This window comes from Lentzea sp. JNUCC 0626, from assembly GCF_043632865.1.
Taxonomy (GTDB): Bacteria; Actinomycetota; Actinomycetes; order Mycobacteriales; family Pseudonocardiaceae; genus Lentzea.
In genome coordinates, this window is record NZ_CP171635.1 from 5,279,819 (window position 1) to 5,335,584 (window position 55,766).

Annotated in this window: 55 protein-coding genes and 2 tRNA genes; 28 read left to right on the top strand and 29 right to left on the bottom strand. The window is 67.3% G+C overall.

All coding sequences use genetic code 11. The features are described from left to right. On the top strand, positions 1-2,586 hold the full coding sequence (locus tag JNUCC0626_RS23520; RefSeq protein ID WP_394621923.1) for an NACHT domain-containing protein: 2,586 nt from the start codon (positions 1-3) through the stop codon (positions 2,584-2,586). Here the strand turns inward: JNUCC0626_RS23520 and crcB are convergent. Genes crcB through JNUCC0626_RS23535 form a run of 3 tightly spaced genes read right to left on the bottom strand, consistent with a single transcriptional unit; the run spans position 2,531 to position 3,619 of the window. Beyond that, positions 2,531-2,869, bottom strand: coding sequence for a fluoride efflux transporter CrcB (gene crcB / locus JNUCC0626_RS23525; protein WP_394621924.1), 339 nt, complete (start codon positions 2,867-2,869; stop codon positions 2,531-2,533). The genes JNUCC0626_RS23520 and crcB overlap by 56 nt on opposite strands. After that, the gene (locus JNUCC0626_RS23530) at positions 2,866-3,159 is read right to left on the bottom strand and encodes a fluoride efflux transporter FluC (protein WP_394621925.1); all 294 of its coding nucleotides are present in this window, start codon (positions 3,157-3,159) and stop codon (positions 2,866-2,868) included. The genes crcB and JNUCC0626_RS23530 overlap by 4 nt, the downstream gene beginning before the upstream one ends. 16 nt (positions 3,160-3,175) lie before the next feature. Beyond that, positions 3,176-3,619 (bottom strand): MarR family winged helix-turn-helix transcriptional regulator, encoded by a 444-nt coding sequence (locus JNUCC0626_RS23535; protein ID WP_394621926.1) that lies wholly within the window; start codon positions 3,617-3,619, stop codon positions 3,176-3,178. 57 nt (positions 3,620-3,676) lie between these two features. On the opposite strand from JNUCC0626_RS23535, the gene JNUCC0626_RS23540 reads away from it, so the two are divergent. From JNUCC0626_RS23540 to JNUCC0626_RS23550, 3 genes are all read left to right on the top strand, one after another. After that, positions 3,677-4,711, top strand: coding sequence for an MFS transporter (locus tag JNUCC0626_RS23540; protein WP_394621927.1), 1,035 nt, complete (start codon positions 3,677-3,679; stop codon positions 4,709-4,711). A 73-nt stretch (positions 4,712-4,784) separates the two neighbouring features. Beyond that, a complete protein-coding gene (locus tag JNUCC0626_RS23545) occupies positions 4,785-5,588 on the top strand; it encodes an SAM-dependent methyltransferase (RefSeq protein WP_394621928.1) in 804 nt (267 codons plus the stop codon). 52 nt (positions 5,589-5,640) lie between these two features. Beyond that, a complete protein-coding gene (locus tag JNUCC0626_RS23550; protein WP_394621929.1) occupies positions 5,641-7,611 on the top strand; it encodes a diguanylate cyclase domain-containing protein in 1,971 nt (656 codons plus the stop codon). On the opposite strand, the gene JNUCC0626_RS23555 is transcribed toward JNUCC0626_RS23550, so the two are convergent. From JNUCC0626_RS23555 to JNUCC0626_RS23580, 6 genes are all read right to left on the bottom strand, one after another. Further along, entirely contained in the window at positions 7,577-8,938 is a 1,362-nt protein-coding gene (locus tag JNUCC0626_RS23555; RefSeq protein WP_394621930.1) for an NAD(P)(+) transhydrogenase (Re/Si-specific) subunit beta, read from the bottom strand. The two genes, JNUCC0626_RS23550 and JNUCC0626_RS23555, sit on opposite strands and share 35 nt — an antisense overlap. Next, the gene (locus JNUCC0626_RS23560) at positions 8,935-9,201 is read right to left on the bottom strand and encodes an NAD(P) transhydrogenase subunit alpha (protein WP_319970005.1); all 267 of its coding nucleotides are present in this window, start codon (positions 9,199-9,201) and stop codon (positions 8,935-8,937) included. Before JNUCC0626_RS23560 ends, JNUCC0626_RS23555 begins: the two co-directional genes overlap by 4 nt. Then, positions 9,198-10,295 carry an NAD(P) transhydrogenase subunit alpha gene (locus JNUCC0626_RS23565; protein WP_394621931.1) on the bottom strand — a complete coding sequence of 366 codons (1,098 nt, stop codon included), beginning with the start codon at positions 10,293-10,295 and terminating at the stop codon, positions 9,198-9,200. Before JNUCC0626_RS23565 ends, JNUCC0626_RS23560 begins: the two co-directional genes overlap by 4 nt. A gap of 40 nt (positions 10,296-10,335) precedes the next feature. Next, positions 10,336-11,388, bottom strand: a complete 1,053-nt coding sequence (locus JNUCC0626_RS23570) for an APC family permease (RefSeq protein ID WP_394621932.1) — start codon at positions 11,386-11,388, stop codon at positions 10,336-10,338. A 21-nt stretch (positions 11,389-11,409) separates the two neighbouring features. Further along, the gene (locus JNUCC0626_RS23575; protein ID WP_394621933.1) at positions 11,410-12,585 is read right to left on the bottom strand and encodes a nitric oxide synthase oxygenase; all 1,176 of its coding nucleotides are present in this window, start codon (positions 12,583-12,585) and stop codon (positions 11,410-11,412) included. A gap of 182 nt (positions 12,586-12,767) precedes the next feature. Further along, positions 12,768-13,838, bottom strand: a complete 1,071-nt coding sequence (locus JNUCC0626_RS23580) for an FAD-dependent monooxygenase (RefSeq protein ID WP_394621934.1) — start codon at positions 13,836-13,838, stop codon at positions 12,768-12,770. A gap of 71 nt (positions 13,839-13,909) precedes the next feature. On the opposite strand from JNUCC0626_RS23580, the gene JNUCC0626_RS23585 reads away from it, so the two are divergent. The 5 genes from JNUCC0626_RS23585 to JNUCC0626_RS23605 all read left to right on the top strand — a co-directional run bounded on the left by JNUCC0626_RS23585 (position 13,910) and on the right by JNUCC0626_RS23605 (position 18,429). Further along, entirely contained in the window at positions 13,910-14,446 is a 537-nt protein-coding gene (locus JNUCC0626_RS23585; protein WP_394621935.1) for a TetR/AcrR family transcriptional regulator, read from the top strand. 125 nt (positions 14,447-14,571) lie between these two features. After that, on the top strand, positions 14,572-16,149 hold the full coding sequence (locus JNUCC0626_RS23590) for an ABC-F family ATP-binding cassette domain-containing protein (RefSeq protein ID WP_394621936.1): 1,578 nt from the start codon (positions 14,572-14,574) through the stop codon (positions 16,147-16,149). After that, a complete protein-coding gene (locus JNUCC0626_RS23595) occupies positions 16,146-17,360 on the top strand; it encodes a cytochrome P450 (protein WP_394621937.1) in 1,215 nt (404 codons plus the stop codon). Before JNUCC0626_RS23590 ends, JNUCC0626_RS23595 begins: the two co-directional genes overlap by 4 nt. After that, positions 17,357-17,548 carry a ferredoxin gene (locus JNUCC0626_RS23600; RefSeq protein ID WP_285645214.1) on the top strand — a complete coding sequence of 64 codons (192 nt, stop codon included), beginning with the start codon at positions 17,357-17,359 and terminating at the stop codon, positions 17,546-17,548. The genes JNUCC0626_RS23595 and JNUCC0626_RS23600 overlap by 4 nt, the downstream gene beginning before the upstream one ends. 80 nt (positions 17,549-17,628) lie before the next feature. Then, positions 17,629-18,429: a phospholipid scramblase-related protein gene (locus JNUCC0626_RS23605; RefSeq protein ID WP_394621938.1), complete on the top strand. Its 801-nt coding sequence runs from the start codon at positions 17,629-17,631 to the stop codon at positions 18,427-18,429. Here the strand turns inward: JNUCC0626_RS23605 and JNUCC0626_RS23610 are convergent. The 7 genes from JNUCC0626_RS23610 to JNUCC0626_RS23640 form a co-directional block, all read right to left on the bottom strand. Further along, entirely contained in the window at positions 18,426-21,353 is a 2,928-nt protein-coding gene (locus JNUCC0626_RS23610) for an AfsR/SARP family transcriptional regulator (RefSeq protein WP_394621939.1), read from the bottom strand. The genes JNUCC0626_RS23605 and JNUCC0626_RS23610 overlap by 4 nt on opposite strands. A 225-nt stretch (positions 21,354-21,578) precedes the next feature. Next, on the bottom strand, positions 21,579-22,508 hold the full coding sequence (locus JNUCC0626_RS23615; RefSeq protein WP_394621940.1) for a hypothetical protein: 930 nt from the start codon (positions 22,506-22,508) through the stop codon (positions 21,579-21,581). Positions 22,509-22,816: 308 nt separating this feature from the next. Next, complete coding sequence (locus JNUCC0626_RS23620; protein ID WP_394612950.1) at positions 22,817-23,011, bottom strand: ferredoxin; 195 nt, start codon at positions 23,009-23,011, stop codon at positions 22,817-22,819. Then, positions 23,011-24,204: a cytochrome P450 gene (locus tag JNUCC0626_RS23625; protein WP_394612951.1), complete on the bottom strand. Its 1,194-nt coding sequence runs from the start codon at positions 24,202-24,204 to the stop codon at positions 23,011-23,013. The genes JNUCC0626_RS23620 and JNUCC0626_RS23625 overlap by 1 nt, the downstream gene beginning before the upstream one ends. A 79-nt stretch (positions 24,205-24,283) precedes the next feature. Continuing rightward, positions 24,284-24,844 (bottom strand): TetR/AcrR family transcriptional regulator, encoded by a 561-nt coding sequence (locus JNUCC0626_RS23630; protein ID WP_394612952.1) that lies wholly within the window; start codon positions 24,842-24,844, stop codon positions 24,284-24,286. A gap of 16 nt (positions 24,845-24,860) precedes the next feature. Then, positions 24,861-26,744, bottom strand: a complete 1,884-nt coding sequence (locus JNUCC0626_RS23635; RefSeq protein WP_394612953.1) for a bifunctional polysaccharide deacetylase/glycosyltransferase family 2 protein — start codon at positions 26,742-26,744, stop codon at positions 24,861-24,863. Between the two features lie 82 nt (positions 26,745-26,826). Beyond that, entirely contained in the window at positions 26,827-27,246 is a 420-nt protein-coding gene (locus JNUCC0626_RS23640; protein ID WP_394612954.1) for a DUF6542 domain-containing protein, read from the bottom strand. Between the two features lie 34 nt (positions 27,247-27,280). Here JNUCC0626_RS23640 and JNUCC0626_RS23645 point away from each other — a divergent pair, with 34 nt between their 5' ends. Continuing rightward, positions 27,281-28,348 carry an LCP family protein gene (locus JNUCC0626_RS23645; RefSeq protein ID WP_394612955.1) on the top strand — a complete coding sequence of 356 codons (1,068 nt, stop codon included), beginning with the start codon at positions 27,281-27,283 and terminating at the stop codon, positions 28,346-28,348. 13 nt (positions 28,349-28,361) lie between these two features. On the opposite strand, the gene JNUCC0626_RS23650 is transcribed toward JNUCC0626_RS23645, so the two are convergent. Continuing rightward, positions 28,362-30,593, bottom strand: a complete 2,232-nt coding sequence (locus tag JNUCC0626_RS23650; protein ID WP_394612956.1) for an ATP-binding protein — start codon at positions 30,591-30,593, stop codon at positions 28,362-28,364. 183 nt (positions 30,594-30,776) lie between these two features. Between JNUCC0626_RS23650 and JNUCC0626_RS23655 the strand changes: the two genes are divergently transcribed. The 5 genes from JNUCC0626_RS23655 to JNUCC0626_RS23675 all read left to right on the top strand — a co-directional run bounded on the left by JNUCC0626_RS23655 (position 30,777) and on the right by JNUCC0626_RS23675 (position 34,073). After that, complete coding sequence (locus JNUCC0626_RS23655) at positions 30,777-31,550, top strand: STAS domain-containing protein (protein WP_394612957.1); 774 nt, start codon at positions 30,777-30,779, stop codon at positions 31,548-31,550. Positions 31,551-31,614: 64 nt separating this feature from the next. Beyond that, the gene (locus tag JNUCC0626_RS23660) at positions 31,615-31,977 is read left to right on the top strand and encodes a hypothetical protein (RefSeq protein ID WP_394612958.1); all 363 of its coding nucleotides are present in this window, start codon (positions 31,615-31,617) and stop codon (positions 31,975-31,977) included. Further along, positions 31,974-32,105: a hypothetical protein gene (locus JNUCC0626_RS23665; RefSeq protein ID WP_285645227.1), complete on the top strand. Its 132-nt coding sequence runs from the start codon at positions 31,974-31,976 to the stop codon at positions 32,103-32,105. The genes JNUCC0626_RS23660 and JNUCC0626_RS23665 overlap by 4 nt, the downstream gene beginning before the upstream one ends. A 4-nt stretch (positions 32,106-32,109) precedes the next feature. After that, positions 32,110-32,781 carry a response regulator transcription factor gene (locus JNUCC0626_RS23670; RefSeq protein WP_394612959.1) on the top strand — a complete coding sequence of 224 codons (672 nt, stop codon included), beginning with the start codon at positions 32,110-32,112 and terminating at the stop codon, positions 32,779-32,781. Next, a complete protein-coding gene (locus tag JNUCC0626_RS23675) occupies positions 32,778-34,073 on the top strand; it encodes a HAMP domain-containing sensor histidine kinase (protein ID WP_394612960.1) in 1,296 nt (431 codons plus the stop codon). Before JNUCC0626_RS23670 ends, JNUCC0626_RS23675 begins: the two co-directional genes overlap by 4 nt. Before the next feature lie 44 nt (positions 34,074-34,117). Here JNUCC0626_RS23675 and JNUCC0626_RS23680 read toward each other — a convergent pair whose 3' ends face one another. Both JNUCC0626_RS23680 and JNUCC0626_RS23685 read right to left on the bottom strand, forming a co-directional pair. Next, positions 34,118-34,978 (bottom strand): exodeoxyribonuclease III, encoded by an 861-nt coding sequence (locus JNUCC0626_RS23680; protein WP_394612961.1) that lies wholly within the window; start codon positions 34,976-34,978, stop codon positions 34,118-34,120. A 24-nt stretch (positions 34,979-35,002) separates the two neighbouring features. After that, positions 35,003-36,142, bottom strand: coding sequence for an MFS transporter (locus tag JNUCC0626_RS23685; RefSeq protein ID WP_394612962.1), 1,140 nt, complete (start codon positions 36,140-36,142; stop codon positions 35,003-35,005). Positions 36,143-36,195: 53 nt separating this feature from the next. Here JNUCC0626_RS23685 and JNUCC0626_RS23690 point away from each other — a divergent pair, with 53 nt between their 5' ends. Next, a complete protein-coding gene (locus tag JNUCC0626_RS23690; RefSeq protein ID WP_394612963.1) occupies positions 36,196-36,927 on the top strand; it encodes a helix-turn-helix domain-containing protein in 732 nt (243 codons plus the stop codon). On the opposite strand, the gene JNUCC0626_RS23695 is transcribed toward JNUCC0626_RS23690, so the two are convergent. Then, positions 36,924-37,916 (bottom strand): IS481 family transposase, encoded by a 993-nt coding sequence (locus JNUCC0626_RS23695; protein ID WP_394612964.1) that lies wholly within the window; start codon positions 37,914-37,916, stop codon positions 36,924-36,926. The genes JNUCC0626_RS23690 and JNUCC0626_RS23695 overlap by 4 nt on opposite strands. A gap of 114 nt (positions 37,917-38,030) precedes the next feature. Further along, positions 38,031-38,732: an SDR family NAD(P)-dependent oxidoreductase gene (locus tag JNUCC0626_RS23700; protein ID WP_394612965.1), complete on the bottom strand. Its 702-nt coding sequence runs from the start codon at positions 38,730-38,732 to the stop codon at positions 38,031-38,033. A 110-nt stretch (positions 38,733-38,842) separates the two neighbouring features. Here JNUCC0626_RS23700 and JNUCC0626_RS23705 point away from each other — a divergent pair, with 110 nt between their 5' ends. Together JNUCC0626_RS23705 and JNUCC0626_RS23710 are read left to right on the top strand one after the other, a co-directional pair. Beyond that, complete coding sequence (locus JNUCC0626_RS23705; RefSeq protein WP_394612966.1) at positions 38,843-39,400, top strand: TetR/AcrR family transcriptional regulator; 558 nt, start codon at positions 38,843-38,845, stop codon at positions 39,398-39,400. Between the two features lie 64 nt (positions 39,401-39,464). After that, the gene (locus JNUCC0626_RS23710) at positions 39,465-41,066 is read left to right on the top strand and encodes an HNH endonuclease (RefSeq protein WP_394612968.1); all 1,602 of its coding nucleotides are present in this window, start codon (positions 39,465-39,467) and stop codon (positions 41,064-41,066) included. 6 nt (positions 41,067-41,072) lie between these two features. On the opposite strand, the gene JNUCC0626_RS23715 is transcribed toward JNUCC0626_RS23710, so the two are convergent. Further along, a tRNA-Met gene (locus JNUCC0626_RS23715) sits at positions 41,073-41,144 on the bottom strand. Positions 41,145-41,425: 281 nt separating this feature from the next. Here JNUCC0626_RS23715 and JNUCC0626_RS23720 point away from each other — a divergent pair. The 3 genes from JNUCC0626_RS23720 to JNUCC0626_RS23730 are packed head-to-tail and all read left to right on the top strand — an operon-like array spanning position 41,426 to position 43,741. After that, positions 41,426-42,343 (top strand): hypothetical protein, encoded by a 918-nt coding sequence (locus JNUCC0626_RS23720; protein WP_394612969.1) that lies wholly within the window; start codon positions 41,426-41,428, stop codon positions 42,341-42,343. A 3-nt stretch (positions 42,344-42,346) separates the two neighbouring features. Then, positions 42,347-43,123: a hypothetical protein gene (locus JNUCC0626_RS23725; RefSeq protein ID WP_394612970.1), complete on the top strand. Its 777-nt coding sequence runs from the start codon at positions 42,347-42,349 to the stop codon at positions 43,121-43,123. Between the two features lie 45 nt (positions 43,124-43,168). Next, positions 43,169-43,741, top strand: a complete 573-nt coding sequence (locus JNUCC0626_RS23730; RefSeq protein WP_394612971.1) for an NUDIX hydrolase — start codon at positions 43,169-43,171, stop codon at positions 43,739-43,741. Here the strand turns inward: JNUCC0626_RS23730 and JNUCC0626_RS23735 are convergent. After that, positions 43,709-44,755 (bottom strand): tetratricopeptide repeat protein, encoded by a 1,047-nt coding sequence (locus tag JNUCC0626_RS23735; RefSeq protein ID WP_394612972.1) that lies wholly within the window; start codon positions 44,753-44,755, stop codon positions 43,709-43,711. The genes JNUCC0626_RS23730 and JNUCC0626_RS23735 overlap by 33 nt on opposite strands. Positions 44,756-45,027: 272 nt before the next feature. Continuing rightward, positions 45,028-45,402: a helix-turn-helix domain-containing protein gene (locus JNUCC0626_RS23740; RefSeq protein WP_394612973.1), complete on the bottom strand. Its 375-nt coding sequence runs from the start codon at positions 45,400-45,402 to the stop codon at positions 45,028-45,030. A gap of 153 nt (positions 45,403-45,555) precedes the next feature. Between JNUCC0626_RS23740 and JNUCC0626_RS23745 the strand changes: the two genes are divergently transcribed. From JNUCC0626_RS23745 to JNUCC0626_RS23765, 5 genes are read left to right on the top strand one after another with little or no spacing between them, the layout of a single operon-like run. Beyond that, positions 45,556-45,837 carry a helix-turn-helix domain-containing protein gene (locus JNUCC0626_RS23745; RefSeq protein ID WP_394612974.1) on the top strand — a complete coding sequence of 94 codons (282 nt, stop codon included), beginning with the start codon at positions 45,556-45,558 and terminating at the stop codon, positions 45,835-45,837. Then, the gene (locus JNUCC0626_RS23750) at positions 45,834-46,172 is read left to right on the top strand and encodes a WhiB family transcriptional regulator (RefSeq protein ID WP_394612975.1); all 339 of its coding nucleotides are present in this window, start codon (positions 45,834-45,836) and stop codon (positions 46,170-46,172) included. Before JNUCC0626_RS23745 ends, JNUCC0626_RS23750 begins: the two co-directional genes overlap by 4 nt. Then, on the top strand, positions 46,169-46,498 hold the full coding sequence (locus JNUCC0626_RS23755; protein ID WP_394612976.1) for a hypothetical protein: 330 nt from the start codon (positions 46,169-46,171) through the stop codon (positions 46,496-46,498). Before JNUCC0626_RS23750 ends, JNUCC0626_RS23755 begins: the two co-directional genes overlap by 4 nt. Beyond that, positions 46,495-47,316: a hypothetical protein gene (locus tag JNUCC0626_RS23760; RefSeq protein WP_394612977.1), complete on the top strand. Its 822-nt coding sequence runs from the start codon at positions 46,495-46,497 to the stop codon at positions 47,314-47,316. The genes JNUCC0626_RS23755 and JNUCC0626_RS23760 overlap by 4 nt, the downstream gene beginning before the upstream one ends. Continuing rightward, positions 47,309-49,468 carry an FtsK/SpoIIIE domain-containing protein gene (locus tag JNUCC0626_RS23765; RefSeq protein WP_394612978.1) on the top strand — a complete coding sequence of 720 codons (2,160 nt, stop codon included), beginning with the start codon at positions 47,309-47,311 and terminating at the stop codon, positions 49,466-49,468. The genes JNUCC0626_RS23760 and JNUCC0626_RS23765 overlap by 8 nt, the downstream gene beginning before the upstream one ends. A 191-nt stretch (positions 49,469-49,659) precedes the next feature. On the opposite strand, the gene JNUCC0626_RS23770 is transcribed toward JNUCC0626_RS23765, so the two are convergent. Together JNUCC0626_RS23770 and JNUCC0626_RS23775 are read right to left on the bottom strand one after the other, a co-directional pair. Continuing rightward, a complete protein-coding gene (locus tag JNUCC0626_RS23770; protein WP_394612979.1) occupies positions 49,660-50,532 on the bottom strand; it encodes a helix-turn-helix domain-containing protein in 873 nt (290 codons plus the stop codon). Between the two features lie 117 nt (positions 50,533-50,649). Beyond that, entirely contained in the window at positions 50,650-51,525 is an 876-nt protein-coding gene (locus JNUCC0626_RS23775) for a DUF5753 domain-containing protein (protein ID WP_394612980.1), read from the bottom strand. A gap of 233 nt (positions 51,526-51,758) precedes the next feature. Here JNUCC0626_RS23775 and JNUCC0626_RS23780 point away from each other — a divergent pair, with 233 nt between their 5' ends. Continuing rightward, positions 51,759-52,910: a hypothetical protein gene (locus tag JNUCC0626_RS23780; protein WP_394612981.1), complete on the top strand. Its 1,152-nt coding sequence runs from the start codon at positions 51,759-51,761 to the stop codon at positions 52,908-52,910. Here JNUCC0626_RS23780 and JNUCC0626_RS23785 read toward each other — a convergent pair. Continuing rightward, positions 52,899-54,062, bottom strand: coding sequence for a tyrosine-type recombinase/integrase (locus tag JNUCC0626_RS23785; protein ID WP_394612982.1), 1,164 nt, complete (start codon positions 54,060-54,062; stop codon positions 52,899-52,901). The genes JNUCC0626_RS23780 and JNUCC0626_RS23785 overlap by 12 nt on opposite strands. 222 nt (positions 54,063-54,284) lie before the next feature. Then, positions 54,285-54,362, bottom strand: a tRNA-Ile gene (locus JNUCC0626_RS23790). A gap of 111 nt (positions 54,363-54,473) precedes the next feature. On the opposite strand from JNUCC0626_RS23790, the gene JNUCC0626_RS23795 reads away from it, so the two are divergent. Further along, the gene (locus JNUCC0626_RS23795; RefSeq protein ID WP_394612983.1) at positions 54,474-54,935 is read left to right on the top strand and encodes a GNAT family N-acetyltransferase; all 462 of its coding nucleotides are present in this window, start codon (positions 54,474-54,476) and stop codon (positions 54,933-54,935) included. Here JNUCC0626_RS23795 and JNUCC0626_RS23800 read toward each other — a convergent pair. Further along, a complete protein-coding gene (locus JNUCC0626_RS23800; protein WP_394612984.1) occupies positions 54,890-55,747 on the bottom strand; it encodes an oxygenase MpaB family protein in 858 nt (285 codons plus the stop codon). The two genes, JNUCC0626_RS23795 and JNUCC0626_RS23800, sit on opposite strands and share 46 nt — an antisense overlap. Positions 55,748-55,766: the final 19 nt, after the last annotated feature.

Consider the following 55,766-nt stretch of genomic DNA (forward strand, 5'->3'; position numbering starts at 1 on the left):
GTGGCGAGCGCCACCCAGGACTTCGCCGTCGTCGGACAGGAGCCTTCGTTGCCCAGCATCGAGTCGGCGGTCATCCGGGTGGTCGTGGACGTGAGCGACCAGCTCTCCTCCCGCCTCGCGGACAGCCTGAAACTCCCGTCGCCGTCCGCGACGAGCGCGGCGACCGAGGCCCTGTTCGCCGACCTGGACCGCCGGGACGTCGAGGCTCTCGAGCAGTACCTGGGCTCCCCTGACTTCGCGACGGTCGTCGCTCAGAAGCGCGTCGGCAACATGATGGGCAAGGCCTCCAAGGATCAGCTCCGCGAGGGCCTCCGCCTGGCCGGCCTGTCCGACCACCCGCAGTCCCGGGTCACCGACCTCCTGCACGACGCCATGGTCGCCGCCTGCCAGGAGGTCGAGGGCCAGTACCGCGCCGTCGGCACCAAAACCGACCGCGCCGACATCTACAACGCGGCCACCACCAACACCGTCATGCTCCGGCGCCTCAAGTCGTCCGCACGCATCCACGTCTTCGCCGCCCGCATGCGCGACCAGGTGGCCGCCCTGCACAGCAAGATCCGCATGCCGCACATCGGCGTCAGCCGGGCGGTCCGCTACGACCAGCTCTACGTGACCCCGACCCTGAAGTCGAAGTTCACCATTCGGTTGGGCTCCCCCGGCCACCGCGTGCTGGTCCAAGGCGATCCAGGCGCGGGCAAGTCGACACTGGCCACGAAGTTCGCCTACGACGTGGCCACCGACGGCACGGGACGCGTGCCGTTCCTGTTGGTGCTGCGGCAGTTCGCCGACTCGTTCGCTGAGGGCGGCCACGACCTCCTGCACTACCTGGAAAAGGTGTGCCAGGAGCCCTACAACGTCAAGCCACCACGTGACGGCATTGAGTACCTGCTGCGCACCGGCCGTGCAGTGGTCATTCTCGACGGCCTGGACGAGCTCGTGCAGATCGAACTGCGCCGCCGGGTGGTCTCGCTGGTGGAGGGGTTCGCGCACCTCTACCCACTGGTCCCGATCCTGGTGACCGCCCGGAAGGTCGGCTACGAAGACGCACCACTCAACGACGAGATGTTCGCGGCCGGTCAGATCGCGGAGTTCGACGACGACCAGGTCGCCGACTACGTGTCGCGTTGGTTCAGCCTCGACGAAGCCACCTCACCGGTCGAACGAGAGCGCCTGATCACCTCGTTCCTGGAGGACAGCAGGCAGATCAGGGAGCTGCGCAGCAACGCGTTGCTGCTGACCTTGTTGTGCGCCATGTACTCCAGCGACCGATATCTGCCGCACAACCTCGCCGAGGTGTACGAGCGGTGTGCGTTGATGTTGTTCGAGCAGTGGGACTCGAAGCGAGGCATCGAGCTGCCGATCAAGTTCCACGGGCGTTTGCGTGGTGCTGTGCAGCACCTCGCGTGGAAGATGTTCAGCGCGACCGAGTCCGGCAAGGCCCAGAAGCGTGCCCGGGTCATCAACCATCTCACCGAATACCTTGATCGGAAACTCGACGACCACGACGTGTCGGTGGCGGCTGCGGAGGAGTTCCTCGCGTACTGCACCGGACGGGCCTGGATCCTCACCGATGTCGGTGCGAACGAGTTCGGCTTCACCCACCGCACGTTCCTGGAGTACTTCGCCGCCGAGCACCTGGTGCGCACCCACCGCACAGCCGAAGCACTTTGGGCCGTGCTCAAACCGACGGTCGACCAGTGGGACGTCGTGGCCCAGATCGTGTTGCAGCTGTTCGAACGCAACTTCGAGGGCGGCGCCGACGAACTGCTGGAAGAAGCACTGCGCGGTGGCGGGTTGAGGTTCGCCACCCGCGCGCTGCGCCACGTGGCTCCCAGCGACCGGGTGGTCCGATCGATCACCGTCGCAGCGCTGGAGAAGTTCGTCCGCTTCCCACTGGCGGAACGCACCCTTGCCCACGACGACACCACAGACTTCCCGATCATGAACTGCGTGATCGACTCGTCGCCGATGAACAGGGAAGCGATCCAGCGAGCGGTGACCGAGTGCTTCGGGAGCCTGATCTCAGAAGGCGAAGCCGGCGCAACCCTGGTGGTCGACGCCCTGTTCAAACACGACTGGCCTGATGTTCGTCAGGACCTGTGCAGGCGGTACGGCGCCGAAATTCGAGAGCTCCGGAAGTCGACACCTTGGGCGCACTGGATGCTCGACGACCCGGAACTCCTCGATTCGGCGATACGCAAGATGGGCGCAGGGATCCTCTACAGCGCGTGCACGGCCGCCGGATACAGGTTCTACAGCGCAGCTTTCGACCTGTTGACCACCCGCGAGATGGCTGCAGCTGACTCGATCGCCATCACGATGACCTTCCTGCCGGCACCATGGACTGGAACGGAACCGTTCGATGTCGAGGAGTGGAAGTCCCACAGACCTTCCGATGCCCTCGGTCTGATGCTGACTCTGCCTTACCTGGAGTACACCGACGCACGTCGACTTCCGGACGGCTGGGACGACGGCTACGAGGTCCCAGCCCAGGTGCGGGACTTCCTGCGGAACTGGGAGCGCGGTGAGTTCAGCTTGCTAGAGCCAGACCCAGAGAAGCCGCTGCCACTCCCAGCACAACACTGACCAAGGCGTTGAGGAAGGCAGAGCGGTAGTTCTGCGCTTCCAGCAGCTTCACGGTCTCGTAGCTGAAGGTCGAGTACGTGGTGAGGCCGCCGCAGAAACCGATGCCCAGCAACGGCATCCACGACGTGCCGATCACGAACCCGATCAGCAGGCACCCGACCACGTTCACCGTCAGCGTCCCGAACGGGAAGGTGCGGGAGTGCCGTGACTGCACGAACTGGTCGAGCAGGTACCGGCAAGGCGCCCCGAGAGCAGCGCCGAGGAACACCACCAGCGCGGTCATCGCCGAGTCACCCGCAACCCGAGAAACGCCGCCGCCACAGCACAAACAGGCGTGGCCGGCAAAGCCCACGACCAAGCGGCGGCATACGACGAGAAGGTCGTGAACCCGCCCAGCACCCCGACCCCGAAGAAGGCACGCACCAACGGCCGCGGCACCAGCCCCATCAGCACGCCGATCAGGAACGACCCCAGCACGTTGATCAGAAACAAGCCCCAGGCGCCGGGCACCACCACGGACAACCCGTAGCGGGCCACGCCGCCGAGCCCGCCTCCCAAAGAAACGAGCCCCACAAAGGCGAGAGAACGGTCAGGCGGAGGGTTCGGCAAGGTGCTCCACCAGGTGGTCCAGGGCCTTCAACGCGCGCACCACGTCCTCTCGTTCGGAGGACTCCAGTTTGGCCAGGGCGGCGCCGATCCGCTTCTCGTGTTCGCGCTGCCAGACGAGCAGTTGTTCGTGTCCACGAGGTGAGACGGATAGCCGCGCTACCCGTCTGTCCTTGGGGTCTCCGCCGCGCACGACGAGGCCTGAGTCGATCAGTTGGGAGACGAGGCCGGACACCGTGTTGGGGGCCAGGCGAAGGGCCGCGGCAAGATCGCCGACCTTCATCGGCGGGCGCTCCGCGAGGGTCTGCAGCAGCTCTACCTGCGCCATCGGCAGGGATTCCCACGGCCAGTCGGCCCGGATGCTCGTCCGCAACGCCCGGCGCAGGCGGGTGACGACGTCGGTGAGCGTGCGGGCTTCGTCTGACATGCGGAAATCTTACTGAACGTCGAACAATAGCTCTGTGTCAGATATAATCGGCTTACGATGAACTGGTTCGTCACGGAGTCGCCCAGACCGGCGTGGATCGCGCGTCGGGCGTACGCGCCTTGGCTGGTCATCGCGACGGTCTGCTTCGGCGCGTTCATGGGGCAGTTGGACGCCTCGATCGTCACGCTGGCGTTCCCCGCGATGAGCGCTCACTTCGGTGCCGATCCGGAGTGGATCTCGCTCAGCTACCTGATCACGCTCGTCGCTCTGCTCGTCCCAATGGGCAGGATCGCGGACCGGATCGGGCGCAAGATCGTCTACATCTACGGGTTCGCGTTGTTCACGGCGGCGTCCGTCGCGTGTGTGTACGCGCCGAGTTTCGACGCCCTGATCGCCGCCCGCATAACCCAGGCCGTCGGGGCGGCGATGTTGCAGGCGAACAGCGTCGCGCTGGTGACCACGGCGGTGGTGCCCGAGAAGCGGCGCAAGGCGCTCGGGGTGCAGGCCGCGGCGCAGGCGGCCGGGCTCGCGGCGGGGCCGTTGCTCGGCGGGTTCCTCACCGAGCACTACGGGTGGCAGGCGGTGTTCGCGATCAACGTGCCGATCGGGATCGTGGCCGTGGTCGCCGGGCATTACCTGCTCCCTCGCACGAAGACCGCGCGGGACAAGGGAAAGCCGACGTGGAAGGTGCTGCCGGGGCTCGCCGGCGTGCTGCTCACCTACGCGGCGTTGTTCGCGCCCATGACGTTGCTGCCGTTCACCATGAAACAACCCTTGGCACAGATAGGACTCACGGTCGCGGCGCTGCCTCTGGGGTTCGCGATCGCGGCGACGCTGCTGACCAGGCCGGGGATCTGGACCGGCGCGGCGATCACCGCCGTGGCACTGGTCCTGCCTGTGCCGCAACCACTTCAGCTCGTCGTCGCGGGCGTCGGGCTCGGGATCATCGCGCCGGCCTGCACGAAACGGGTCATGAGCGCGTTGCCCGAGAGCGCGGCCGGGGTCGGGAGCGGGCTCGTGAACGTCGCCCGCGGGCTCGGCACGGCACTGGGCGTAGCGCTCGCCACCCTGCTGATTCACACTTTCCAGTGACAGAAGGAATTCCACTAGCCCGAACGGGCCCCTGCCCTGCCGGACGCACGTCGTGTCTCAGTAGCCTGGCCGCATGGCTGAACAGGTGAGCTGGGTTCCCGAAGGCGTGGACACGGGCAAGCCGAGTGCCGCGCGTCTCTACGACTACCTGCTCGGCGGCGGGCACAACTTCGCGGCCGATCGGGCACTCGCCGAGAAGTTCCTCAAGGCCCAGCCGAACGGCCGCGCGATCGCCCGGCTGAACAGGGCGTTCCTGCGCCGGTCGGTGCTGTTCATGATCGACGAGGGCATCCGGCAGTTCCTCGACCTCGGGTCGGGCATCCCCACGGTCGGCAACGTGCACGAGATCGCGCAGAAGGCCGACCCGGAGGCGCACGTCGTGTACGTCGACTTCGAGGAGGTCGCCGTCGCGCACAGCCAGCTCATCCTGGAGCACGACGAGCGCGCGGCGATCATCCAGGAGGACATGACCAGGCCGGACGAGGTGCTGCGAGCGGCGCGCGAGAGCGGTCTGATCGACTTCACGCAGCCCGTCGGCGTGCTGACGGCCGGTGTCTTCCACTTCGTGCCGCCGCAGGCCGACCCGAACGCCATAGTCGCTGCCTATCGCGACGCGGTGCCGGTCGGCAGCTACCTCGCCGTCTCGCAGTTCACCCAGGACCTCCAGCCCGAGGAGATGGCCGGGATCGTCGAGGTCATGAAACAGAGCCAGAACCCCATGTACCCGCGCACGAAGAGCGAGGTCGAGGCGTTGTTCGCGGGGTTCGAACTCGTCGAACCCGGCATCGTGCCGACGCCGTTGTGGCGGCCGGAGGGCAGCACCACCGACGATCCGGACAAGGCAGGCATTTACGCAGCTGTGGGACGCAAGCTGTAGCGCCTGTCGTTGTTGGCCGTTCGGCGGCGGATCCGTACGCTCTGTGCACAGGATGGAACTTCCCGAGCTCGCCGCCCGCTGGATGCACGCGTTGACGCCTACCGCGTACATCCCGCTGTCCCACGCCGAAATCGAGCGCGCGCTGCTCGACTCGTTGCGGGAGCTGCCGGAGTCACCCGAAGCGGTCGGCAAGCGCTTGGTGTCACTGCACGCAACCGGGCCCGACTCGTTGAGCGCCACGATCGAGGTTCTGTCGCCCACGTTCGAACTACCCCTGCTGGCCCGGTTGAGCTCCGCGTACGCGCAGGCCATGCGGCTGGACGCGTTCGACCAGCAGGAGCAGATCAAGGTCGCGATCGTGCGGGCCAAGCAACGGGTCGAACGCACGCTCCAGGTCAGCGAGGCGCGGTTCCAGGAGGTGTTCGACTCCGCCGCGCTGGGCATCGCGATCACCGACCTCACCGGCCGGTGCGTCGAGGCGAACGACACGCTGGCCGAGATCGTCGGCCTGCCCTCGGGCGCGGAGGTCGTCGACCACGACCTGAAGGAGTTCTACCGGCCGGAGGACCTGGCCGTGCTCGGCGCCTCCTACCGCAACCTCAGCGAGGGGCGCGTCGACCGGTTCCGCGACCAGCGCGAGCTGATCCGCGCCGACGGCGAACCGGTGTGGGTGCACCTCGTGGTCTCCGTGCTGCGCGACGCGGACGGCAGGCCCACGCACCACGTGACGATGGTCGAGGACATCAGCGAGCTGCACCTGTTGCAGCGCAGCCTCGACCACCAGCTGCTGCACGACTCGCTCACCGGCCTGTCGAACCGCCAGCACTTCGTCACGCAGGTCGAACGGCTGCTCGACGGCGGCCCGATCACCCTCTACCACCTGGGCCTGGACGCGTTCTCCGTCGTCAACATCGGACTCGGCCAGGACACCGGCGACAAGCTCCTCAAGATCGTCGCGAGTCGTCTGGGCAAGCTCGCGGCCGAGAAGAACGCCGTGGTGGCGCGGATCGGCGGCGACGAGTTCGGGTTCCTCACCACGAACGACAACGTGACGTCGACCGTCGAGGAGATCCAGGACGTCCTCGGCGAACCGACCTTTGTGGACGATCATGGCATCGCGTTGTCGGCGAGCATCGGCGTGGTCGACCGGCCGCCGTCGTTCGTGACGGCCACCGAACTGATGCGCTGCGCCAACGCCGCGCTGCGCCAGGCGAAGGCCCGCGGCAAACGGCAGTGGGCGTTGCACGACCCGCACGACGACGCGCGCCGTCGTGGCAAGTACGCGCTGGCCGCGTCGATGCCGGGCGCGTGGGAGCACGGCGAGATCGAGATCGTCTACGCGCCCGTGCACGACCTGGAGACCCGCGAGGTGCTCGGTGCCGTCGCCCGGCTGCACTGGGACGACCTGAGCCACAACGACACGATGGCGCTCGCCGACTCGACGGGCTTGTCGCTGCCGATCGGCCGCTGGCTGCTGCGCGAGGCGTGCGCGCAGGCCGCGCGGTGGGCCGAGGAGTTCGGTGACGGCGCGCCCACGCTGCACGTCGCGTTGGGGGCCTTGCAGTCGCGGGACGAGGACCTGGTCGCGGACGTCAAGCGCACGTTGGACGAGACGGGTCTGCCGCCGGACCGGCTGCGCATCGCGCTGGACATCTCGTCGGTGCTCGCGGGCGACGACAACGCGGTGGTGCTGCACGACAGCGGCATCGTGACGGCGCTCGACGGGTTCCGCGGCGGCCACGACGAACTGGCCGTGCTGACCGAGGTGCCGGTCCGCTCGGTGATCACCCGCGCCCCCGCCCCCACGCCGGATTCCCCGCTGCACCAGGCGATGCGCGCGTTGATCGCGACCGTGCACGGCTTCGGCGTGCGGTTCGGCGTCGACGAGGTGCACACCCTCGCCGACGCCGAGCACTGGCGTCAGGCGGGCGCGGACGGCGTGATCGGCCTGCTGCCCGCGCTGACCGCCGCCGAGGTCACCGACCTGCTCAGAGCTGCTTCACAGCCGCCAGAAGCTTCGTGAGCGAGTCCTTCGCGTCCCCGAACAACAACGTCGTCTTGGGGTTGTAGAGCAACTCGTTGTCCACGCCCGCGAAGCCCGGCCGCATCGACCGCTTCATGAACACCACGGACTTCGCGCGGTCGACGTCGAAGATCGGCATCCCGTAGATCGGGCTGGCCGGCTCGTCGCGCGCACCGGGGTTCACCACGTCGTTCGCCCCGACCACCACCGCCACGTCGACGGACGTGATCCCGGGGTTGACGTCGTCGAGCTCCTTGAGCTGCTCGTACGGCACGTCCGCCTCGGCCAGCAACACGTTCATGTGCCCCGGCATCCGCCCCGCCACGGGATGGATCCCGTACGCCACCGCGACTCCGCGCTTCTCCAACTGCGCCACCAACTCGCGCACCGCGTGCTGGGCCTGCGCCACCGCCAGCCCGTACCCCGGCACCACGACGACGTTGTTCGCGTACCCCAACAGGATCGCGACGTCCTCGACCGTCCCGGACTTGACCGTTCGCTGCTCTTCCCCTTGCGCGACCACGGTGGTCGCCTTGAACGCCCCGAACAGGATGTTCGCCAGCGACCGCCCCATCGCCTGCGCCATCAGCCGCGTCAGGATCGTGCCGGACGCGCCGACGAGCGTGCCGGCCACGATCAGCAACGTGTTGGCCAGCACGTATCCGGACGCCGCCACCGCGAGGCCGGTGAACGCGTTGAGCAACGAGATCGCGATCGGCACGTCCGCACCGCCCACCGGCAGCACGAACAACACGCCGAGCGCGAGCCCGACGACCGCCAGCAACCACAGCAGGAACCCGTTCGGCACCGCCATCGTCAAGGCGCACAAGGCAACCGACGACACCGCCGCCGCGATCGCCAGCTGCTGACCCGCGGGCAGGAGCACCGGTCGGGTGGTCATGAGTTCCTGCAGCTTCAGGAACGTGACGACCGAACCGGAGAAGCTGACCGAGCCGATCAGCACCGTGAGCACGGTGGCGAGGCGGAACATCACGGTCGTGTCGGGGACCGCGAAGAACTCGGCCAGTGCGACGAGAGCCGCGGCCGCACCGCCGACTCCGTTGAACAGGGCCACCATCTGCGGGATCGCGGTCATCTTCACCGAGCGGGCGGCGGGGATGCCCACGACCACACCGAGTGCGATGGCGATGAGGATCCACAGTCCGTTGTGGACGACGCCGTGAACGTAGGCGGTGACGACGGCGACCAGCATGCCGAACGCGCCGATGAAGTTGCCGTAGCGCGCGTACTTGGGCGAGCTAAGCCCCTTCAGTGCCAGGATGAAGCACACCGACGCGATGAGGTACATCAGGCCGACGGTGGTCATTTTTTGAACATCTCCAGCATCCGGTCCGTCACCACGAACCCGCCCACGACGTTGACCGTGGCCAGGAACACCGCCAGCACACCGAGAACGAGTTCGAGGGTGCTCTCGGCGGACCCCGTGATCAGGATCGCGCCGACCAGGATCACGCCGTGGATGGCGTTGGCGCCGGACATCAGCGGCGTGTGCAGGATCGTGGACACCTTCGAGACCACCTCGAAGCCCACGAACACGGCCAGCACGAAGATCGTCAACAGATCGATCACGGCAACTCCTTGCGGATCTGGCCGTCGTGGGTGAGGCAGCAGCCGTCGAGCACCTCGTCGGAGAGGTCGGGGGCGACCGCGCCGTCCGCGATCATCAGCTTGAGCAGGTTCAGCACGTTGCGCGAGTACAACTTGCTCGCGTGCACCGGCATGGACGACGGCAGGTTCAACGCGCCGTGCACCAGCACGTCGCCGACCCAGGTCTCGGACCCCGCAACGGATCCCGCGTAGTTGCCGCCGGACTCCGCGGCCAGGTCGACGACGACCGAGCCGGGGGCCATGGCCTTGAGCATGTCCGTGGTCACCAGCACCGGAGCCCTCCGGCCGGGAATGGCCGCGGTGGTGATCACGACGTCGGAGGCGGCCACGTGTTCGCCGATGAGTTCTCGTTGGCGTTCCAGGAACTCCTCGGACTGCACGGAGGCGTAGACGCCGGACTGGGTTTCCAGGTCCAGTTCGAGGAACTTGGCGCCGAGACTGCGGACCTCCTCGCCCGCCGCCTTGCGGACGTCGTAGGCCTCGACGACGGCGCCCAGACGGCGAGCCGTGGCGATGGCCTGCAGGCCCGCCACTCCGGCGCCCAGCACGAGCACCTTGGCCGGGGGCACGGTGCCGGCGGCGGTGGTGAACATCGGGAGGAAGCGCGGTAGTCGTTCGGCGGCGACCAGAACAGCCCGGTAGCCGGCGACGAGGGCCTGGGAGGAGAGGGCGTCCGCGCTCTGGGCACGGGTCACGCGGGGCAGCAGGTCGAAGCTGAACGACGTGACCCGGCGGTCTCGATAGACCTCCAGGAGTTCCCGTTCCAGGCCTGGCTGCAAGAAGCTCACGGTGATGGCGCCCGGTTTCAGCAGCGAAGCCTGGGCGATGGTCAACGGCTGCACGGACACGACGACATCGGATTCCGACGTCGGGTCCTCAGGCGTCACGTGGGCCCCGGCCGCTCGGTAAGCGGCGTCGGGAGCGTGGGCGTGACGCCCTGCACCTTCCTGTACGTGCACGGTCAGTCCAGCGTCGACCAGCGACGACACCGTTTCCGGTACGCAGGCGACTCGGCGCTCGGCGGGCCGCGACTCTGCGGGGGTTCCCACTTTCACCGTACGCACGTTACGCGATCAATGGTGACCTGGGCCACATCTACAGTTGCCAGAGCACCGCACCGGCGAGGGTCAGGCACCCTGCCAGCCCAATTGCCGGCACGAGGCGCTTACCGAGCGTCCACGCGCTGGCGTTGGCGATCGCGTAATAGAGCAGTACGCAGAACGAACTGAACACGATCGCACGCGTGACATCGACCGTGAGCACCAAACCGATCGCCACGGCGCCGGTCGCGATTTCCGCCCAACGGAGGTCGGCGAGAAACGACGGCAGCCGACGATCGCGTGCCATGGCCAACGCGGTCCGGCTCACCCCGAGCTGCAGGGAAAGCAACGAACCCAGAGCGGCCAGGCACGCGGCCACCCGAATAAAGGGCGCCAGAGGCGGCGACACGTCAGCAAGAGTCGACACGGCGAGACGGCTGCCCAACGCGTTCAACGCCACGAGGGCTACCCCGAAGTACACGACCAGAGTGATCAACAGGGCAACCACGACCGCACGGGGGATCGTGCGCGCGGGGTCTCGCACCTCCTCCCCCAACGTCGCAACGCGCGCGTACCCGGCGAACGCGAAGAACAGCAGCGCGGCGGCGGGAAGGATTCCTGACGGCAGGAACTCCGCCGGCTGCACGGTCTCACGAGCCGTGAACGCCACCAGACAAAGCACGAGCAGGACAACAACAACGATGCCGCGAGTGAGCAGCGCGGACTTCTGCACGCCGGTCAGGTTCACCAGGGTCAGGGCCACGATCGCCGCCACCGCAACGGTTTTCGGCGCACCGGCGTACACGCCGACCGTCAACGCCATGGCGGCGCACGACGCGGTCTTGCCGAGCACGAACGCCCACCCGGCCAGATCGCCCCACACGCGCCCGAGGCGTTCACGGCCGTAGACGTACGTACCGCCGGACTGCGGATAGCGCGCGGCCAGCCAGGCACTCGACAACGCGTTGCACAGAGCGACGACTCCGGCAACGACCAGACTCACGAGCAACGCGGACCCGGCCGCGGCGGCGGCCGGGGCGAACACGGCGAACACTCCCGCGCCGATCATCGAACCGAGCCCGACGAACACGGCGTCGGTCAGCGACAAGCTACGGGTCAGCTGCACAGCTCAGTGTGCGACAGGACAACCGGAAGGCTTCTCGGCGGGGAAGAAGTTCGGCAGCAGTTCATCCGAGTCGTAATACCGGTGGTAGACCGGTGTCAGCCCGCCCGACACGGGTGGCACGATCCACGACCAGTCGGCGGGACAGGAACGTCCGGCCGCCTCTTCCTTCTCCAGGTGCGTCAGGAACCGCTTCGACTCCGTGTGGTGGTCCGTGATCGTGACCCCGGCCTCCGCGAACGAGTGCAGGACGGCGCGGTTGAGCTCCACCAGGGCTCGATCGCGCCACAACGTCGCCTCCGACGACATGTCCAGGCCCATTCGCTTGGCGAGGTACGGCAGCAGGTCGTAGCGGTCCGAGTCGGCCAGGTTGCGGGCGCCGATCTCGGTGCCCATGTACCAGCCGTTGAACGGCGCCGACGGGTAGTCGATGCCGCCGATGCGCAGGCGCATGTTGCTGATCGCGGGCACGGCGTGCCACTTCACGCCCAGCGCGCCGAGCCACGGGAAGTCCGGGTGCGCCAGCTTCACCTCGAGCACTTCGTCGGCGGGGATCTCGACGAGCGCGGGCTCATGTCCTCGGCAGGTCACCATCAGCGGCAGCACGTCGAACGGGCCGCGCGTGGCCGGCGGCTTCCAGCCGCGCTTCACCGCGAGGTCGGTGAGCGCGAGGTTGCGGCCGTCGCCGAGCACGCCGCCATCGGACCCGCGGTAGGCCGCGTACCGGATGATCTGCTCGTTGACGATCACCGGCGCGTGCGTGCCGGGCTCGGCGGGCGCGAAGATCGTGATGACGGGCCGGATCTTGCCCTTGTTGGTCGCCACCTTCAGGTGTTCGACGCACTCCTGGGCGACGTCGGCGGGGGCGGACACCTCCCGCTGGTCGCGCACTTTCAAGCTCCGCCAGTACAAGCGGCCGATGCAGCGGGAGCTGTTGCGCCAGGCGACGCGCGCGCCGAACGTGAGTTCTTCGGTGGTGTGGCGGTAGGTGCCGGTCGCGGCGATCTCCGCGTGCACCTCGGCCAGCCGGGCCTCGACCGGACCGAGTTCCGGGTTCTCGGTGTGGTGCTGTCGGACGAAGTCCTCAGCCTCGGCGATGTCGATCTCGCCGGTGTTCTCGACCTGCGCCGGGGGAAGCGCCGTGAGGGAACGGGGCATCACATCAGTCGGGACGGGGGTCATGGCGAGGCACCGTAGTTGCGCTTTCGTGTAGGAGGAACCGCCTGTCGCGCTACGCCATCTGGATCACTGGACCGCGTCCGACACGCTCAGCAGTTACTTGATCCTACAACTGGGTGACAAAGGGCGCGACAAAGGGTGGTTCTTGACCGTTATCGCGCCGACACCAAACATTGACCTGTGATTCAGTTCACCGCTGGATTCGACCCGATCGAGTGAACTTGCGGGACCTCCCACGTGGAGAAGCGCGTCATCCCCTGAATTGCCAAGGAAGGTGGCAACACGCGGAACGCGAAGTCGCGCAGTGCCAAGGCGATCGGCGACCGCATCTCTATGCCGAACTTCCCCGCCATCCGCGAACCCTTCCACACCGACTGGGTGCGCGGGCGCCGCACGGCGTCGTACCGGGCCAGATCCCCGCCCACCGCGGCCAGCGTCACGGCGTCCTCCAACGCCATGCAGGCGCCCTGCCCGAGGTACGGCGTCATCGCGTGCGCCGCGTCGCCGAGCAACGCCACCCGCCCCTTCACGAACGTCGGCAGCAACGGCAACTGGTAGATGTCGTGCCGGATCACGTCCTGAGTCGTGGACACCAGTTCCGGCAACGGATCGTGCCAGTCCGCGAACAACTCCACCGGGTCGAGTCGAGCGTCAGCGGGAGCGACGCACGCGACGTACCAGCACACCCGGCCGTCCCCGAGCGGCAGGATCCCCGCCTCCCCACCGGGTCCGAGCGTCTGCGAGATCGGCAGGTCGAACGGCCCCGGCGCCACCCCGCGCCACGCCGTCGCCCCCGCGTACTCCGGCGCACGGGCCTCGGGGAACAACTCCGCGCGCAACCGGCTGTTGATCCCGTCGGCGGCCACCACGAGATCCGCGTCCAACTCGTCCGAACCGGTCACCTCGGCGTCGTTGAACAGCACCGACGACGGCAACGCACGCAGCAGCACGCCGTGCAGATCGGCGCGGTGCATCGCGATCACCTTCTCCTGCCCCACGTCCGGCAGGTGCACGAGCCAGCGCCCGTCCTGACGCCGCACCCCGCCGGACACGCGGGGCGTGCCGAGCCGCCGGATCTCGTCGGAGACCCCCATCCACTCCAGCGCGCGCATCGCGTTCGGCATCACGCCCACCCCGGCGCCGATCTCCCCGAACGCCGCCGCGCGTTCCCGGACCTCGACCTCCCAGCCGACCCGGCGCAACGACACCGCCGCCGCCAGCCCGCCGATGCCGCCGCCCACCACGATCGCCTTCATCGCTTCCTCCTCTACAGATGTAGAAGACTTTACACCTGTAGACTACAGCTGTAGAGAGATTGGGACCACAGGTGCGCAAAGACCTCATCACCGACGCCGCGATCAAGCTCGTGGCCGCCCAGGGCATGCGCGGCCTCACCCATCGCGCGGTCGACCGCGAGGCCGGGCTGCCGGAGGGGTCGACCAGCGCGTACTTCCGCACGCGCAAGGCGTTGGTCGAGGGGTTCGTGGCGCGGCTGGCCGCGCAGGAACGCCTCGACGTCGCCCCGGATCCCGACGACATCGCGGGCAGCATCGCGAGGACGCTCGACAGCTGGCTCGTGGAACGCGACCGCACGCTCGCCCGGTACGCGGCGATGCTCGAGGCGACGCACCACCCGGAGCTGAAGTCGATCATGGCTCACTCGCCGCGCGAGCAGGCCACGGCGCTCGCGAAGATGCTGGGCCACGAGGATCCCGAACGAGCCGGCGCGCACTTCACCGCGTTCCTCGAAGGCCTGCTCTTCTACCGGCTCGTCGGCGGCGGCAGCACGGTCGGCCCGGCGCCGGGCACCGAGGAGAGCGTCCGGGACCTGACCGCGGCCGTCGAAAAGGCGTTGCGACCGTAGGTACCGTGGGTTTCATGGGATTCGGGTACGGGGTCTTCTACCTCTGATTCAGGGCGTGTGCCTCAGCGCAACACGTCCTGATTTCGCGTACCCAAAAGAGGATCCCCGTGCGTTCGCATGTTCATTTGACGACCCAAGATCTCACCAAGGGCTATGAGGCCGGACCCGTCGTCGACGGCATCTCCCTGACCGTCTCCGCGGGCCAGTGCCTCGGCATCATCGGCGAGAACGGCCGCGGCAAGACCACCCTCCTCCGCCTGCTGGCCGACGACCTCGCGCCGGACCAGGGAACTGTCACCCGGCACGGTTCGTTGAGCCTGGTGCAACAGGAAATGCCGTGCTACCAGGGCGAAACGGTGGGGGACCTGCTGTCCGAGGCGCTGCGCGAGAGCCGCTCCGCACTGTCCGAACTGGACAGTGCGGCCGAGCCGTTCGACGAGCAGCGCTACACCGAGGCGTTGGCGCACGCCGAGAACATCGAGGCGTGGGACGCCGAACGGCGTGCCGACATCGCTCTCAAGGCGCTCGACGCCGACCACGACCGGGCAACGGAACTCGCGCGACTCAGCGTGGGCCAGCGCTACCGGGTCAGGCTCGCGTGCCTGCTCGCCGAACGCGCCGACGTCCTGCTGCTCGACGAACCGACCAACCACCTCGACGCGGGCGCGCTCGCGTTCCTCACCGAACGCCTGCGCCAGCACCACGGCGTGGTCGTGCTGGTGAGCCACGACCGCACGTTGCTCGACGACGTCTGCACGCAGTTGCTCGACCTCGACCCGACCCCGGACGGCGAGGTGCACCTGCACGGCGGCGGCTACCGGGCGTTCAAGGAGGCGAAACGCGCCGAACGCCAACGCTGGGAGCAGCGGTTCGCCCAGGAGGAGGCCGAGCACGACGAGCTGACCGACAAGGTCGAACGTGCCCAGTCCCGGCTGAAGGACAACTGGCGGCCGCCGAAGGGTGCGTTCAAGCACAAGCGCAGCACCCGTGCGGCGAACAAGATGCGCAACGTCGCACGGAGGTTGGAGGAGTTGGACGACCAACGGTTGGACGCTCCCCCACCGCCGTTGCGCTTCACGCCGCCTGAGCTGGAGGCGAGCGGCGACCTGCTGCACGCCACCCCGCTCGAAGTACCCGGCCGGGTGAACCTGACCGAGCCGATCTCGCTCAGCGCGGGCGAGAAGCTGCTGATCACCGGACCGAACGGCGCGGGCAAGTCGACGTTGCTGAACGTCCTGGCCGGCCGCATCACCCCAGCTCACGGCACGGTGCACCACGTCGGCAAGGTCGCGTTGCTCGCCCAGGAGTCGGTGTTCGAGAACGAGGACGCCACCGCCCGGCAGCTGTGCCCGCGGGTGCAGGACCTCGGTCTGCTCAGCGGAACGGACCTCGCCCGCCCCGTCGCCCGGCTGTCCACCGGCCAACGGCGGCGGCTGGAACTCGCGATCCTGCTCAGCGGCTCCCCGCACGTGCTGCTGCTGGACGAACCGACCAACCACCTGTCGATCGCGATGGTCGACGAGCTGACCGAGGCGTTGCACCAGACGCGGGCCGGGGTGGCCGTCGCGACGCACGACCGGCAGATGCGGACAGATTTCGGGTCGTGGCGGTCCGTGACCCTGGATTCACCTTCACGGAGTCATGAAACTTCTGTAGCTTCGGAAGTAGGTCTTCTGCTGAGCACTGGGAGGTGTGCGAGATGACCGAACTGATCTCCGAAGAACTGCCCACCACGCGCCAGAACCCGTTCGACCCGCCGTCCGAGGTCACGGCCATCCGCGAGCAGGCCCGCATCAGCAGGCTGAAGTTCGCGGACGGCCACCTCGGCTGGCTCGTCACGGGTCACCACCAGGTGCGCGAGCTCCTGGGGAGCCCGAAGTTCAGCAACCGCCCGGAGAACCACCACCTGCTCGACAAGCGCTTCCAGGGCGACCTGCCCGAGGACAAGGACAAGCGCAAGGCCGAGCCGGGCATGTTCCTGAGCCAGGACCCGCCGGACCACACCCGGCTGCGCAAGATGCTGCAGGGCCAGTTCACCGTGCGGCGGATGAACCAGCTGTCCGAGTGGATCGGCCAGATCGTCGACGACCAGCTGGCGCACCTGCGCACGTTCGACGGCCACGCGGACCTCGTCAAGGAGTTCGCGATGCCGGTGCCGTCACTGGTGATCTGCGCGCTGCTCGGCGTCGGGTACGAGGAGAAGTCGCGGTTCCAGGACGACACCGCGAAGATGCTGAGCCTCGACACGACGTTCAAGGACGCCATGGAGGCCTTCGCGCGCATCCAGGAGTTCATGCGCGAACTGGTCGCCCGCAAGAAGGAGAACCCGGGCGACGACATGATCAGCGACCTGATCGCCACGGGGGAACCCACTGACCAGGAAGCGTCGAACATGGCGTTGCTGCTGCTGATCGCCGGGCACGAGACCACGGCGAACATGCTGGGCCTCGGTACGTTCACGCTGCTGCAGCACCCGGACCAGCTCAAGGTCCTGCGCGACGAACCGGACGTCATCGACAACGCCGTCGAGGAGCTGATGCGGTACCTGTCGATCATCCACTTGGGACCGACGCGCACGGCGCTGGAGGACGTGGAGATCGAGGGACACCTCATCAAGGCCGGTGACAGCGTGGTGATGCACGTGCCCGCGGCCAACCGCGACCCGGAGAAGTTCCCCGGCAACCCCGAGGAGCTCGACCTGCGCAGGCCGGCGAGCGGGCACGTGGCGTTCGGGCACGGCATCCACCAGTGCCTCGGCCAGCAGCTCGCGCGGATCGAGATGAGGATCGGGTTCGCCAAGCTGTTCGCGGAGTTCCCGGACCTCCGCCTCGACGTCGAGCCCGAGGAGGTGCCGCTGCGCACCGACATGGGGATCTACGGAGTGCACTCGTTGCCAGTAGCGTGGTCGGCATGAAGATTTCCGTCGACCAGACGAAGTGCTGCGGTTCGGGAATGTGCGTTTTGACCGACCCGGACCTGTTCGACCAGAGCGAGGACGACGGCACCGTCGTGCTGCTGCAGGAGAATCCGGACGCCGAGCACGAAGCGGGCGCGAAGGAAGCCGCGGGGCTCTGCCCTGCGGGCGCGATCACGATCAGCTGACGCGCTGAAGACGTGCCGGGCGACAAAACCGTGCCCTGTCGCCCGGCGCCAGCGTGTTCTCGAAGTCGTACGCTCCCACCATGAACACAGCGCCGGGGTGGTACCCGGACAACGCCGATCCCCGGTTCGTCCGGTGGTGGGACGGCGTTCAGTGGACGCCGCACCTCCAGCCGCGGCAGGAGCAGTCCGACGCCCACCACACCGAGCTGCAGATGGGCGGCACCGGCCAGGACCGCGTGGCCCAGCAGGTGCAACGCGCCGGCGTGCAGGGCGTGGTCTCCGGTGGTGGCGGAACCCTGTTCAGCGAACCGGTGCTGGTGGTGAACCAGAAGGCCAAGCTGATCGAGATGTCGAACTCGTACGTCATCTACGACCAGCACGCCCGCCATCTCGGCACGGTCGAGCAGGTCGGTCAGTCCGGCGCCGCGAAGGCGTTGCGCGCCTTCACGAAGATGGACTCGATGCTGGACGTCCGGCTGGAGATCCGCGACCTCCAGGGCATGCCTCAGTTGCGCGTCACCCGGCCCGCGACGATGTGGAAGTCGAAGGTCGTCGTCGAGCGCGGGGACGGCCTGCCGATCGGCGAGATCGTGCAGGAGAACGTGTTCGGAAAAGTCCGGTTCGCCTACGTCTGCAACGGAATGCAGATCGGTGGCATCTACGCGGAGAACTGGCGGGCCTGGAACTTCTCGCTCCAGGACCACACCGGCACCGAGGTCGCCCGCATCACCAAGACCTGGCAGGGATTCTCCAAAGCCATGTTCTCCACCGCTGACAACTACGTCGTGCAGTTCCACCGGCCGGTGCCCGACCCGTTGCTCAGCATGATCGTGGCGTCAGGCGTCACCGTCGACACGGTCCTGAGCCAGAACCAGGGCTAGGACGTCGCCAGGCGGAGCTCGACGGCCTCCGCCTGGAACCCCGACGCCGTCAGGGTTTCCTCGGCCTGACGCCAGTGTTCGCGGGCCTCCTCGGCCCGGCCGGAGCGGTCCAGGGCGTTGCCGAGCACGCGCAGCGAACGGCCGAACTCGGGCGGGGAGCCCATGTCCCGCGCCTGGTCCAGCGCGAGCTCGGCCAGCCGCAACGCCTCCTCGGGCGTGGCGGCGAGCCCGGAGCGCAGGCGCCACACCCAGATGCGGCCCTGCCGGTCGTCGTGCTCCTCGAAGAACTCCCAGGCCTGGCGCAACTGTTCCTCGGCCAGGGAGTTCTGCCCCGACCGCACCAGCGTGTCCGCGAGGAACAGCCGGATGTTGGCCGCGAGGTCCGGGTCGCCGAGCTTCTGCGCCGCCGCGAGCGAGGACCGCAGGAACGCCGCCGACTCGTCCAGCTCACCGGTGAACTGGTGCAGGCGCCCCAGTTCCAGCGTCGCCATCAGTTCGCTCTGCTCGTCGCCGAGCTGGCCGGCGACGCGCCGCGCCCGTTCCAGGTACTGCTGTGCGGCGGCGAGTCCACCGGCCCGGCGTTCGATGGCACCCAACGAGCACAGCACCTCGATCTCGCCGTGCGGGTTGCTCGACGCGACAAACCGTTCCATGGCCTCGCGGTGTGCCGCACGGGCTTCAAGAGACCGCCCGCACCACTCGTGCATCCACCCCATGCCGTACCAGGCGTAGGCCTCGCCCCACACGTCCCCGGCCTCGACGAAACCCTCCTGCGCGGCCTGGAAGTCGGCCGACGCGGCGGCGTAGTCGTGCAGCCGGGCGCGGAGAATTCCGCGCTGCTGGAACAACATCGGCTTGCGGGCGGCGGGCGCGCAGGTCAGGCCCAACGCGTTGATCTGCTCCCAGTCGTCGAACCGGGCGCGCAGGTCGCAGAACGCGGCGGAGCGGATCGCGAGTTCGGCGGCCAGCGAGCCGAGTCCCAGCGCGGCGGCCTGCGTGATCACCGCGTGGACGTTCTGCCACTCCGCGTCGAACCACTCGGCCGCGTCACCGAGGTCGAACCGTTCCAGCGCCAGGGGTTCGAGCCGCACACCCTGGTGCGGCAGTTCGACGTCCGCGCGCATCGCCAGGTCGAGCCACTGCTCGAACAACGCCTTCAACGCCTCGGCCGGGTCCTCCGAGGCCGCCTCCCGACCGAACGCGCGCAACAGGTCGTGCAGGCGATAACGCACTTGCCCCAACGCATCGCGGCCCGCGTAGTCGACCAGCCGCGCGTCTACCAACGCCTCGACGTTGTCCTCCGCGTCGTCCAGATCGAGCCCCAGCAAGGAAGACGCGACCCAGGCCGGGAAGTCCGGCGTGTCCACCAGCGACAGCAACCGGAACGCCGTGCGGTGCGACTCGTCCAACCCGTCGTAGCTCAACGCGAGCGAGGCCCGCACGTCGAGGTCGCCCAGCGACAGCTCGTCGAACCGGCGCCGTTCGTCGGACAACCGCCCGGCGAGCTTCGAGAGCTGCCAGTGCGGGCGCGCCACCAGCCGGGCCGCCGCCACCCGCAACGCGAGCGGCAGGCTGCCGCAGTACGTCACGATCTGCTGCGCCGCACCGGGTTCGGCCGCGCACCTGGCCTCCCCGACGGCGGCCTGCAGCAACGCCAAGGCATCAACCGCCGGCAGCACGTCCAACGGCACGACGTGCGCCGCCTCCAGCCCGGCCAGCGCGGCCCGCGAGGTCACCAGCGCCGCACCCGCGGTGGTCCCCGGCAGCAACGGCCGGACCTGCGCCTCGTTCACCGCGTTGTCCAGCACGACCAGGATCCGGCGGTCCGACAGCAGGTCGCGGTACAGGTCGACCCGGTCCTCCACAGTGGACGGGATGGCGCCGCCGGACACGCCCAGCCCGCGCAGCAACCGGTCCAGCGCCGCGGCGGGTTCGACGGGCTTCTGCTCACCGCCGCGCAGGTTCAGGTACAGCTGGCCGTCCGGGAACGCGTCGCGCACGACGTGGGCGCAGTGCACCGCCAGCGAAGTCTTGCCGACGCCACCAGGTCCGGTGATCGTCCACGTGCCCCCGGCCCGCAACCCGGCCGTGAGCCGCACGACCTCCGCCGAACGACCCGAGAAGTCACCGACGGCGGGCGGCAGCCACGACGGTCCCGTGCCCGTGGCGGCGACCGGCGCGGACGACCCCGCCAGCACCTCCATGTGCAGCGCGCGCAGTTCCGCGTTCGGGTCGATGCCGAGTTCGTCGGCGAGCACGTCGCTCGCGCGCCGGAACACGTCCAGGGCCTGCGCCTGCTGGCCGGTGCGGTGCAGGGCGAGCATCAGCTGGTACCAGAAGCGTTCGCGCAGCGGGTGTTCCCCGACCAGCGACCGCAGTTCGTCGACGATCTGGTCGTGCCGGCCGAGCTGGAGTTCGGCGTCGTTGCGCCGTTCCAGCACCTCCCAGCGCTGTTCGTTGAGGCGCTGCACGTCGGTCTGCTCCATGCGCAGCGACGACACCTGGTCCAGGGCCGGTCCGCGCCACAACGCGGCCGCCTCGCCGAGCAGCCCCGCCTCGGTCTCCAGGTCCGGCGCGCGCCGGGCTTCGGCCCGCAACCGCTGGAACGTCAACAGGTCGAGCTGGTCGTCCTCGACGTGGATCGAGTAGCCGGTCGGCCACGTGCGGACGAGCTTGCGGTCCGCCAGGTCGTCCAGCGACTGTCTCAACCGCATGACGTATGTCTGCAAGGTCGCGCGCGCCGCACCTGAAGGCTCGTCGCCCCAGAGGTGTTCCATCAGCTCGTACGACGACACCGGCGCGTTCGCCTTCATCAGCAACGCCGCGAGCAGCACGCGTTGCTTGGCAGAACGCAGCTCCACGACCCGTCCTGAGTCGATGACCTGCAACGATCCGAGAACCTTGAACCCCCACCGGCGCTGCATGTGACCGATCCTAACCAGCCGGTAACCCCAGGTGTCAGCGAAATGTCAGCGGCCGTCGGAATGCTCACAGCAGAGGAAGGGTCAGCGGCCCATCACCCCAGGCGGGTCGCTGACGCATCACCCGAGCGGAGCGGCGTCCTGGCCCCCAGCTGGACGTCGCTCCACCCAGGCGGTGCCGCCGGGGCCGGACAGCCCAAACCTCTCCCCGTGCCCCGGCGGCGCCTTTCAGGCAGCACCCTGCGAAGTCGTCATGAACTTCCCCAGTCGCACAGCGAGGTCGTCCGCGGCCTCGTTGCCCCGCAGGCGTTCCGCTTCCTGCCGCAGGGGGCGCATGCGGTCACGGGTGCGGGCGGAACGGATGGGGCCGGACACCGCGATGGCCTGTTCCCCGACGTCACGCGCCTGTTCGGCCTCGTTCTGCACCAGGTAGTTGACCGCGAGTGCGGCGAGCCGGAACGACTGGCTGCGCGACGCGTCCTCACCGCCGGACGAGATCGCCCTGGTGAGCAGCGGAATCGCGGACCGCGCGTACTTCACGTCGCAGGTGCGCGCGAGTTCGGTGTGCACCATGCCGCCGATCGACACCAGGTCCGCGAGGTCGAAGAACCTCGCCCACGGCGGCGCGTCCTCGGCCACCGACCGTCCGAACTCGTCCTCGGCGCGCGCGAACTGGCGCAGCGCCTGCCTTTCCGCGCCCATCTTCGCGAACGCCCACGCCTCGTTGGCGTGCAGGATGGACACGGCCAGAGTGGACCCGCTGGCCTGCGCGATCGGCAGTCCTCGTTGGAACGACGCCAGCGCGTCCTCGGCCAGTTCGTAGTGCAGGTGCACGCGGCCCATCCGGTAGTGGATGTTCGCTTCCAACGCGCTGTTGCCCGACGCGCGCGCGAGTCCCATCGCACGGCCGAAGTGCAGGTGCGCGGACTCCAGCAGCCCCATGTCGAACGACGACCAGCCCGCCAGGTTGTGCAGGTCCGCGATGGCCACCTGGAGCCGGTGCAGCACCTTGCCGGACGAGCCGGTGTCGAGCAGCGGGTTCGCCCAGTTCAGCACTGCGACGCAGGCGTCACGGCAGGAGCCGCCGCCGTATTCGTGGTCCAACGCTCTGAGCGCACCGGTGAGCGTTTCCACGTGCCGCACATCGGTTTTGTCCACGCGAGCGGGAAATGCTTCGCCGTCGAACATAGCTGGGCCCTCCTGACGTGCGCCGGTCACCCGTTGTGCGGATACCCGTTACACACCGCCGGTACTCACCGCGCCGCGTCACCATCCCGCTGTCCGGCCTGGTCGGGAAGGGTCTTTCGACCTTCCCGGGACATGTCGGCGCGACCACCACAACGCCGTGGTGGTCGCGCCTACCATTTCGGACGGTCATGGTGATCGGAAAGGGGCCATCGAGGTGTCAACCATGTCGATCTGAATCAATTTCCCGTGACGACATCGCACCGGATCGGCCGCTGAATTCACTCTTCCAGGGTGACCACCTGGGCCGGGCACCTGTCCACCGCGTCACGAACCCCCGGCAGCAGGTCGGCGGACGGCTCGGAGATCAGCACGAGGCCGAGCCCGTCGTCATCCGACTGATCGAACACGTCCGGTGCGGCCAGCACGCACTGCCCCGAACCGATGCACTTCGCCTGGTCTATCCGGACCGTCATCACCAGACCACCGGAATGGTCGCCGCGCCGTAGGTGATCATGTCCTCGCGGAAGTCCATCTCGTCCAGCGCGACGGCGGGCCGGATGTCCGGGAACCGGGTGAACAGCGTGCGCAGCAGGATCTGCAACTCCGCGCGGGCCAGGTTCGCGCCGAGGCACTGGTGCGGCCCGTACCCGAACCCGAGGTGCGACACCGCCTTGCGCTCCAGGTCGAGCTCGCCGGCGTGCGGGCACAGCGCGTCGTCCAGGTTGGCCTGGAACGTCACCGCGGCCCACTCGCCCGCCCGGATCGTCACGCCGTCGACCTCGACGTCCTCGGTGGCCCTGCGCGCGAGGCCGGGGTCGCCAAGCCTGCCGACGGTGTAACGCATCAACTCCTCGACGATGACGTCGGCACGACCGGGGTCGCGCTTCAGGATCGCCAGCTGGTCCGGCTTCTCGAACAGCGTGAGCGTGAACAGGCCGAAGAAGTTCGACGTCGTCTCGTGCCCCGCCGCGAGCAGGCCGATGGCGAGGAACAGCAGCTCGTCCATCTGGAAGTCGGTGTCGTTGACCATGAGGCCGATCAGGTCGTCGGTGGTGCCCGACGCCTTCTTCTCCTCCACGACCGCGAGCAGCACGCCGCCCAGTTCCTCGGCCTTCGCGTCGTACTCGGCGCGCGAGCCGTTCTTGCCGAACATCTCCTTGGCCGTGGCCTGGAACAACGCCTGGTGCTCCGGCGGCACGCCGAGCAGTTCGGCGATCACCAGCGACGGCACCGGCAGGCAGACCGACGACACCAGGTCGGCGGGCGCTCCGGCACGTTCCATCGCGTCGAGGTGCTGGTCGACGATCTCCTGGATGCGCGGGCGCATCTCGTTGAGGCGCTTGACCATGAACGCCCTGGCGAGCGGCCGGCGCAGGCGCAGGTGCGCGTCGCCGTCCATCACGTTCATGTTGCCGGGCTCCGGCAGGCCGAGGACCTGCTCGCCCTCGGTGCGCATCTCCGGCTGGCCGTCCTTGTTCGCGCTGAACCGAGGATCGGACAGCACCTTGCGCACACCGGCGTAGCTGCTGATGACCCAGGCCTCGACGCCGTTGGGCCACAACATCTTCACCGGGCCGTCGCTGATGGCCTCCTGGAAGCCCGCGGGCGCGCCCAGCGGGTGGACGCGGTTCTCGTGCGGGACGGGGCAGACAGCGGCTTCGGTCACGGGAAATCCCCCTCAACAGAACAGAACTGTTCTTTTGAATCCATGACCGAACGTAGCGCAACGACTACGCCCTGGCGAGTTATTTGGTCCGAAATGTACTGAGGAGCGGTCTCAACAGGCCGTCGACGATGCCCTCGACGACCCCGGGCTCCTCCGAACGCAGCACGAAAGTCGAGATCAGCGCGGTGATGAGCACCTCGGTGTCCAACGACACCGGCAGCTCACCCCGTGCCTTGGCCCGGTCGACGGCGACCCGCAGGTGCTCGGTGTACGCGCGGTCGACGTGCTTCTCGCGCAGGCTCGCCAGGTCGGCGTCCTGGCGGCTGCCCTCCAGCAACCCCAGGAAGATCCCGGCGGTGTCGAACGGCGGCTCGCGCCACGCCCGGATGATCTGCCGGACGTCCTCGGCGAACGCGCCCTCGTCGGGCTGCGGCAACTGCGGCAGGTTCGCCCTCAGCGCGTCGGTGATGAGCCGCGCCTTGGACGGCCAGCGCTGGTAGAGGCTCGCCTTGCTCGCGCGGGCCCGGCCGGCCACGAGGTCCATGTTGAACCTCGCGTAACCGACCTCGGCCAGCACGTCGAGGACGGCGGCGAAGACCTCCTGCAGACGCTCCGGCGCGTCCAGCGGCGTACGACCCACCCGGTTCTCCCGTCGATCAGGTGACGGGCACCGTACCGGGCGCGTCTGCGAGCTTGCCTGTCCGCTGCACCGACATCCACCGCAGCTGCGTGCCGTGCAACGCCGTGATCAGCGACTGGATCACCACGACGTACATGAGCTGCCGGTACACGACCTGTTGCAGCGGATACGCCCACAACGGCTTCAACGACTCGCCGTCGAGCCGCAGCGCGTACCCGGCACTCGCCGTCTGGATCAGCAGGAACACCGCCCACACGATGAGTCCGAGTGGTGCGTCCGCGACCAGGAACCCGTACAGCACAAGGAGGTCCATCACCGGTGCGAGCAGCGGCAGCAGCAGGTGGAACGCCAACAGGTAGAGGAGCCCGAACCGTCCCATCGGGCCCTTCTCCTTCAACGCGCCGCGGTGCTTCCACATGGCCTGGAAGGTGCCGTACGACCACCGGTACCGCTGGCGGAACAGTCCGCGCACGCTGACCGGCGCCTCCGTCCACGCCTTGGCCTCCGGCCGGTACGCCACCCGCCAGCCCGCGCGCGTGACGGCCATCGTCAGGTCGGTGTCCTCGGCGAGCGTGTCATCGCTGACGCCGCCGACGTCGGTGAGCGCGGCCCGGCGGAACGCCCCGACCGCGCCCGGCACCGTCGGGATGCACCGCAGCGCGTGCAGGATCTGCCGGTCCAGGTTGGATCCCGCGCAGTACTCCAGGTGCTGCCAGCGCCCGAGGATCCCCTGCCGGTTGCCGACCTTGGCGTTGCCGGAGACCGCGCCGACCTCGTTGTCCGCGAACGGTTGCACGAGCTGGCCGACGGTCTCCGGTTCGAAGATCGTGTCGCCGTCGACGAGCACCAGCACGTCGTGTCGCGCCGCGCGGATGCCCGCGTTCAGGGCTGCGGGCTTGCCCTGGTTCTCCTGTCGCAGCACGGTGACGCCGGGCAGGTCCAGTTCCTCGGTGATGTCCCCGGTGCCGTCGCTGGAACCGTCGTCGACGACGATCACCTCGACGTCGGCGAGGTGATTGTTCGCGGCGATGGACCTGACCGTGGCGGCGATGTTCAGCGCCTCGTTGTACGCCGGGACGACCACCGAGACCGGTGGTGCGACCCACGGCGGCGGCTCCTGCTCCCTGCGGATTCTGCGGTCGGTGTGCGCGAGACCCAACTGCATCAAGGTGCGCAGAAGCCCCAGCAGGGCGGCGATTCCGATGGCCGTGCCGAACAACACGAGCACCACACCGCCGTTGCGCTGCGACCACGCCGTGACGGCGCCGGTGAACCGTTCGCGCGCGGACGCCTGCTCCGGCACCTCGTCGCTGACGAGCACGAACCGGTAGCCGGGCTGCTTCGCGAGTTCGCGCGCGATGTCACCGCCGAGGCTGCCGTCGTCGTGCAGCCGGACGACGCCTTTCCCGTCCTGCAACGACATCCGCACCAACGTGCCGATGTCCTGGTACTCGCGGTCGCCGCTGTCGACCTCCCGTGGCGCACCGACCAGCGCGGTGTGGACGCCCAGCGCGTCGGCGAGGGCCGCCTGCGCGAGGGCGAGGTTCAGCGGGTCGCCGAGGTCGCCCTCGGTCCGGAACCCGTCGAGGCCGATCCGGTGCCCCTCCGCGACGACCCGGCGTGTGACGTCGGGATGACGCGTGACCTGGGCGCCGGTGACGTAGAAGGTGGCCTTGATCCCCGCCTCCCGCAGGCGGTCCAGGGTGCGCGGCGTCCACTTCGGGTCGGGACCGCCGTGGAACGCGAGCGCGAGCGTGCCCGCGGGCAGCTCGCGCCGTTCGCCCTCGTGCGGAACGGCTTCCGGCCGCAGCGCCGCGTAGGCGTGGAACGACACCACGCCCATCAGCACGAGCAACCCGACCAGGATGGAGATCCAGTGCAGCCGCGGCGTGCGCGTCACCAGGCTCCCAGCAACGTGCCGCCCACCACGGCGGCGAACACGATCAGTCCACTCGCGACGGTCCAGCTGACCAGTCTCGCCGCTACCCGTCTACCGCCACTTCGATCGACGAAGACCTGCATTTCCGCTTCCCCCCAGTGAAAAGTCGGACGAGCGCGACCACCAGGGCCACGCCGACCGCCGCCGCCATCCACGGGAACCCGTTCACCAGCCACGGGACCGCGTCAGCCGCGAACTCCTTGCTGCTCCCCCACGGCGCGAGCCTCTTGGTCTGCCGGTCCCACGCCGCGTTGCCCACCGCGACGGCACCGAACACGAGTGGTGGCGCCGGTGCCACCGTCCAGAGACCCACCCGTCTCACCAACGCCGAGGCCACGAGCGTGCCGCCCACGAGCCACACGCCGAAGACCCAGCCGAACTCTCCCCCGTCCACCCAGACCCCCGTCTGCGTGAACACCGCCAGCACCGCGAGCGCGGCCAGACTGGGCAGTTGAACCCCCATGACCACCTAGAATAGTTCAGGGGGTGTCTTGTTCATGCAATCACGTGGCGGCTATCACCGCACCGTCTTTCTCGTCCTCACGCGCATCGCCTGGGCGGCGCTGAGCGTGGTCGTGCTGGCCGCCTCGGCGTTCGCCTGGTCCACTGTGTCCACCATCTCCACGGGCGTCGAACGGTCGTACGCGATCGCCGACGACGCACCGCGGTCCGAGTCCGGCCGCAACATCCTGATCATGGGTTTGACCACCCGCCTGGACCTGCACGGCGAACCGCTGCCCGACGACGTGCTGCGCCGCATGCAGGCGGGCGAGAGCGACCGCGGCGGGTACAACGCGAACACTCTGATCCTGTTGCACATCCCCGTTTCCGGTCCGGCAGTGGCGATGTCGGTGCCGCGCGACAACCTCGTGGCGCTGGAGTCGGGCGGCGAGGGCAAGATCAAGGAGGCGTACGGGCGGGCCAAGATCGCCGAGGAGGACCGGCTGCGCGCCGCCGGCACGCACGACAAGCGCGAGCTCGAACGCGCCGGGCGCGAGGCCGGGCGCCGCGCCCAGGTGCGCACGGTGTCGACGTTCCTCAACCAGCCGGTCGACCACCTCGTGGAGATCTCGCTGATCGGCTTCTTCCACATCGCCGAAGGACTCGGCGGCGTGGACGTGTGTTTGAAGCGCGCGACGAAGGACCCGTTGTCCGGCGCGGACTTCCCGGCCGGGCCGCAGCACCTCGACGCGGGCCAGGCGTTGTCGTTCGTGCGGCAGCGGCACGGGCTGCCCGACGGGGACCTGGGCCGCACCCGGCGGCAGCAGGCGTTCCTGTCCGCGGTCACGAAGCGGGTGAAGGGCGCGGACGTCGGCGTGGTGCAGGCGATGATCGACATGGCGAAGCAGGACGTCGTGCTGGACGAGCGGTTCGACCTGGTGGAGTTCGCCAGGAACATCCCGACGGAGGTGCGGTTCGACACCCTGCCGATCGAGGGCGGCGCGCACCTCGGCGGCCTCGACGTGAACAAGGTCGACCGGGACAAGGTGCGGGCGAAGGTGACCGAACTGGCCTCCGCGCCGCCTCCCCCGCCGCCGGGCGACGGGATTCCGTGCGTGGACTAGGTTCGGCGGCCGCTCAGGTTCGGCGTTCGGTCACCCAGGTCGCGATCTGCGCCCGTGAGCTGAACCCGAGCTTCTGCAGGATCCGCTCCACGTGTCCCTCCGCGGTCCGGCGCGCGATCACCAGCCGGGCCGCGATCTCCTTGTTCGACATGCCCCCGGCGATCAGGTCGGCCACCTGCTGCTCCCGCCGGGTCAGCGGCGCGAGCGGTGCGGCCGGTTCCGGTGCGGCGGCCTCTTCCTCCCCGATGGCGAACGCGATGGCGTCCTCCAGTTCGAGGTCCATGCCCTTGCGGAACACGGCGCGGAACACCTCCTCGCCGAGCGCGGACACGGTCGCCGACTCGCACTCGCCGTGCGGTGCGCCGAAGTACTGCGACCCGAACATGGGGTAGCCGACCGACTGCCAGATCTCGTTGGTGGCGCCCAGCAACGTCGCCGCGCGCACCGCGTTGCGCTGCGAGGCCGCGATCCAGGCGAGCAGCTCGACCGCCAGCACGATGCCCAGCAGGTCGTGGAACGAGCGCTTGATCCGCAGGCACTCGCGGCCGAGCTGGTCGGCGCGGGCGAGGTCGCCGCTGACCCACGCGCACAACGCCAGCACCCAGATCGCGTACGCCTGCGCCCACAGTTCGCCGTGTTCCTCGCCGACGGCCTTGGCCTCGACGCACAGGCGTTCGGCGGAGGCGAAGTCACGCCGGAACGTCGCCGAGATCGCGAGTTCGATGCCGGCGAGCATGGTGTGGCTGTTGACCGTGCCCTGGCCCCGGTACAGGCGCATGGCCTCGGCGAACCCGCTGTCGGCGAGGTCGAGGTCGTCGCCGACGAGGTGCGTGCAGGCGATGCGGTGGGTCGCGTAGGCGAGCGCGGTGCCGTCACCGGCGTTGACGGCGTACTCGCGGCACTCGTCGAGCATCCGCACCGACGCGGGCAGGTCGCCCTGCAACGTCGACACGTAGCCGTTGACCCACAGCGCCTTGGCCCGCCGCGGACCGGGTTTCGCCCCGGCCACGGCCCGGTCGAGCCAGTGCCGGCCCTCGCCGAGCATGCCGCAGCCCGCCCAGTAGAACCACAGCGTGCTCGCGAGGTGCACGCAGTGGTCGCCGTCGGTGTCGAAGCAGAAGTCCAGCGCCGACCGCAGGTTCGCGTGTTCGAGGCGGGTGCGGCCGAAGATCTGCGCCTGGGCCGGGCCGAACCACTCGGCCTCGCGGCGCTCCGCCCAGTCGATGAAGTGATCCCGGTGCCGTTCCCGCATCACCTGTTCGCGACCGGCGGCGCGGAGCTTCTCCAGGCCGTACTGGCGCAGCGGTTCGAGCAGCCGGAAACGGGTGCCGGACGGGTGCTGCTCGGACACCACGACCGACTTGTCGACCAGGCCCATCAACGACCGCAGGATCTCCTCGGCCGGGACGCTCTCGCCCGCGCAGACCCGTTCGGCGGCCTCCAGGTCGAACGTGCCGGAGAACACCGACGCCCGCGCCCACAGGATCTGCTCGTCGCGGGTGCAGAGGTGGAAGCTCCAGTCGACGGCGGCGTGCAGCGTCTGGTGCCGCGGGTCGCCGCCGCGCTTGCCGTCCACGAGGACCCGGAAAGTGTTGTCCAATCTGGACAACAAGTGGTCAAGGCTCAACACGCGCAGCCGCACGGCGGCCAGTTCGATCGCCAGCGGGATGCCGCCGAGCAGCGCGCAGATCTGGCTGACCTGTTCGTGGTTGCCCGCGTCGAGGACGAATCCCGGTTCGACGGCGGCGGCCCGTTCGGCGAACAGGGCCAGCGCCGGATCGACCGGCAATGGCAGGACCTGCCACAAATGTTCGCCGTCGACACCCAGCCGTTCTCGGCTCGTAACAAGAACTCGGAGGCCGGGTACACCGCGCAGCAGGGCGTCCACCAGATCGGCGGTCGATCCGATGACGTGCTCGCAGTTGTCGAGGACCATCAGCAACTGGCGGTCGCGCAGGTGTTCCACCAGGACGGTGCGGTGCATGCGGACCGTGTCGTCGTGCACGCCCAGCTGTTCGAGGACCGTGTGCACGACGAGGGCCGGATCGAGGACTCCGCCCAGGTCGACGAACCACACCCCGTCGCGGAACGCCCGGTGCGTCTCGGCGGCCGCGCGCAACGCCAGCCGCGTCTTGCCGACCCCACCAACACCCGTAAGAGTGACAAGGCGCGACTCGGACAGCAGCCTGCGCACCTCGGCGACGTCTTGCTTGCGGCCGACGAAAGTAGTTGTGTCAGCAGGCAAATTGCCTTTCCGACCAGGGTGAAGCGAACCTCCCACAGCGGCACCCTAGGTCGGCTCGATCTCTCGCTGCAACGCGGTCCCCCGGAGGTACCAACGCCGAAACACGGGTAGTTACCCCCTAGGGCGCATGCGGTCACATCGACAGTCTTGAAAGCTTGGGGACGCGTGCCCGAGGGAGGGGTCATGGCCATCAACAGCCTCGAGGTCGACGTCCGGGAGCAGAACGGCGTGCTCGTCGTGCGGTTCAGCGGGCGGCTCGACTGGACGACGTACATGCGCGCGCAGGACGTGCTGCTCAACCACGCCACGAAGGAGCTCGTCGGCGTCGTCGTGGAGCTGGACGAGCTCGTCGCCGAGTCCCCCGCGCTGCTCGTGCTGTTCGACGTCGTGTGGCTGTCGGCGGCGCGCTGGCCGGGCATTTCGCTCAGCATCGTGGTCAGCGACCACGGGTTGCGGTCCACGCTGGAGTCGCGCGGCCTGCCCCGGCACATCCCGATGTTCCCGACGACGGCAGCGGCGGTGGGGGCCGTGGTGCGTCACAAGCACGAGGACCGGGTGGACGCGCCGTTGCCGACGTGCCGCTGCCTGCCGCACGTGGCCGAGCGGATCACCGAACGCGCCTGCGAGCGGTGGGGCGTCCAGTCGTTGCTCGACGTCGCGCCGCAGGTGGCCGTCGAGCTCGTGTCGCACGTCGAAGAAGACAACTCCCTCGCGCTGCTGTTGCGCATGCGTGGCAACCAGATGTCCGTTGCGGTGCGCACGACCGCACGGTTCGACCTCAGGCAGTGGCACATCATGAGGCACAACGTCGCGTCCATCGCCGTCTGCAACTTCACGATGGGCGAGACGCCTGCCGGAGGTGGCCGGCACATCATCTGGGCGTTGCTCGACGTGCCGGAGGACAGCCGACGGCCGCCGATCCCCGTGTCCGAGGCCGTCTACACCTATCAGGCGTGATCTTTGCAGAACCCGAACATTCGGCGGACCGTGCTCTGACCGTGAGCCGTCATCGTTCCGTGCCATGAACATTTCGCGAATCGGTGGGCTGGTGGCGGGCATGCTGATGCTGGGCGCGGGCACCGCGTCGGCACAGGAGCCGATCACGATCAGCCCCGAGAAGGTGGAGAAGATCTGCTCGCAGCGCGTGCCGCGGGTGGAAGCCAAGGTCAAGGCTCTGACCGACCGGATCAACGGCACGGCCGAGACCCTCGGCTCGAAGAAGTGGATCGAGCAGAAGGCCGCCGACGCCCGCAAGAACGGCAACACCGCGCGCGCCGACGTGCTGGACGCCCGCCTGAAGCTGCGGGACGCGCAGCTCGCGAAGCTGGCGAAGTCCGCCGAGCGCGTCGGCAAGTTCAAGACCGAGCACTGCGGGTCGAAGTGAGGTGGCTCGCCGCGGTCGTCCTGCTGTTCGCCCTGACGGCGTGCCGGGGCGAAGAGGCGCCGACGGACCTCGATGATGTGGAATCAACGCTGAACAGCATCGAGTCGGACCTCAACCAGCCGGGGTGAACGCGTGGAACGTGGCCTGGTGCTCGTCGTGGAGGACGAACCGGCGATCGCCGAGCTCGTGTCGCTCTACCTGCGACGCGACGGCTTCGGCGTGCACCTGGAGTCTTCGGGGGACGCGGCACTGGCCGCGGTCCGCACCCTCTCCCCGGTGGCCGTCGTCCTGGACGTCGGCCTGCCCGTGATGAACGGCATCGAGGTGTGCCGGGCGATGCGCGCTTCGGGCGACTGGACTCCGGTCCTGTTCGTGACCGCGCGCGACGACGAGGTGGACCGTCTGCTCGGCCTGGAGCTGGGCGCCGACGACTACATCACCAAACCTTTCAGCCCACGCGAGTTGGCGCTCCGTGTGCGCACGGTGCTGCGTCGTTCGTCCGGCGTCGTGTCCGACGTACTGCAAGTCGGTGCCGTACGACTCGACGTGGGTGAACGGCGCGCGTTCGCGGGTTCCGCAGAGGTGTCCCTGACGTCAACGGAGTTCGGATTGCTTTCATACCTGATGAAGAACCCACGTCAGGTGTTCTCGCGTGAGCAACTCCTCTCCGCCGTGTGGGGCTACTCCTCCGTCGCCGGCACACGCACCGTCGACGTCCACATAGCCCAACTGCGCGCGAAGTTCGGCGCGCTGAGTCCAATTCGGACAGTGCGCGGCGTCGGCTACTCGGCGGACGCCTCATGAACCTCGCGGGCAGAATCGCGTTGCTGTGCCTGGGAGTGGCGTTCGTGGCGGTGTCCGTGGCAGGCTACGTCTCGATCCGCCAGGTCACCACCACCTCGCAACAGGTGAGCCAGGAGTTCCTGCGCGCCCAGGCCGACGTGGTCGCAGGCCAGATCTCCAACAACCGCGTCGAACAGATCCTGGAGGGCCAGGACATCGCGATCGTCCGGATCACCGCCGAGGGCGACGTGAACGGCCCCGACCGCGCGGCCGTGCGAGCGGTCCGTTCGATCGACTACCACCGAGTCCTGTCCGGTACTGCTGTGTCCGGGGTGAGCGGCCGTCTGAACGTGGAAGCCCGTCCGTCGGGGGCGGGCGGCTTCGCCCTGGTCCAGCAGACCGAAACCAGCGGCACCTACCGCAAACTGATCCGCAACATCCTCCTGGCGCTGACCGTGGGGTTGGCCGTCGCGGCGTTGGCGGGCCTGGCCCTGGGCACCTTTCTGGCCCGCCCGCTGCGCCGAGTCGCTTCCGTCGCCCACGCCATGTCCGGTGGCCGCCGAGACCTCCGCGTCCCGCCGGTCGGCACCCACGAACTGGCCGAGGTGGGCCACGCGATGAACTCGCTGGCCGACGCCCTGCACCGCAGCGAATCCCGCCAACGCGACTTCCTGCTCTCCGTCTCCCACGAACTCCGCACGCCTCTGACCGCCGTCACGGGCTTCGCCGAGTCCCTGGCCGACGGCGTCGTCACCGGCACCCAGGTAGCCCCCGTCGGCACCGTGATCCTGGACGAGGCCCGCCACCTGGACCGCCTGGTCACCGATCTGCTGGACCTGGCCCGCCTGGGCGCCGACGACTTCAGCCTGGACATGGCCGCCGTGTCTCTGGAACCCGTCGTGCGCTCAGCCGCCGAGGTCTGGCACGCCCGCTGCAATGCGCGCGGTGTGCAGTTCTCTCTTGAGGTGTCGTCGTCTCCGGTCGTTCTGGCTGATGCACGCCGTCTGCGTCAGGTGATCGACGGCCTGCTGGAGAACGCTCTGCGCGTCACACCCGCCGGTCTGCCGGTGGTGTTGTCGTTGTCCTCCGTGTTGGAGGTGCGAGACGGCGGGCCCGGGTTGGCTGCTGACGACTACGCGGTGGCGTTCGACCGCGGGGTGCTGCACGCGCGGTACCAGGAGACGCGGCCGGTGGGGACCGGGGTGGGGCTCGCGCTGGTGCACGGGCTGGTGACGCGGATGGGCGGGACGATCGTGGCGGGGCCGGCGGCGGAGGGCGGCGCGGCCTTCACCGTGACGCTGCAGGCCGCCTGAACGACCTCGCCCGAGCCGCCTCCGCCCGAGTCAGTCCACCCGGCTCATTTCGCCTGCGGCAGCTTGACCTTCTTCTTCGACCCCGGCGACGACGGTGGCGGCACCACGGGCCCGATGTCCCCGTCCGGCGCCTCGTCCAGATCCACGATCACCGGCGCGTGATCACTAGGCCCGGTGCCCTTGCGCGCGTGCCGGTCGATCCACGCCGCCTTCGCCCGCGGCGCCACCGAGTCGGAGGCGAGGATCAGGTCGATCCGCATGCCGAGGTCGCGGTGGAACATGCCGGCGCGGTAGTCCCAGTAGCTGAAGATGCGGTCGTTGGGCCAACGCTCGCGCACCACGTCGTGGAACCCCAACGCCTCGATGGCCTGCAATGCGGCGCGTTCGGGTTCGGTGACGTGGGTCTGGCCGATGTAGGCCTCGGGGTCGAACAGGTCGGCGTCGGCGGGGGCGATGTTGATGTCGCCGCACACCAGCGCGTCGGCGGGGCCGGCCTCCAGGACGTCGCGGAGGGCGGCGAGCCATTCGAGCTTGTACTTGTAGTGGTCCGATTCGGGCTCACGGCCGTTCGGCACGTACAGCGAGTGGACGCGTACACCGCCGCAGGTGGCCGCTACGGCGCGTGCCTCGACGTGGGGGAAGCCGGGCGCACCGGCCACGCCGACCGCGACGTCTTCCAGGCCCACCTTGGACAGCAGGGCCACGCCGTTCCACTGGGTCTCGCCGAAGAGCGCGACCTCATAGCCGCGTTCCTTCAGGGCGTCACCGAGCAGCGCGGTGAAGGCGTCGTCGGCCAGCTTGGTCTCCTGCAGGCACACGACGGCGGGCTGCCGCTGGTCGAGCCACGGCAGGAGCCTCGGCACGCGCTGCTTGACTGAGTTCACGTTCCACGTCGCCACTCGCACGCCGTCAACCGTAGCCACCGGCGCTCAAGCCCGCATCGAACTCGGTGAGCGCAGGCCGCGCGCCGCTGCCGCCGCGATGATCGGCAGCAACACCAGTGACAGCAGGCCCCACTGCAGGTCGGAGGCACCGGCAATGGCGCCGACGACCGGCGAGCCGAGGCCGCCGATGCTCACCGCGAGACCGAGCGTGACCCCGCTGGCCGTGCCCATGCGGTTCGGCAGGTAGTCCTGGCCAAGAGTGACGTGCAGCGAGAACGGCACGTAGAGCGCCACGGCCGTGAGCGCCACCATCAGGTACACGGCGGGGCCTGGCACTAGTGCGACGCCCGCGACTGCAGGCACCGCCAACGCGTACGAAGCCTGCAGTACCCGGACACGTCCCCATCGGCCGGCCAGCACACCACCCAGCAACGTGCTCGCGGCACCAACCCCGAACAGCACCACCAACGCCGCCGCTCCGGCCGCCGGACCACCGCCGACCCGCTGAGTCGCCCAGATCGCCAGGAACGTGCCGAGCCCGAACGTCACCATCGAGCGCGCCACGATGATCACGGTGAGCCTGCTGAACTGCCCCCAGTCGTCCCGACCGGAACTCACCGCCGCCAACGACGACGCACCCTGCACGCCGCGCAGAGCGGCGAACGTCGCCGCGCCTCCGATCAGCGCGGGAACGGCCAGCACCGGACTCCACGCCAGCCCTCCGAACGCCAGCACCGGCGTCACCAGCACGGGCCCGAGCGCGAACCCGACGTTGCCGCCGACCGCGAACCAGCTCATGCCGACGTGGCTGTCCTGCGCGACGCGGCGCGCGAGCCGGGCCGCCTCCGGGTGGTAGGCGGCGACGCCGAGGCCGGACAGCGCGATCGCGAGCCACGTCAGCACGTACGAGTCGCTCAGCCCGGACAGCCCGACGCCCACCCCGGCGAGGATCATGCCGAGCGGCACCAGCCACGGCATCGGGCGCCGGTCGGTCAGCACCCCGAACAGTGGCTGCACCACCGACGACAACAGCGTCGCGGCGACCGTGATGCCGGCCGCCGCGAGGTAGCTGTAGCCGCGTTCGAGCACGAGGAACGGCACGACGGCGGGGACGGCGCCCTGGTACAGGTCGTCCACCGCGTGACCGGCGACGAGGACCGACATCCGCCAGCGAGAGTTGTTCACGCACTGATCGTGGCCCCGCCACGGCGTTCCCGATTCCGATAATCTGCCGATGTATGTCGAATTCTCGCCACATGCCGGCGGCGCCGACCACGAGCCGCGACCTGGCGGCCACCAGTGGCGTCACCGCGCATTGGCACGACGAGCACCAGATCGTCTACGCCAGCCGTGGCGTCGTGGCCGTGCACACGGCGACATCACGCTGGATCGCGCCCACGCACCGTGCGTTGTGGATCCCCGCAGGCGCCGTGCACTCCCATCGCGCGTACGGCGTCACACGCCTGCACTTCCTCGGACTGACGCAAAACCCGTTGAGGCTCAACGAACCCACAGCGTTAGCGGTCTCGCCTCTACTACGTGAACTCCTCATCTCCTATACAGAGCTCACCGACCGAGAAACCCCTGCGGGCAAACGAATGCGTTCGGTGCTCCTCGACCAACTGGTCACCGCGGCCGAACAACCCGTTCGCGTCCCTGCCGCCCGCGACCCGAGACTCGCGACCGTGTGCACAGCACTCGAGACCGACCCCTCGGACAACCGCGGCCTCGAAGCGCTCGGCCGCGAGGCGGGCGCGAGCGGCAGGACGTTGACGAGACTGTTCCGCGACGAGATGGGCATGACGTTCCCCCAGTGGCGCACGCAACTGCGCCTCTACCACGCCCTGCGCCTGCTCGCCGAGGGCCAGCCCGTCACCTCGGTGGCCCTGCGCTGCGGTTTCGCCAGCGCCAGCGCGTTCATCGACGTGTTCCGCCGCTCGCTGGGCCACACCCCCGGCTCGTACCTCTAGATGTGATGTCCGGGGAGGTTGGTCAGCCTGGTGATGGGCGGCTGGCCTGCGAGGGCGGAGTGAGCTCGGTGGTGATTGTAGAAGTGGATCCAGTCGGGCAGGGCGGCTCGTCGTTCGGTTTCTGACTGGTAGTGGCGTGCGTAGGCCCAGCCGTCGGCCAGGGTGCGGTGGAAGCGTTCGACTTTGCCGTTGGTCTGTGGCCGATAGGGACGTGTGCGTTTCGGGGTGATGCCGAGCTCGGTGCAGGCGTCGCGCCAGGCAAAGGAGCGGTAGGCGGAGCCGTTGTCGGACAGGACTCGTTCGACGACGACTCCGTGTTCGCGGAACCAGGCCACGGCTCGGCGCAGGACGGCGGTCGCGGTGTCGCCGCGTTCGTCGGCGTGGATCTCGGCGTAGGCGACGCGGGAGTGGTCGTCGACGACGGTGTGCAGGAAGGCTTTGCCGGTCAAGGGTTTGTAGTCCTTGCCTTTGGGCAGTCCGGGCGTGGCTCGTTTGTTGCGGTCGCCTTGTTGCCTGCCGACGAAGCGGTGGCCGCCGCCGTCGGGGATGTTGCCGAACTTGGTGACGTCGACGTGGATCAGCGAGCCTGGATGCGGGTGTTCGTAGCGGCGCAGGGGTTCGCCGGTGACGCGGTCGATGCGGGACAGGCGGTTGATCCGGCAGCGGGTCAGCACGGCGTGCACGGTCGAGGCGGCCAGTCCCAGCCGGCCGGCGATCTGGACCGGCCCAAGCCGGTGCCGCCAGCGCAGGACCACGATCTGCCGCACGACCGGCTCGGATGTCCGGTTCGGGCTGTGATGTGGTCGTGAGCTGCGGTCGAGCATCCCTGCCTGGCCCTCGTCGCGGTAACGGGCGGCCCACTTGCGGGCGGTGCGCTCCGCGACCATGAACATCTTCGCCGCGGCGGCCGCGGGCCAGTTCTGTTCCACGATCAGACGCGCGAGCCGCAGCCGTGTCCGCGGAGTCAGCGTGGCGTTAGGGTGGGACACGAAGGCCTCCGGTGTGTGAAGCGGTTCCTAGACAGCTCCACTTCACCTCCAGAGGCCTTCACCTGTCTTCACGACAGGCCATCACGTCCAGAACAACGTCCCCGGACATCACATCTAGAGCACGGAGAAGATCTCCTCAGCGCGGTCCCGCTTCGTGAACATCTGCCACGCGGTCTCGGCGATCTCGTCCGGATCCAACGTCTTGTCCGCCAACCCACCGAACTGCTCGGGCTTCGCCTCCACCAGCCGATGGATGTCGCTGCGCCCGATGACCCCGCCGATCGTGAGCGTGCCCGCGTACACATCCTTCTCGGCGAGCGCGGCGTTGAGCGTCACCGCGTAGTTGCGAATGGCCGCCGACGACAACGCCAGCGCACCGAGCACCGGCATCGGCTGCACCGAACTGAGCCCGCCCGCGAACAGCAGGCCACCCCCGCGTTCGATCAGGCCTGGCAACACCTGCTGCGTGACGTCGATCCCGGCGTAAACCGAGTCCATCGCGGCCCGCACCTCGTCCGACGTGGTAGCCGCGATCGCAGGCGGCAACACGTCCATGTTGATCGCGGCGGGCCCGTAGTACAGCACGTCCACCGGCCCCACTTCGTCCAATGTGGACGCAACCTGCTCCCGATCGAACAGGTCCACCGCGAACGCCCGAGCCTTCACCCCCGCCTCCTCGAGCGAAGCGAGAAACCCGGCATGCCGCTCACGACGACGAGAAATGAGCACGACCTCATACCCCTCGCGCCCAAACCGATGCGCCACGGACATGCCCAGCCCAGGACCGGCCCCGAGCACAACTGCGGTGGGAGACATGACTTCCGTCCTTCCGAACGCTAATTCGAGGCACCCCTCGACTTACGCTCGCCGACGCTACCACAAAACTTGAGGCCACCCTCGACTTAACCGCCGAGTAGGATCCGCCCATGGTCACCGCGTCGAAACCCCTGCGTGCGGACGCGGCACGCAACAGGGAGAAACTGCTGGCAGCAGCCACCCAGCTGTTCGCAGAACGCGGCCTGGACGTCCCCATGGAACACATCGCCCGCCACGCCGAAGTAAGCATCGGCACGCTCTACAAGCACTTCCCGACCCGCGACGACCTGGTCGCGGCGATCTTCCCCGAGCGCCTGGCCGCCCTGGACGTCATCGGCGACAAGGCCCTGGCCGACGAAGACCCGTGGCACGCGTTCACCACCTACCTCGAAGACCTCTACGGCCTGCAGGCAGAAGACCGCGGCCTCAACGACATCCTGGCCCGCGACCTGCCCAACGCCCCTGAGGTCGTCTCGGCCTGCCACCGGGGCGCGGGCCACGCCGAGGTGCTGATCATGCGCGCGATCGCGGGCGGCGCACTGCGTCCCGACTACTCGATCACCGACATGGCGACGCTGACCAGGGCGATGGCCCAGGTGATCAGGGACTCCCCCGGCGAGTGGCGCCGCTTCCTGTCGATCTACGTCGAAGGGCTGCGCGCCCCCTAGCCAGCGGGCTTCATTGCTGCATTTGGCGGATGTTTACCGAGCATTTGCTTGAAAACGTTCCAAGGTGGGTCTTGGGGACATCACCGCGAACGCGGTGCGCACGGCGTTGGCGGAGCACGACCAGCTGGGGATGGAGAAGTTCTGCGACCGGTACGGCTTCGACCGGTTCCGCAGCTACCTGATCGCCGACGGAAGTCGTCGGTACGGAACGCGGGTGATCGCCGCGGCCGCACACGGTCACCTGCCAGGCCGCGCACCTCTGTCACCTGACGACGTCGCCGACGAAGAACTGGTGAAGCAGACGCTCGAAGGTCTGGGGTTCGACCTTGTGGTCAAGCAGCCCCCGGACTGGGCACGCGAAGAACTGGTCCTGGCGTGCTCTCTGCTGTTCGCCAACAACCGGAAGGCGCACCGGGCCACCCACAAACCAGCGCAGGACCTGGCGGCGTTCCTCCAGCAACTGCCGGTCCACGCACCGCAGGACCGCGGGCGCAACTTCCGTTCGAACAACAGCGTGCAACGCAAGCTGAACGACTTGATGACCAGCCTTCCCGAGTACCCCAAGAAGAAGACCCGTGGCGGGACGCTGGACGAGCAGGTCCTGGCGGAGTTCCTCGAGGACGAACCTCGCCTGCACGAGGAGGCCGCGGCGATCCGCGAGAAGTACTCCCCGAAGGCCTGGGCGCTGTTCTCCGCCGAGGGCGAGCGCAAGTACGGGGGCAACAGCGGCTATCCGGACGTGCTCGGTTCGAGCTACGTCTACGACAACAAGGTCAGCAACTCCAAGAGGCTGGGCAAAGGCAACGTGATCGTGGTCCGCAACGACGAGGACGCTCTGGGCGTCGCCCGCGTGAGCCACATCGAGCAGCAGGACGGGGTCCCGAAAGTCCAACGAGGCTGTCCCCGCTGCGGCACGAAGTTCGACGAGCGCTCCAAGCAACGCCCGAAGTACCGCTGTCGCAAGGACAGCTGCCACTTCGAGTTCGAGCAGCCGGCCGAGAAGACCGTCGAGGTGACCCAGTACGTCGCCTACTACGGCGGCACGTGGCGGGCGCTGGACGGCGCCATCACCGCCGAGCAGGTCAAGGAGGCGTGCACCGACGGGGCCGTCCAGAACGCCATCCGTCCGCTCGACATCGGCAAGCTCGAGGACCTGCTCGCGAAGGTGCAGGTGAACGTGCCCGCCGAGCAGGACGAGTCACCCCCGGTGACGAAGGTCCAGCCCTCCCGTCGCAAGTCGCCCGACAACGCCCTTGGCGGCCGCGGCGGCACCGGAAGGATCCCCAAAGGTGGCCGACGTGAGGCCAAGACCAAGGCCCGCAACGGCCAGGGCCCGTTCCGCAGAGAGCTGATCCGACGCTACGGGCACGCGTGCGCCGTGACCGGCCGCGCTCCGGCCGAGGTGTTGCAGGCAGCACATCTCCGCGATTTCGCCGCACACGAAACCCACAACCCCGACGAGGGCGTGTTGCTGCGCGCGGACGTGCACCTGCTCTTCGACAACGAGCTTCTCGCGGTCAACCCCACCACGTGGAAGGTCGTGCTCGCGCCCTCGCTGGCCGACTACCCGGCGTACGCCGACCTGGACGGCGCGGACTTCGTCAAAGGTCCGTGCTCCAAAGCCGTCACCGACCACTTCATCGCCGTCACGTCCACGTGGAAGTGATCAGAGTGGTGGGCCAGGTCGGATTCGAACCGACAACCTGACAGATTATGAGTGTCCAAGGTCACACCTCAACGGCCCGCAACATGCAGCAACAGGCAGCAACGCATATCGATCAAGTGGCAGCTTCGGCACGGTTTGACCGCACTTCATGGACACAACCATGGACACAACACTCCACAGTGGATGATCACTTTCTGGCTTCTGCTGACGCCTAGAACCCGAAGCGTATTCGGATTCAAGTGAGAAAATTTCCGTATAGTGTCCACACTGGAAAACAACATACAGATTGGTATAACCATTCTCAATGACGCGCTATGTCGCGATGTACTACATCGCGACATGATGTAGAGTCGCCCGCCATGAACGACGTCCTGCAGCCCGTCAAGATCACTATTTCGGGGCGGGTCAGCTTCGAAGAAGAGATCTCTCTCAGCCAAGCTGCCTACATCATCGCTTACATTGGATCTTCCGACCCGACCGCTGGATCACCTCCAGTTATCCCGCACGCGGCTGCGCCCACTGCCATTACTGCGGCACCTTCGGTCAACAGCACTAAGATGATTAGCGCTCTCTCCTCCGATGCGCCGTCTAACCCCCGAGAGGCCCTGGACACATCAGGCGCCAAGACGAACGCAGAGAAGATTGTTGCGTTCGCCCTGTATATCGCCCAGGAGGGCGACAAAGACACCTTCACCCCAAACGACATTAAGCCAATGTTCAAGCGAGCGAGAGAAAGTGCGCCCCAGAACTTCGCGCGCGACTTGGCTGTGGCTATTCAGTCTGGATGGATTGTCGAGTCCGACGAGAAGAACGAGTACTATGTCGCCGCCAAAGCCTCCGCCGCGCTAGAGGTCGGGTTTGAGGGCATCCGCAAATCTCGCGGAAGCAACGGAACAAAGAAGCGTCAATCAGGCGGAAGTTCTTCACGAAACGGCAAACCGTCACGCAAGTCAATTAATACCGTTCCGGAAGTCTTCAAAGATGTCGAAACGATCGAATCCGCAATTGACGGTGTCGTCGACTATCACAAGCTGACAAAGCAGATCGACCGGTTCCTGTGGGCTGTCTATGCAGCCAAACTCCTGGGCGTCCCCTCAGTCAAGAACCAGGATATCGTTTGGCTGACCGACAAGCTTGGCGACGGAATCCCCACCGGAAACATCGCGAAGAACTACCAGCACCTCAGCAAGTCCAACTATGTCAACAAGTCGCTACAAGACGGCTCTATTCGAATTACGCCGCGAGGCGAGGAGTACCTCAAGTCATTGGAGCCGTAGTCGATGCTGCCCAAAGAAATCACCGATGCTCTCGCCAAAGCAGTCGAACCAAAGCTTGCCGAGCAGCTCATCCAAGAGTTCGTGTCCCTTGAAGAAGCTTTTCTGCTCAAACGATGGAAGTACACGGAGCTCGATGGCGGACGGTTCGCGGAAGTCGCCGCACGCATCGTCTACTCAGTAGATTCCACCAACGTCTCACTAACTAAAGGCGTGGACGATTGCCTAAAGTACGTGGACAACGACCAGGTCTCGCACAACTTTCCCGAGCGACAAGGCGCGATCCACCTCGCGAAGGTTCTCCGTTCCATCTATAAACTGCGAAGCCAGCGCGGTGCCGTGCACGTATCACCCACCTATACCGCGAACGAGATTGACTCGCGACTCATCGTGGAGTCAGCACGTTGGGTCCTGTCAGAGATTTTGCGGATATTCGTCCAATCAAATCGCGAGCAAGTGGCGGAGGCAGTCCGAAATCTCGCAAGGTTCCCTCAACCATTGATTCGAACTTACGGGGATATCCCACTACTTCAGTCCGTAACCTTCACGACGGAAGAGGAGATTCTTGCCCACCTCCTATACGCCACAGACGGACTTCCTGTCAGCGATCTAATCGCGACTATCCCTAAGGATCCATCCGGCGTCCGGAGGGCGGTAAAAAAGCTAGCAGCGGCCGCGTGCCGTCAGATCGTCCAACGCGGACAACGTTGGTTCATCACCGATCTTGGCATAAACCGAATCGAGGATCGAATCGCCAAGGAGATCACGCAGAACAGCAAGTGAAACTAAGAGTGCGGCAGATCAGCGCGCACCGCTACACTTCACTCCGTGACGGAGTACCCAGAAGAACTAAGGTGGAAAGTTCACGGCGAGCGAGCCGTCTACGACGATCGTTGGGTAAAAGTTAATCTTGTAGACGTCGAACCTCCCGATGGAAGCCGATTTGAGCATCACGTTGTAAAGCTCGATCACGTTGCCGTGGCGATGCTTGTGAACGACCGCGACGAGGTACTCACCTTGTGGCGCTATCGGTTCGCGGTCGATCAGTGGGGCTACGAGTTGATTGGCGGGCTCGTCGAGCTAGGCGAAGAACCTGCGGCCACCGCCGCACGCGAAGCCATAGAAGAGACAGGCTGGCGCCCCGTTGGCGAGCCTGAACACATCGGCACATTCCAACCACTGCCGGGCATCATTGATGCACCTGTAGATGCCTACCTCTGGCGCGAGGCGGAGAAGGTGGGCGAACCTACTGACGGTGAAGAAGCTGCGCGGATCGAGTGGATTCCGGTTAACCGCGTCCTGGACCTCGTTCGGCGCGGCGAAGTGCTCGGCTCCGGCGCAATCATCCCCCTCCTCTACTACCTAGCCTCACGCAACACCGGGACCTCGGGAACTCGGTAGCTCCAGGTTCGCGAGACGCTGCCGCTGACGGTCCGACCCGATGCGCTTGGCGAGCTGACGCGCGGTCTGCGCGTGCTGCACTGCTCCCTTGCTGTCGCCAGCGGCGGCGTACGCGAACGCCAGATCCACATAGGTATTCGTCAGACCGCGCACCGCCGACCACTCCGGGTTGGCGAGATCCCGCACGGAAGCTTCGAGCTGAACGATCGCGTCGGGGTCCCCTAGGCGGAGAAGGGCGTTGCCGCGCCAACGCGTGAGCTGACCTTCGTTGAGCAGAAGGAACGGCATCGCCGGATCAACGGGATTCGTTGGCAGCAAAGAACTTGCAACGTCGAAGGCTCGGAACGACTCGTCACGACGGCCGGCTGCTGCCAGCCCTTCACCGTGTGCAGCGGCGAGCCAGCTTCGCAGCAGCGACGGCGCTCGGCTCTCCGCGACGTAACGCGCGTACTCCAGCAACTCGACCGCTGCATCAGCCTCACCGATGTCGAGCAGGATCACGGCTTGCTGTGCTGCCGCGTGCGCCAGCAGATACGGCGAATCGGCCTCTCTCGCAGAGACTTTCGCGTCCTCGTGGTACTGCCACGCCTGGAGTTGCGAGCCCCTGTCTAGCGCTGTCCACCCTGCCAACGTCCGCGCATCGGTGAGGATCGTGGCCAAGCGCTGCCGTAGGTGCGAACTGACGCTGAAGACCCGAACGGACTCGATCTGACTCACGAGGCTGTTGAGTTGGTCGAGCACTACGACCGCGCCGAAGCGACGGTCTGAGCTGCGTAGGTCGCTAACCTGTCGCTGGAACAGATCGAGCGTCGCTGTGTCGATGTTCCGCGCGACGACCAGGCGGTCTCGAAGCTCCTCAGCGGACTGGTTGAGGGCTTCCGGCGGGAAGCCAAGCTCCTCGTTGGAGCGGCCGTAGATCTCCCGGAACAGGCGGCGGTAGCCGGGTTCGGTCACCTCTACGTGGCCGTTCTCCCAGCGCGAGATCATGATGTGCAGCGCCGACTGCGACGCCACGCCCACACAGATCTGAGGACCGCGCGTCAAGAAGTACCTGACGACGTGCTCCTGGGTGTAGCCCAGCTCTTCTCGTACCGCCTGCAGCCGTGTGCGCGGCGGTTCTCCCCGTTTTCTTCTTGTCACGCTCCCCCGTTCCCCAACGGTCGTGACCTGCGTACTTAACTCCTCCTAACACGCGGTCTGCTAACCGCGAGCAATTATTTCGACCCCCTTCTCGGCGGTCTGCTGTTCCCATGACAGCAACACCGCAACTTATTCAGGAATTCCGGCTAGTCCTTTTGACGGCTCCCATCGTCGATACGGCTAGCCAGCGTTCCGACCTGAGCCCTGAGACCCCGGAGCTCACGAATGATGGTTTGCAGGAGCGGGACCAGAGGGTCGTCCGCGGCCGTGGCCTGGGCGTCCGCTTCGGGCGGCGTTTTCCCTTGCAGCACAGCGGTCAGGTGCTGCGGGTGCCAGTCGAGCGCGATCGACAGCGCTTCGAGGGTGCGCGGGTTTCGCCGGCGCTGAATTCGGCCCTGCTGCATCTCGCGAACGATCGCGTGGGATACGCCGGATCTCTCGGCGATCTCCTTTTGCTTCAAAGCCAGCTCTGCCGCTCGGGCATTAATTGCCTCCGCGACCGCCGACCAGTCCTCCGCCACGTGCGCCTCCGTGCTCCGCCTCAGCGCCGACATTAGCGCGGCATGCAGGCAGGAAACGGACTTAGCGCAGACATTAGCGGAGAATCGGTAGTTATTGACGCCAATGTCAGCGCCTTCGCCGAAGAAATCAGTCTTCTGAAGGGCTTACATCCAATGACATCGAACAGTACGGCGGGCGACCGCTCGCCGATCTTCTACACGGTGACAGAGGCCGCGCGGATCTTGCGCGTCGACGCGGCCACCATCTACCGAGCGATCAGGGAGGACGCGTTTCCCGCTGTGCGGGTGCGCACCCGGTACGTGGTTCCCGCGCGGGCGGTTGAAGAGCTGGCGCGGCAGGCAGCGGAGTCCAGCGGCGTTGTCGACGTCGCGCAGATGGCAGCAGACCGCCGCAACGCCCGTGACTTCGAGCGGGCGACCGGGGGTGCGTGGTGAACCCGGAGAACTACTACGAGGTGGTGGCGGCCGAGCTCGACCGCTACGCAAAAGTGCCGGACGAGGTCCTGCTGGAGATCGTGACGCGGGACGGTGCGTGCATGTGGTTGTGGGCTGACGAGGACGGCCCCGAGTGGGAAGACGAGGAGATCACCGACAGGGAGGCTGCCGCGCGGCTCTGTGCGGAATGCCCGGTCCGGGGCGTGTGCTTGGAGCTGGAGTTGCGCACTGCCGGTGAGGACACCGTGGGCGTGTGGGGTGGTCTGTCGCAGGACGACCGCCGCGAGGTGTTCCGGGTGTGGCGTGCTCGCCGTGAAGGCGGTGGGGCGTCATGACGGTCAACCTGACTCCGACGCAGATCCTTGCGGCTGTTGGTGTGGTCGCAGTGCTGGTGTGGGTCTGGCGGGCGAGTGCCCGCCGGGCGAAGGCGACGGCGAACGCGGCGCGTGCTGGTGCTCGGTTGCTGTCGCTGACCGGGCGGGTACTGCTGATGGCCGGGGCGATTGTGGGTGTGCAGTGGGTGGTGATCACGCACCGGGGCGACGTCGTGGTGTTGCTCGTGGTGCTGGGTCTGCCCGCGTTGTTCGCGGCGTACACGCTGACGAAAGCTCTGACCATCACTACGCACGACGGTCCGCGTGGCCGGGGTGATCGGCGATGAGGACGCTGGAGAGGGTTTGGGAAGGGGTGGCCGCCTTCGGGCGGCCACCCGCCCCGGCGGCCGTGAGGCTGGCCGTAGATGCTGCGGAGGCTGCCGAGCTGCGCGCGTACGCGACGCACCCGGACGTCATCGCGTTGCGCGTCGAGCGGGTGCGCGCTCAGGTGGACCGGTTGTGCTGGTCGGGAATCGTGCTCGGTCTCGGGTTCACGATGACCAACGTGCAGTCGTTCGCGGCAGCGGGCACGGCGGTGTGGTCGCTGCCGTGGCTGGCGGCGTGGCTGCTCGACCCGACGGTGTCGCTGGTGCTGCTGGCAATCCTGCGCGCGGAGCAGGTGACCGCGCGGTACCGGGTGCGGACAGGGCCGTGGACCAGGCGAGCGAAGTGGTTCACGCTCGCAGCTACGTACGTCATGAACACGTGGCATTCGTGGGCAGCCGGTTCAGTGTCCGGAGTCGTCTTGCACTCCGTGCCACCGCTGGTCGTGTTCGTCGCCGCAGAGGCCGTCACGGATCTCCGCGACAAGCTCACGGAAGCAGCGTCGACTGCGTTCACGGAGGCGTCCGAGCATGCGAGACCGGTCACCGCGGAATTGGCCCCGAAGGTCACGCGTGCACCTGTGAAACCCAGGCATCGCAACAAGAAATCGGCTCGGGTGTCGTTCGACGAGTACCTATCAGCTGCGCGTGAAGCGTGGTCACCTGGTGTCGTGGTGAGTCCCGCTTGGGCACGTGGTGTCACGGGTTGCTCTCGCGGATTGTCGTCCCGGCTGGCGGCAACACTGGCGGCCGAAGTGGACGGCGGTGACAGCGATGACTGACCAGCATTCGCCGGCGTCGGATGCCGACCTCCCAGTCCGGCAGGTGTTCGAGGGCGAGTTCGTGAACGCCACGCAGCCCCAGATGCGTCCGTCGCGATGGCAGCGGTTCATGAACACGTGGGGGCGTTCACCGCGCGTGCCGCTGTGGGCAAAGGATCGCGTTCACGCCGCACAGGCAGCGAAGGATCTGGCCGTCATGGTGCTGCGTTCACCGTTCCGGTTCCTCGGGGCGGTGGCGCGCGGTCTGGTGGTCGCCGTGCGGTGGTGGCGGTCGTGGGTGACGGTGCGGGACTACCGCGAGGCTGCCGAGCAGTCGGAGAAGCTTGCCGACAAGTTCACCGACATCCGCGCACTGACGCTGTTCCGGTGGAAGGTCACCGGAGCCGTGACCGCCACGGTGCCGACCTTGGGCCTGGTCGGCTGGCTGCTCTACGGGTCTCGGGCGCTGTGGGTCGCCGGGACGGTCGCGGCGGTGGCACTGGCGGTGCTCGGCCGCCGCAAGGACGGCAGCCCCGGCAGGCGTGCGGTGCTCGCCGGGCCGCGAACGCTGACGTGGACGATGGATCCTCAGGTGCTCGTGGACGCGTTCCGGGACGCGAAACTCATCGGGAAGGACGAGACGCTGCGCCTGGTGCACCGCGCAACCCGCGAAGGTGAAGGGTGGGCGGTCACTGTCGATCTGCCCGCCACACGCAAGGCGGTCGACATCGTGAAGAACCGCGACGCACTGGCATCCGCGCTCGCTGTGGACGAGATCCAACTCAGCGTTGAACGGGTCCGGGGCAACGGCGGTCATGCCGGAAGGGTGGCGTTGTGGGTCGCCGATGAGGACCCCTACAGCGCCCCACCGATCCGCACGCCGCTGCTGGCGGTCGAGAGGTGGGACGTGTGGCGGCCGGTGCCGTTCGGTACCGACGCACGCGGACGCAGGATCGACCTGCCGATGGTGTGGACGTCGATGCTGATCGGCGCAATCCCCAGGCAGGGCAAGACAATGGCCGAACGGCTAGCAGCCGCGGGCTTGATCTTGGACCCGCACGTGCGGGTCTACGTCGCGGACTTCAAGAACGGGAAGGACTGGAAGGCCGCCGAACAAGTTGCGCACCGGTTCATGGCAGGCGACGACTCCGAGTACGTGCTGAGGTTCGTGGACTGGCTCGTGGAACTGGTCGCTGATGTGCAGGCCCGTTACCGAAGGATGCAGGACCTCGACGACCTCACCTGCCCGGAATCGAAGGTCACGCCGACGATGTCCCGAGACGTCGCGCTCGGGATGCCGATCACCGCGCTGATCGTGGACGAGGTCCAGATCCCGTTGGAAGACAGGACACCCGTGGAGGTCCAGGGCAAGAAACTCACGGCTGGCGAATACGTCGGGGAACTGTTGATGTGGCTGGCGAAGAAGGCCCCGGCGGCCGGGGTGATCCTGGTGCTGGCGACCCAGCGGCCGGACGGCAAGACGATCCCGTCCGGGTTGCGGGCCGTGCTCGGGTCGCGGTTCGCACTGAGAGTGATGGACTGGCGAGACAGCAACATCATCCTCGGGGAACAGATGAACACCCGAGGTTACGACTCAAGCCGCCTGCTGCCCTCTCACAAGGGCGTCGGCATCCTGCGCCCGGACGGCGAAACCCAGGCAGGGACGGATGTGCTGGCGCTGACGGTGCGCACGTTCTATATGCCCAACGAGGACTGGCGCGAGATCTGCGCGCAAGGTCGTGCACTACGCGAACAGGAAGGAACGCTCAGCGGCCACGCCGCAGGACAGGACGCACCGCCGGTGCTCGACCAGGCCGCTGTGGCAAAGGCCATCGGGAGTGCGCCAACAGCAACCAGAGCGGAACACACGGAAGAGACCGGGTTGCCTGAACCGCTGGCATCGGTCGTGGACTACCTCGCTGACGACCTCGACACCGGCGGCCGAGGCTTCGTACCCACCGCTGAACTCGTGGCGGTGCTTGGCATGGAGTCCACCGCGTTCGGGCTCGACATGGCCAAGTACGGATGCAGCCCGAAGCGTGACCGGGTGCCCACAGACGACGGAGTGCGGCAGGTACGGGGCTATGTCGTCGCGGATATCCGCGCGGCAGCAGAACGTCTCCGCGACGCAGCGGTGATCGACCTGGAGATGATCGACAATGGTGACCGATGACCCGTCACAACCCGTCCCCCGCGCCCGTCACCCCGTCACACGCCCTGTGACGGGCCGAGAACAGGCGACTAGCAGCGGAAACAAGCCGCCGTGACAGGTGTGACGGGCGCCGGTCAACCCGTCACAAGCGCACTAAGAGGGCGGTGTGCCGTGTCCTGCCGAGAGGACACGGCACGCGTCTAGCCCGTCACTCAGGATGCGCTGTCCTTCAGGGACTGCGCAGCCTCGACCAATCGCTCAATCGTGTCCGCCGCTGGAAGCGCCAGGGCTGCAAGTCGATCAAACGTCTCGGCGTACAGAGAGCATTCGCTCTCGGCCTCCAACCACGTCCCGCCGTGCAAGGTGTCGAGGTAGACGACGGGCTGAAACTCATCTTCGCGAGACGACAGCAGGGAGAACGACGTCATCCCCGGGAACGCGCCCAACTCATCCGGTACAAGTCGCACCCGCAAGCCAGGAAGCTCGGCAAGTGCGACCAATCGCAACAACTGATCTGCCATCACCAGCGGACTACCGATCGGGCGCCGCAAGACTGCCTCACCCACAGCAAGGTCCATCCGCAGCGACGGTCCCTGACCGAGGTGTTGCATCACGCGATTGCGCTGATCGTCTCCATAGTGGCGGTGATCTTGTTGGGGTATCGCACCTAGTTGAGCGCTGCGCAGCGCTGCGTCGTACTCCGGCGTCCTGACGACCGGGGGCAATACGTCCAGCGCGACCATCTGCACGTGGCTCGCTTCGGCCTCGACTTCCGCATAGGTCCATCCAACGCACGTGGTCACACCATCGTTCAGCAGATCAAATCGAGAAGGATCGCGTGCACGTTGCGCCCCCAGCACGACCGGCATCCGTCGTCTGCTGCTCACCCCGTACACCAGGGCAAGCGCAACAACGTCAGCGTCAACGATCGGGATGAGGGCGTTCTGCATCATCGACGTCTTCGCCGTCGACCAGCCCACACGTTCCCCAACCTTCGAGAGACTCAAGCCGCTCTCTTTGCGCCACAACGCAAGCGCACGACCGACCGCGCGATTCTGAAGGTTGGATTTGAAGTCTTTAGGCATGCTCGGCTCGCTCGGTACATAGGTGAAGCCGACGCGGTGAGCCGCACCGCGTCGACTCCCCTTGCCAGCCCCGGTCGCGTGTGACGGAGTCCCGAGGCTGGTGGCTCTGTGTCCCCATCAGACAGACCTGCGGACTGGGACTTTGCTTTCCACAGGGCACAAGGTGTCGTAAAGGCGCAAGATCAGCGCTTTCGAGTCGGACTCATCCAAGCTCTTCTCTTCGAGCGCGCGAACGACCTCCTGATAGCCCGTGATCGCGTCAGTCGACTCGTCGAGCAGGCTGGAGTTCTCGGTGTCCACCCAGACCAGCGGTTCGTACTTCGCGAAGGTCAATTGGGTGAACGGCCCTGCCAAGCCGGGATGCGCACCGAGGTCAGCAGGCACGATCCGGATCGTGGTGTTCGCCCACTTCGCCATGAGCAGAAGGTGAAGCAGTTGCGCGGCATGTACTTCGGCACCACCGACGCGGAGATGCAGAGCCAACTCGTGGATGAAGAACGTGCACTTCCTGCCACCACGAAGCAACTCCTGCATCGCGAAGTTTGCCTTCACCCGATCTTGCAACTCGTCCACGGACACCGTGGCCGATGCCAGTAGCACCTCACGCACGTAGTCGACTGTCTGCAGAAGCGGCGGAACCATGTGCGTGTGCCAACTCGTCAGCGACTCGGCCGCCGCCAGGTTCTCGGCGAACGTGCGAAGCCAGATGGGGCTGCACGTACCGTGCTGCTGCCACCAGCCCCTGATGTGCGTCTCCGGGTACAGCGACATCAAGTGCGCGAACTCAGCGGCGTTGATCCGGCAGGCACCCAGCAGCGCGGCGACTTCGAGTTGGCTGGCTCCGCCTTTGCCGTTCAACACGTTCGAGAGCTTGGCCTCATCCCAGTCGACGATCTCGGCGGCCGCATGCCCGGTCAGGTCTGCTGCCGAGAGAGCAGCCCTGACGCCGTCACCGAACTCCCGCCCGCGCGCAGTCGAAATCCTCTTTGGCATGTCTAGCTCCCCGCACCAGTTTCAAGGGTGGCCCGAACGCGTTCAGGTGCGTCCGTAGCTCTTCGCGCCCACACAGCTCTCTGCACGGCCTCAACACTCGATCGACGTCAGATCCGCAGACATCAGCTTCCCGGTCGGCACATCGGGTGTAAATGACCAGGGAAAGACCTATGCCGACCTCTCTCGACCTACACTTGTCGGCGCTGACATTAGCGAGACGGAGAGGTCAGCCGATGAGTTCGCCAGATCGAAGCGGGCATCCGGGGACGCTGTTCGGCGAGTTGCTTCGCCAGCGACGGCTAACGGCTGAGGAGTTCAGCTGGGAGGCCGAGCGATTCGCCAGAAAGCACGGCATCAAGGCCACACTTGGCCCGCGCCACGTTCAACGCCTCGCTTCCGGCGTCCGTGCCGACGGCCGTCCGCTCGGCCCTCCCCGACAGGTCACGCAACGCCTGCTCGAAGCGATGTTCAACGTGCCAGTCGCCCGCCTCCTTGAGCCTGTACAGGCGTCGGTTTCCACCACGCCCGACGATCTGGAGTTGCAGGCCCGCATCGCGGCAGGACGCAACATCGACGCCAGCACCGTGAAGCTTTTCCAGCATCAACTCGACGTCACCCGCGTGATCGATCGCCGGCTGGGTGCCCCCACATTGGTCGGTCAACTCCGCGCGCAGATCGACCAGATGGACGGGGTGCTGGACGACGTCCTCAATCAGCCATCGCAAGCGGGGTTGGCGGCCGTTTTGGTTGATGCCTCCGCGCTGGCCGGATGGCAGTCGCTCGACCAAGGACTGACCAGCGATGCCTGGGCTTACTACAACCGAGCCATCCGAGCCGCGCGATACGCGCAATCGCCTGCACTTGAGGCGTATGCGCGTGCGGGGAAAGCCGTCGTTCTGCTCGACATCGGCGAGATACAGGCCGCCGTCGATCTGACCGATGACGTGCGCGCCAACGCACGCGGGCGGGTTCCTGATCTGCTGCTCTCGTGGCTTTCCGCGGGCTACGGCGAAGCCTGTGCAGCTAACGGCGAAGAGGAGCGGTCCATGCGCGCATTCGATGATGCCGCGCGAGCCATGCCCGCTACAGACAGCGGCGACACGCCCTATCTCGTCTTCGACAGCACTCACCTATCTCGGTGGCGTGGCAATGCCCTAGCGCGGCTCGGTGCACTTGAAGCGATCGACGTTCTCTCAGACGTGCTGGGACGACTCGACACGAGCTTTACCCGCGCAGAGACCACGCTGCAGGTTGACCTTGCTCAGGTGTTCACCGCGACCGGAGAGAAGGACGCAGCAGCCGCGCACGCGAAACGTGCGCGGCTGCTGGCGGCTCAAGTTGGTTCGGTGCGTCAGAGCAAACGGCTTGCCGCTCTAGTCGGCTGACTTCTGCTCACGCGGCTTCCTCGTGACCTTCGGCATCCGGGAGCCGAGAAGTTCGGCCGCCTTCCGGTCGGAAGCGGCTACCCAGGCTGCGTAGACCTTCAACGTCGTCGCGCCGCCGCCCCCATGTCCGAGACGTCCGGCGACCGTGCGGAGATCGGTTCCGGCGGTGAGGAGTTCAGTCGCGGAGTAGTGCCGCAATGCGTGGAGATGGGTCTTGATCCCCAACCGGTCGGCCATCTCCTTGTAGCGGCTCGACACGGCGTGCGGTGAGTACGGGAGCGTTGGGTCTGCGTTTCGAATCCCGGTGAACACGTACATGTCGTCCGTCAGATCAACGGCTGCTGCGGCGAGCCGATCACGCCAACGGTCGCGATGTTCCATGAGCAGCACGACGGTTTCGGTGTCGAGCGCAATCCGCCGCATCTGATGAGTCTTCGTGTCCTTCTCGGTGCCGACTCCGCGACGCAACCGGTAGCTGCGGCGGATCTCGACCACGCCTTCGTCCAGGTCGATGGAGGACCATTTCAGCGCGCAGAGTTCGCCGCGCCGCACGCCGGTGGTCATGACGAACCAGACCAGCGTTCCCCAGTCGTCATCCATCTGGAACGCCTCTTCGGCGAGACGTGCGGCATCGACAGACGAAGGCGGCTCGGGTTGCGGCTGCTTCTGCTTCGGCCGTTTCGCGGCCTTGGCGGGGTTGCCAGGAATCCAGTCCCATCGGTCGGCAGCACCGAGAACACCGCTGAGGATGGAATGCACCTGGCGGACGGCAGAGGTCGACAACGGTGAGCACTTGTGCGGCTTGCACTTGAGCTTCGCGCAATCGTGATCACCCTCGACCTTGTGCTCCAAGTGCGGCTTGCGATCGCAGCGCACGCGGCACCGACGAAGGTCCGCGTAGAGGTTCTCCAGCATCCGCGTGGTCATCTTCCTGACCGGCGTGGAGCCGAAGGCCGGATTGATCGTGCGACTGAGATAGCCCTCGTAGAGTTCGCGCGTGCTGTCTTCCAGTTCGGTCACTCGCAGCCACTCGGAAGCGGCGTAGGCGAAAGTGGCGTTGGAACTTGTGGCGCGCTGTGAGTCCACTTCAGCGAGTAGCCGGGTCTGCACCTTGTCGGCGGCTTTGTACGCCGCTTTGTCCGTGCCCTTCACCGACTCGGTGAGATAGACGGGTTTGCCCGTGACCGGATCCGTGCCCGAGAAGACGCGGACCTGGAGCGAGTTGCCGCGTACGCGGATGCTGCCTCGCGTCCGACGGTCTTCGGAGTCGTTTGACCTGGTCATGACCTCATGGTCAACCCACTGTCAATGGACAGCAACATGGACAGATGATCTTTAGCGGATCTTGAAACACCATGTCCATGCTGGTCAGAATGGTGGGCCAGGTCGGATTCGAACCGACAACCTGACAGATTATGAGTCTGCTGCTCTGACCGGTTGAGCTACTGGCCCCCTCGCAGCCCACGCGGACCCCCGACCCGCTGACGCTGCGTGGTGGAGGATACCGATCACGCCGAACGGGCCTTGCGCACCCCCGTGGCGAGCGACACATAGGGTGGACGCGTGCGTTTGACCCTCCGCGACTTCACCCCGGCGGACGAGCCCGAGGTGCTGCGGCTGTTCGCCGACTGCGACGACTGGTTCCAGGCCGCGACGGGCCACCCGTCCGGGCCCGGTGACGTGCAGGGCCTCTTCTACTCGGTGCCCGAGGGGGCCTCGTTCGAGCAGAAGCACCTGCTGGTGGCACAGGCCGAGGAGATGATCGGGTTCGTGGACCTCACGGTCGACCACCCCGGGCCGGGGCAGGCGAGCATCGGGTTCTTCCTGGTGCCGAAGGACCTGCGGCGGTGGGGTATCGGCCGCGAGATGGTGAAGGCGCTCGCGGAGCGGTTCCCGGACGTCACGCGGGCGCACGTGCGGCTCGACGACTTCAAGCCCGGCAACGAGTTCCTCAAGGCGTTGGGGTTCGTGCTCAACGGTCAGCGGGCCGTGCTGGAGATCGCGCCGAGGTCCGCCGGCCGGTAGCCGCGCGGGTAGTCCGGGTAGGTGCGGTTCGGGGTGCTGGTGAGCTTCAGGGTCTTGCGGACGGGCATGCGCCGCACCACGAACGCCCTCAGCCGCAACGCGCGCCGCCCCAGCCGACCCACCCACGACGGGGGCGCGGTGAAGCCGAACGCGCGCACCATCAGCGGGTCCAGCATCGCGATCACGGCACGCGAGACGACCGGGCGCGCCAACGACGGGTACCACGAGCAGAACAGGTCGAGGGTGTACTGACCTATACGGCCGTTCGACGGCGCGTACACGAAGTGCGCGGCCTCGTAGGCAGCCTTGAAGTCGCGGAACTCCACGTAGTCGGCCGGGATGTCGCGGATGCCCATGCGCGCGCCAACCGCCCGGTAGAAGTGGAAGGCGGCCTGCCGCTCGACGTGGGTCAGCGGCCGCCAGCCGTACTGCGAAATCCACTCGATCGGGTCGTAAATGAACGTCGAGAGCACGTAGAGCATGTCGTCGTTCGAGATGTCATAACGGCCGTGCTGACGGTTCACGACGCGCAACGCCTCGCGGCCGCGCGCGGAGTCGTAGCCGTGCTCGACGAGTTCGGCCATCAGGATCGCGGTGTCGTCGTAGCGCTTCTGAGGGCGGCGTTCGAACTCGCCGGTGCGGTCGAGCAGGCCCGAGATCGTCGGCACGCAGTACGTGCGGAAGAGAGCCAGCTCCAGCGACTTCTGGTAGTCCCACGGGAACTCCAGGCCCGCGGAGATCCGCATGATCTCCTCGTGGTCGGCGACCGGGTCCAGCGAGGCGATGCGGCGGAGGTTCGCGAAGCGGGCCATCCCTCCAAGCTGACCGACA

Coding starts and splice junctions, on each gene's coding strand:
- crcB (WP_394621924.1), bottom strand. CDS start 2,869: ATGACCGCGCTGGTGGTGTTCCTCGGCGCTGCTCTCGGGGCGCCTTGC.
- JNUCC0626_RS23535 (WP_394621926.1), bottom strand. CDS start 3,619: ATGTCAGACGAAGCCCGCACGCTCACCGACGTCGTCACCCGCCTGCGC.
- JNUCC0626_RS23540 (WP_394621927.1), top strand. CDS start 3,677: ATGAACTGGTTCGTCACGGAGTCGCCCAGACCGGCGTGGATCGCGCGT.
- JNUCC0626_RS23545 (WP_394621928.1), top strand. CDS start 4,785: ATGGCTGAACAGGTGAGCTGGGTTCCCGAAGGCGTGGACACGGGCAAG.
- JNUCC0626_RS23550 (WP_394621929.1), top strand. CDS start 5,641: ATGGAACTTCCCGAGCTCGCCGCCCGCTGGATGCACGCGTTGACGCCT.
- JNUCC0626_RS23555 (WP_394621930.1), bottom strand. CDS start 8,938: ATGACCACCGTCGGCCTGATGTACCTCATCGCGTCGGTGTGCTTCATC.
- JNUCC0626_RS23575 (WP_394621933.1), bottom strand. CDS start 12,585: ATGACCCCCGTCCCGACTGATGTGATGCCCCGTTCCCTCACGGCGCTT.
- JNUCC0626_RS23580 (WP_394621934.1), bottom strand. CDS start 13,838: ATGAAGGCGATCGTGGTGGGCGGCGGCATCGGCGGGCTGGCGGCGGCG.
- JNUCC0626_RS23595 (WP_394621937.1), top strand. CDS start 16,146: ATGACCGAACTGATCTCCGAAGAACTGCCCACCACGCGCCAGAACCCG.
- JNUCC0626_RS23600 (WP_285645214.1), top strand. CDS start 17,357: ATGAAGATTTCCGTCGACCAGACGAAGTGCTGCGGTTCGGGAATGTGC.
- JNUCC0626_RS23605 (WP_394621938.1), top strand. CDS start 17,629: ATGAACACAGCGCCGGGGTGGTACCCGGACAACGCCGATCCCCGGTTC.
- JNUCC0626_RS23610 (WP_394621939.1), bottom strand. CDS start 21,353: ATGCAGCGCCGGTGGGGGTTCAAGGTTCTCGGATCGTTGCAGGTCATC.
- JNUCC0626_RS23620 (WP_394612950.1), bottom strand. CDS start 23,011: ATGACGGTCCGGATAGACCAGGCGAAGTGCATCGGTTCGGGGCAGTGC.
- JNUCC0626_RS23640 (WP_394612954.1), bottom strand. CDS start 27,246: ATGGGGGTTCAACTGCCCAGTCTGGCCGCGCTCGCGGTGCTGGCGGTG.
- JNUCC0626_RS23645 (WP_394612955.1), top strand. CDS start 27,281: ATGCAATCACGTGGCGGCTATCACCGCACCGTCTTTCTCGTCCTCACG.
- JNUCC0626_RS23655 (WP_394612957.1), top strand. CDS start 30,777: ATGGCCATCAACAGCCTCGAGGTCGACGTCCGGGAGCAGAACGGCGTG.
- JNUCC0626_RS23660 (WP_394612958.1), top strand. CDS start 31,615: ATGAACATTTCGCGAATCGGTGGGCTGGTGGCGGGCATGCTGATGCTG.
- JNUCC0626_RS23675 (WP_394612960.1), top strand. CDS start 32,778: ATGAACCTCGCGGGCAGAATCGCGTTGCTGTGCCTGGGAGTGGCGTTC.
- JNUCC0626_RS23690 (WP_394612963.1), top strand. CDS start 36,196: ATGTCGAATTCTCGCCACATGCCGGCGGCGCCGACCACGAGCCGCGAC.
- JNUCC0626_RS23700 (WP_394612965.1), bottom strand. CDS start 38,732: ATGTCTCCCACCGCAGTTGTGCTCGGGGCCGGTCCTGGGCTGGGCATG.
- JNUCC0626_RS23705 (WP_394612966.1), top strand. CDS start 38,843: ATGGTCACCGCGTCGAAACCCCTGCGTGCGGACGCGGCACGCAACAGG.
- JNUCC0626_RS23720 (WP_394612969.1), top strand. CDS start 41,426: ATGAACGACGTCCTGCAGCCCGTCAAGATCACTATTTCGGGGCGGGTC.
- JNUCC0626_RS23725 (WP_394612970.1), top strand. CDS start 42,347: ATGCTGCCCAAAGAAATCACCGATGCTCTCGCCAAAGCAGTCGAACCA.
- JNUCC0626_RS23745 (WP_394612974.1), top strand. CDS start 45,556: ATGACATCGAACAGTACGGCGGGCGACCGCTCGCCGATCTTCTACACG.
- JNUCC0626_RS23755 (WP_394612976.1), top strand. CDS start 46,169: ATGACGGTCAACCTGACTCCGACGCAGATCCTTGCGGCTGTTGGTGTG.
- JNUCC0626_RS23760 (WP_394612977.1), top strand. CDS start 46,495: ATGAGGACGCTGGAGAGGGTTTGGGAAGGGGTGGCCGCCTTCGGGCGG.
- JNUCC0626_RS23765 (WP_394612978.1), top strand. CDS start 47,309: ATGACTGACCAGCATTCGCCGGCGTCGGATGCCGACCTCCCAGTCCGG.
- JNUCC0626_RS23770 (WP_394612979.1), bottom strand. CDS start 50,532: ATGCCTAAAGACTTCAAATCCAACCTTCAGAATCGCGCGGTCGGTCGT.
- JNUCC0626_RS23775 (WP_394612980.1), bottom strand. CDS start 51,525: ATGCCAAAGAGGATTTCGACTGCGCGCGGGCGGGAGTTCGGTGACGGC.
- JNUCC0626_RS23780 (WP_394612981.1), top strand. CDS start 51,759: ATGAGTTCGCCAGATCGAAGCGGGCATCCGGGGACGCTGTTCGGCGAG.
- JNUCC0626_RS23800 (WP_394612984.1), bottom strand. CDS start 55,747: ATGGCCCGCTTCGCGAACCTCCGCCGCATCGCCTCGCTGGACCCGGTC.